Raw genomic sequence first — 57,671 nt, forward strand, 5'->3', positions numbered from 1 at the left:
ACCAATTGCTTAGATGAGTAAACTCATCCAATCAATTGGCACCTCTCAAAGCGAAGAAATACCAACTGCTGGTCCTAACAATTGGGTACACCATAGTGTTTATCTAACTCATTAGACGACTCAATCATTTGTAATCCAAAACATGGACTTTCAAAACAACTTCTTTTTATTCCTAAACCACTCGGAATATGCTCATCATTAATCTTTATTAAATTAATAGGATTTGAGTTAAAACCCCATATAGGCAAAAAGGATGCAATTAAATATTCCTTATACAATCTATAAGCCCGGGCTGCCAATCGATTATACTTGCAAAAGTATAAATTCATATCGGAGGAATTTACCACAATAGGACGATTCATTGTATCAATGATATTATCTGGATCGAGTGTTTCTATTGAATGTAAAAGCACTTTTCGAGTTGTATTATTATTGTTTAAGTGTAAACTTAAATGTACTGAAAATCAATCATCATTCAATAAATTATTAAAATCATTTTACTCTTATTCCAAATTTAAGTATGATCCAATAATTTTAGTTTTTCATTATTCGAGCATTCTCCACATACATATGAACAAATCTCAACGTACATGCCATGAGACAAAATCAATGGAGTAATTCATAGCTTATTTCCAAAATTTTAAAAAAGCTTGTAAATACATTGTTTACAAGCGTTTTCTATGCCTACTATGGTATATTTTCTAACCAAATAACGTTGATTGTCAGTAATTAAGTGCCTCAGACCTATGATTAATAAAAATTATTATTGTAAGACTTTGCTGAATAGAAAGACCTATTAGCCAACAATGATAAATGAATGCTCTCTGGCTCCATTAGTTTGTTTAAGTTTTCAATGCATTTAATGCCAAAACTTTATGGAGTCTCCTCGCTAAGTTTGACAGGATTTGTCAAATAGTATGCCATAACGGCAGTTGGTGGCAGTTTATATTACAACAGATTAAATATCTGTCATTTATACAGCTCAATCTGTAGAGTTTAAAGAAATTTTAATAAGGCATAAAGGTTGTCGTTAGGCTTCCTAACTAAATTCCTCTTATGAGTAAGTATAAAAATGAGCACTTGGATTGCGTGCTAAAGTCCCATAAAATCGAGAACAATGAAACGCTGATGATTGCCTATCGTGCTAAAAGGGACGAAGTAAGAGAGCAATTAAAGGCCAAATATGCAGGAAGGATTTATAGGGTGTTACATTCCGGCTCCTATAAGAAGTTTACGGGTATCAACATCAAATTTGATATGGACCTGGTAATTCCTTTTAGGAGAAACGAAGCAGGTACCCTGGAGGAACTATATAACGAGTTATTCACTTATTTCAACGAAGAGTACGGGAAAATAGACAGTTCACTGCGGTCTGTAAAAAGGCAGAAAGTAGCTATTGGGCTTGAATTTTATGTTGACGGAGAGATACTAGATCTGGATATTGTGCCCGGCCGCGAGATTGGTGACTACGAAAAGGATGGAGATCTTAACCTTTATTTAAACAATATTAACGGTGAGAAGGGGGCAACACTGAAGACCAATATCCAGAAGCAAATTGATAATATCAGTGGCAATAGCGAAGCGAGAGATGTCATTAAACTTTTAAAGGTTTACAAAAGACAGAACAATGAGGCGATTAAGTCCTTTGTGATCGAGCTGATGGTTGTGAGGGCGCTTATCGGGTACAAAGGAGACGGCAATATCTGGTCGAAACTGAAGCATACAATGACTTATTTCAAAGATTATATGACTACCGCCAGATTGGTCGACCCCGGAAATCAGAATAATATAGTAAGCGATTCGCTTAGCGCTATCCAAAAAGAAGCAATTGCAAGTAGGTTTTCCAATGTTCTCCAGCAGATCGAGTCAGACGAAGCGCTTCTCAAAGTGTATTTCGCGGTAAATACAAAGTATCCATGCGAACCTAAAAGGAGTGCTTATGTAGTAAACGATAATACCAGAGCTGATACCTTAAATAACGAAGACTTTGGATAAGGATGCGCGCGACTTTATAAATGAGTATATAGCCTCACTTCCCTGGCTGACGATTATCGAGAGTGTAAACGACACGCTTGTCGAGGATAACTATGTAGGAAAAATAGTTATTCAAAGTTTTAAGGGAGATGTCGAGATAATGATCACCATTCCTCAGGATTTCCCGCTAAAGGGTATCCAGTTCATGTGTATTGGAATAACTGGCTATCCACACCTGATGCCGAATGGGCTGCTATGCCTGAACGTAGCCCCAGCAGGTAACCTTGCCGGCGAGTTGCAAGAACACTTTAGTAAACTACGAACTTGGATGATGGACTACTATGAAAGTGGAAAGCAGGATGCTCATTTCGAGTATTACATATTTGATGCTGATCCAAAGATAACGTTTGTGTTTGAAGAGGATGGGCAAAAGACAAGGCCTGCTCACTGCTGCGGTCGCTTTAGTTATACAAGCCTTCGCCAACAAGAAATCAGTGATGAAAGGGTTTGGTTAGTCACTGGTATTGGCGATACCCCGTCACGTTTTTCTGCCACCTTTATGTCGTTTCATCAACCTACTTACGAGGGGCTGTATTTCCTTCTATCTAGGCCACCAATGATTAATGTAAACCAAGGGCTTACTGAATATGAGGATTTGCTTTTATTATTGACTGAAGAGCAAAAGGGATACTTTTTTTCGACTGCGGCATCAATTTCAATTAGGTCAGGTTATCAGACAGGCTGCATTGTAATAGTTGGCTACGAAATTCCGTCCCTGCAATCAGGTCTGCAAGAGTTACGATGGGAACCCTTTTTTATTTCATTACAGGAGTATCCTTTGAAAAGGGATCCGATCACAGACGAAATAATAGTACGACCCAGTTCTGTAAGCAGGATCCATTGGTGCAAAGGTATCAATGCTTCTTATGAAAGGATGTTTGGTCGTGGAAGGCTATGCTCTGAACTAACTAGCTCAAAAATTCTCGTTATGGGTGTAGGTGCCGTCGGCAGCCAACTGGCCCATTCATTAGTACGAGGTGGTTGTCGTTATATTGACATTAGCGACAGTGATAAGATAGAACCAGGTAACATCTGCCGTTCAGCATATACGTTTGTTAAAACGGACATCCCCAAAGTCCAGGAGTTATTTAATCAATTAGTCGGCATATCACCACACCTAGAGATGCAGTTTAATATCGCAATAGAACCGATATTAGATTCAAACAAAGGTTATGAGAAGCTGAAAATGTATTTTTCAAAGTACGACTTCATATTTGACTGCACGACAAACAAGCATCTGTCTATCATGCTGGATGGCATGCAGCTGCCAGGTCGAATTATCAACCTATCGATTTCTAACATGGCCCGGCATATGGTGGTAATTACAGGAGTATCTCAGATCCATGTTTTAAAGAATAGAATTTACAATAAGATCAGCCCGGACAAAAGAGAGCCATTTTATCCGGAAACCGGATGCTGGAGTCCTACGTTTGAAGCCTCCAATAGCGACATCGCTGCTCCACTCCACTATGTAATTAACGAACTGAACTATCGTTTAGAGAAGCAATTGATCATAGCCAGCTTTATGATTGTACGTGAGGAGATGAATCATTCACTTGCATATGAACTCACCTATGACCTATAGAAAATACGAAACAACAGATGGGTTGCGAATACAACTATCTGAAGAAGTTTTCAAGAAGATTCAAGAACACTGCGTCAGACATTATCCAAAGGAGTTTGGAGGCATATTTTATGGTAGCATTAACTCGAATACAGACACTGCGATGGTCGAGGACATCATTGTGTCAAAATGGTTTGTGAATACGACCGTGCTGTTCCGCCGAATTGCCTGGTATTTCAATTGGCGCTTGAAACAGATCCACCGGCGATCCAATGGGCAATTGTACTACATTGGCGAGTGGCATACGCATCCGAATGCAGCGCCCTTTCCGAGTACAACTGATCTCAAGGCCATGTGTCGTATCGCAAACAATCCAAACATCAGAATCAAGACACCGATATTATTGATCATCGGCTATGACGGCCGGCAGATCAATGAGTGCTTTTATATTTATTTAAACCAAAATCTTACTTCATATGCTCGTTTGTAGAATACTATTAATTGTATTTTTTTTCGTTGCTACTGGACATTTCGCTCAAGCGCTGGATTCGGCCATCCGTAATCGGTTAAGTAACATCGGAGACTCCATTGCACAAATACAAAGGCAATTGAATGATGTTGATCAGCATATCGACAGAAAAATATCAGACGAATTACATGATGCAAAAGATGAAATCGACGATACAATCAAGACTCATAATATGATTGTGACTACTATCGGCGTAATTCTGGGGCTGGGTTTGTTAGGTGGACTTACCGCCGGGCGGGTTTGGGTTATTAAAATAATCAGGCAAGCAGTTGAAAATATTGTAGCTGGTCAAACCGCCACTATACAACAGTTGATCCATTCACAGAGTATTGAGAATCAAATGAAGGGGACTAAGAAGCTTGTCGTCATTTGCGGAGATCTACATGAAGGCGATGACACGGAAAAACTACTAAGAAAAATGGGCTTTAGACACATCACAGTCCTGCAGCAAGCAGCAGGCCTCGCTATTCCTCCAAATGACCTCATAATCATCACCAATCATCGCACGTCATTGACAGAGCCAGAGATCATTGCGATCGTCGACAATGGTGGTCCAGATGAGATCTTCATTTATTATGGAGGACGATTAAACGGTACAACACCGGCGCATATTAACAAACTAAATTTTGCCAATAACCAGTATACACTTTATCACCATATTATTAATACGATGTCCTTCAAGCAGGTATTCAATGTATAATCCTCGATCATAAGATAACAGTAAATGGAAAGAGATATCTTAAAAGCCAGAAAATGCCTGGATGAGTTCTTGGATAAGTGGCCACCAGAGAGAGTCACGAATATGAGCCTGGATGAATATGTCTCTGTTGAGGACCATGATACTTTTTGCTATTGGGTGGAGAGACGAACAAGGCCATTGGGAAGTATACACGGTAATACTTCTGAGAAATTCGGCGTTTTTCGTCGCGCGGATCCAGAGGAAAGAAAAGGTAAATTCCTGCACGATGACGTGTATTCCTGGAGGAAAGTAAAAGGAGCCAATCTGACGAGTGCTGACCAGGCCTTTAGAAAGATACATCAGGAGCTGCTGCTTGTTATAGAAGCTGCCACAAATGGTGAGTTTGAAAAGATCGACTATCATGGCATGCTGATAGCATACGCGATACCAGAGGAATCATGTCCGCAAAGTTGCTTCTCCCAGGAGGAGATAGAATGTTTGGAATCGCAAATTGAACAGCTGGAAGGTAAAACCGAAAAATTAAAGAACCCATATACATCCTCCGATTTGAAAAGATATATATGGGCTATAGCAAGATTAGGTGGCTGGAAAGGCTATCTCTCAGAACGAAAACCAGGTATCACTACCTTTTGGATGGGGCTGCAAAAATTTACAGCAGTCATGCAAGGCTGGATTCTTTTTAGAAATGTGTCCACACGGTAGCTCCTAGAGCGGGTTTATTATTTTTATGTGCCCAGTAACGGAACGTTTTCGAACCAAATGGTATTGATAGTTAGTGAATTAGCGTTATTTAAATAGCATTAACTTGTAATTTCTACTATTTATTAAATCAAATCAAAGAAGCCATCTTATTTATTATGGGACAGCTTCAATGGAGATTATCAGTTGCTATTATTATCAACTTTATGCTCCATGATACGCTCAAAAATTTGTAATACATCCTTTGGTAATCCTGGATTATTGTATAGCGCATCTCCTCTATTACTGTCTTTATTATCTATAATAAACCTTAAACATTCCTGTACGATATACCATGCCATGTTCTGATTACTAAAATCTGCGACCGGTTTGGCAGAATAGGGCAATGCACTATAATCTCCAAGATTGTTATGATTGGTTGTCCATCGGCAGAAATCCAAAATAATAGGAACAATCATAAAGTCCGGATTTTCACTTTTACGTTTGAATGCTTTCTTTATCTCATATTCATGAATGTATTTAGTTTTCATGAAATTAGGGCTTACCATGAAACATACAATATCCGCATCATCAAAATGACTTTGAATTTCGAAATTCCATTCGCCTCCGGCACTCAGTTCGGTGCAGTACCAGGTCGTCACTTTCCCATCCAGCTTTAAGGCAGATAAATGTTCCTGGAATTTATTGACCATTCTTAAATCCTCTTTGGAATAAGAGATGAATATTTTTTTCATTTGGCCTTTTGATTTTTTAGGTAAAAATTTATTGAAGTCAAAGACAGATGTGGTTTTAGTAAGGATTATGTTTTCTGGTATTTCGCTAGTTCTGTGTACAGACGATAGTTTTATTTGCAGGATGTCGTTATCTACATTTTCTATCAGTTTACTCCAACTTGTATAAAAAACACCGTCAAGGCTTATATAAACGGAGAAATAGTCACTGGACCAGTCAATACCCTCATCATCAAAATCCGGCTTTTCTGTGTGTTCTTCGTGTATTGTTTTATGCTTGTCAAGGCGCAGGTGTAGTATGAAATCAATTACTTCTTTTTGTAATTGGAAGTTTTTACTTTTAACATCTGAGTACAATTCAATACGTTCCATTTGCCTGTTGAAATTGATCATTAAGATCATTTCATCTTTTTCAAGCACGATTCCATCTTTCCAGAATAAATACTGTTTGACATATTTGCCCTGAACATATTTACCGTAATGGCTGAAGATTTTGAGCATGGCAACATTCATCAAGAAATTATCTGATTCAATGAATATATCCGGGAATAGGAATTGGTGCTGCTTAAAGAAGTTAACTAAGGTATGGGGTGGTTTTAGGTATTGTGGTACAAAGTAAATATTGGAACAATCAGGAATTTGAAATACCAGGTCGAAATTAATTAACAGATCGATTACTTCGTTGGTTGTAATACCTAAATCATTGTCTTTCACCTTTTGTTCAATCTCCTCTTTGGTGAGTTCCATACTTTTCTGCTCACCAAGGATATTTTTGTAAAGCAAATCTAAAAGTACTTGTGGTTTTACAAATACTCTGTCAGGGATAATTTTGTCGAAATAAAGTAACAATCCCATATTCCTGAATACGAGCATTGCAGTTTTTACTACCTCCTCTTCTTCTTGAGAATCGGCGATGTAACTTATGGGAACAGATGAGGTAGTAGCTTTTTTTATTTTATCATGGTAGTTTAAATAAGAAGAAGGATGTGTTCGTACTAATTTTTTGCCACTTTCTTCCAGAAGATCTAAAAAACCTCTTAATCTTTTTAGATGAAGCACACTAAAGCTGGTAAACTCAAAATTGAGGTTAGGGTATTTCTCTGTATATGCAAGTTGATTAAGTGCTGTTATACGATAATCATTCAAATCAATTTTGTTTTCGGCAACAATGACTTCAATTTTATTTCTCGCATCATTTGGAATGAGACGCTCAACACATCTGATCCAGTAAGATAAATCAAAGCAGATGTCAGGATTGTCTTTATCTCTTTGTACATCTTCCCTACTATAAAGTACGATGTGTAGGCCTCCTGGGCTAAAAAAAAGTTGGTGGGTGGCATGGAAGTATTCCTGGCCGCCAAAATCCCAAAAGTGCATAGTGATGTTGCTTTCACCAATACACAACTCTTTATATTGTATCCCGAAGGTGGTTTCGTTGTTTCTAGGTGGCGCTTTTGTTTCAAGGTATTCCAGCAGGTTTGATTTTCCTACATTAGGGTTCCCTAGCAGCAGAACTTTTACTTCATTAAAGCTAACCAGTTTACCCGCCTTAAGACGATCTCTTATAGCTCTCCATCCAGCTGCGACGACTTCTTCAGGCAGGTCATTAAATACTTTATTACCAGATAAATAGACGTGCACCAGGCTTTCGATGTTCAGAATGTTATTCAGTGCTTCTTCTTCATCCAGATTATTCTCTTCAACATGAAGGGTATGTAACGTTTTTAAATTCTGTAATCCATCCAATGAAATCAAAGAATTGTTAGTTAGTAATAATCTTTTTAGTTGACTAAGATTCATCCTGCGACGAATCTTGCGAATCATATTATTACTTAAATCAAGGATAGTTAATTTTGGTAAACCATTGGTGTCCCATGCCGATTTGGAATCGTCTTGAAATATATTTTCAATTAAATTTCCCTTTAGATCTAGAACTCCCAGATTAATTAAACCCGGAAAGTCATCTATTTTATCAATAATATTATTACTTAAGTCAAGATACTTTAAGTTTTTATTATCCGCAAAATAAGCGGTATTCTCTATTCTATTATCATTTAGAAAAAGTGTAACTAGTGCATGTAATTTGCCTAACCATTTTGTGTCTGAAATGTTGTTGTTGCCAAGATTAACCCAATTTAAATTTGGTGTATTTTCAAGCTGAAATACACTTTCAATATTATTTTCTTCGGCACTCAGATATTCTAATGACTTTAAATTTTCAATTCCATCCAGAGAAGATAGGTTATTGGCTTCAAAATTATTTTTTTTAAGAGCTGAATTATGTTTTATAAAATAAAGGCTTTCAATTTTGTTATATGAAAAGTCAATATGCGATAAATAGGGTAATTTCTGTAATAGGGAAAGGTCTGTAATATCCCACGGTTGGTCTGATGTACCACAGCAAATGATAGATTCTAATTTTATAAAGTGTAAAACACAGTTTGGAAGTTTAGACATTTTATTGGGTCTGCCCACATTTCTACTTTTCTCTTTTTCCAGGTTTGAATTGGGCTTCCGCCATATCGATGATAAGATAAACTTCTTAACATGACTACATGACTGTAGTTTTTTATCCAGTGCTCCATCTTCAATAAAATCGTTATCGACCAGACCACAATTCCCTAAATCTAAAATTGCTTCCTGTTCGATTTGGCATTGCTCAATAATTCTTAATGCTCTCTCTATATTAGCCGGTTTGTCGGAATACCTAACCCGGTCTTGGGGAAACTCAGCTTTAAGAGCATTATACATTTTCTCGTTCAGTCTTGCATTAGGAGAACCATGATTTGACATGTCAAACCCCTTAGAATGAAGAAAGTCTATTAATGTTTTTTTACCAATATTAAAATCTTTTGCAGCAGCAAGAAGTCTTGGGCCTGTAAATTTATTATCAGACAAGGTACTGGGTTTATATATTCTTAAATTAGTCTTTTATAATCGATACTGGAATTATAGGAATAACATTATTTTTATTCCCTTCTTCCAAACCTAAAATATAAACTATAAACGTCACTTGCAAGTATACATTTTAGTTTCTTTTGAATTGTTAATTCGGTATTAAGGGGATTTTCAAATGAGCATATATGGTATTCACTGTTATTAGTCATGGGGGAAAGCTACTTATATACTTTAAACTACATACGACTTTTCTACCTTGCATTACTTTCAATTTTAAGATTAAAGGACAACATATGTCATTTAAGTAAGCCCTTGGGCTGTTTGTAACGATTATTGCTACTTCTCTATACTCCTGTAAGTCCGATAAAAGAAAATTATGATAGCAATCCCGGATGTCATCATTTCTCCCGTACTAAATACTTCTTCAGACTCTGTCAGCTTCGAAGGATATGTCGCTTCCAACGGCGGTGGCACCATTCTCTCTCACGGGTTTGCTGGAGTCAGGACTTCCTGCCAACAGTAGCCGATTCCATCACCAACTTGGTCCCGGCTTATATGAAATAGCTACGATTTAAGCTTATAGGAGAACTGAACCCAAAGCTACGCGGCCATTATGCTTATTTCGGTATAACCTTCAACTATAGAAAGCTACGCACATACTATAAACGGACAAAACATTTGCTCCATAAATGGCTCAACTATCGTGAAGGCAAACATGTCTGGACATGGAATAAAATAGCAAAGCTGACTACAGAATGGATACTCTTGTAAGACCAAAAATCTATCACAGTCATCAATTAGCAAAGCCATAAATAGAGGAAACGTGTGCAGGAAATCTGCTCGCACGGGACTGTGGGGGAGCGGGAAGGTAACGAACCGCTCTACCCGGAACCAGTTAGTATTGATATTTAGTGAGTTGTGTGAATAGGACCATTAAAGTCGTAAAAGTTTTTTTTTCTTACATTAATCTTTACTTCGAATACTTCAGTACCTCGATACATAAAAATTAAACAATTTCTTCACCTAGGTGTTTATTATGACTGATACAGGGTTCTCTCCCCCTGAAATAAATATCATTAGGGTTAATATTATAATACAATGGCGCACAAAGTTATACTAGATTTACCCGGAATAGAAGTGGGCAATTCAAATGCAACTTTTGTAATACAAAAGGATGGCAAGCAAATTGGGAAGATTTCAATATCCAAAGGTGGGGTCGAATATTTTCAAGGTAAAAAGCAGAGTCCAATTAAAATGAGTTGGACTAAATTCGATGAAATGATCCTTAACTATAGTAAGGATAAATTATGATAACTAAAGAGCAACTGCTAAGCTCTTCCTTATTCTTATTTGCAACTGTATCCTGTATTTATAATCCGCGACCTGCAACTTTACTTACTAAGCATGATGATGTGAAGAAGTAACGAGTTAAAAAAAATGAAAAATATCAAAGTAACAAAATGCCTAATTAAAAAATAATTAATGATATCAATCATGAAATATCAAGTTCTGCTTATACTTTTAGTTCTTTCATTTTCTAAATCGTTATCTCAATCCTTATCTCAAGAAAGAGTTGAATGGATAAAATCATCTACTGTTAGAATAATCATTGCCGATGGTTTATCAAGTGGCTCTGGATTTTTTATAGATGAAAAAGGCAGTATCGCCACATGTTGGCATGTTATATTTCCATCTCTTGAAAAAAATGGTAAAATATATATCGAGTTAAGAAATAAAGATACGGTAGAGATGCAAATAGAAAAATTTTTCTTTAATAACTCTATTGGAAATAGAAATGCTGTTGGATATGATTTTTGTATTCTTTGCCCTAAAAGGAAACTTGATAAACCAACTCCATATATGCGATTAGGCGATTTTAATAGCGTGAATGAGGGACAAGAAATTTTTTCATGTGGCTATCCTCTGGGCTCCCAAATACAGTTCATTTCTAAAGGAATAATATCTACAAAATATCTAAATAACAATAATTCTATCATAACTAACAAAGTGACCATGGCCTTTCCTAGAAATGAAGCATTATTAGATTTAACATTAAATAGAGGTAATTCAGGCGGGGCTATTGTTGCTTTAGGAAATTCATCTAATGAAGACATCGTTATTGGAATTGCAGACTTTGTGGTAAATCCATTAGGAAGTTTAGCTGATCAAATAATTAATTCTTCAAATCAAAGTTCAGGGCTTATTTACACTAATGCAATACTGAATTCAAGTATGAACGTAATACAAGGAAATGATATGTTTAGAAATACGTCGATTTTGGCAAATGCGATGAGTAGTATGTCTATAGGTGTAAGCGGATGCATTCCTATTAATTATCTTAAGTCTGCCTTAAAGGATATGAAATATTGAAATTACTTTTATTGTTATATAGTTTTTCATTACCAGAGTTCCTGTGCCTGAAGATTTTCCAATTGAGATAGTTGCTGATGAAGATTTGATAGGCAGGGTGATAATAATGTAGGATTATCTAAAGACCGATAAGGAACGGAAAGTGTTCGGCGATGCCGATGTTTTAAATTTATTCTTCGTAAAGATATAACTCCCGATGAGGCTAATGATAGAATTTATGGATGGGGTAATTTTGATCAGTTGGTTGGTCTGAATTATCCATTGTTATATTTTCAAAAGTAAGCATGGGACGTTGAACAATCATGTAGAGTTTGCCAGAGTTTGTATACTCCTTTATTACGTTGTCACGTTTTACAATCGAAAAGTCGTAATTGCTTATAGGTGTATATGCTAGTTCTAAGAAATTAAATAGATTAGCAGTGGACAAAGAGCCTCAAGTTCAACGACTTGAGGCTCTTTTACTTTTAGTGCCCAGTAGCGGAGCATTTTCGAACCAAATATGTTTAATATTTAGTAATCTATGTCGATAGTAATAATGAGAAGTTACTTTTAATTAACGAACAATGATTTAAATTCTGATGTTTATTACTAAGGATCAACCAACCTATGTAAAGGGGCGTAAATTCTAAATTTAACTTATATTGGCAAAAAATATGGTTATGACAGATGCCATGTTAGGCGTAGTTGGCACCCTTGGAGGTACAGTCATTGGAGCTATTTTGGGATTTGGAGGAACTTGGTTTAAAGATTGGTTGGACGAAAGGAAAGGAATTAATATTGATGTCGTGAGTTCTTCAGTTGAGTTACAAAAAATTGACAGTGAACAAGGAGCTGTGAAATTTTATGTTAAAATAATCATACAAAATAAAAGCACTATTGCTCAACCTATTTGGGGATTATCTTTAAAATTCGGTTCCATACTACATCCAATGTTAAACCAACCCGGAAGCAATGTTTCAATATTTTATAGTCCTACTATCACACGTCCGGTGGAATCCGAATCAATAGACATCGAACCTAAAAAAATTCAACATATTGTATTTGAATGGAAAGAACGTTTAAACTTGGATTATCTTGAAGCTTATACAAATAACGATTGTATCGCACTTTATAATACATTTAATGGTCCAAATTCATTTAAACTAAATACTCCTTTTGTTGTTAAAGAGGTTAAATCTCTTCGAGAAATTACCGAATAAATCGCCATCCTGTCTTCTCTAATGCAGCGTTGCTAAATTTATTAATGGAGTATACTCCATTAATGATGCTCAGCGTTAAATATATTTTTGTAAATCGCTCATAGCTGATGACTTATGCTATGCTCTGGTTTTCTGATTGATACAGGCTTTCACTAATTCAAATAATCTCACTTTTTCTGTTTCTTTATAGGCAGGGTGCTTGCTAAATAGTGAGGTTGCTTCAAACCTATCGTCCGCCATTTTTTCGTATTTCGCCTCATTTACATTAATCAAAGCACGGATGTTATTTTTAGCTTCATCTTTAGGAAGGTTTACATACTTTTGGGTAATTGGATCGTATGCCCTTGTCACGCCCAGGTTCCACACGCCGAATCCTTTACTATTTTTAATGTCCTCATGCAAATTGTTTTCGCGATTTTTTAGCCCTTCATAAACGGTGTCCACCTCTGCTTTTAGATAGATTACATGGGGTTTAATTGTGTGTAAGTAGTCTTCCCAGGATACTCTAGTATGAACATTGGGACCAATTGCAGCAATGTAAACGCCTGTATTCTGTTTTAGATGTATAATGAAATCATTCTCGCCATCTCTAATGCAATTCATTATTGAACTGCGATTGACCGGATCTTTGGCGTCATAGTTCTTCAAAAAAAGGCTATAGATATGTTCATCATAATTCTTTGATATCCATGTGTCAGAATCTATATCTTGGAATTGATCTGGAAGTATACCTTTCAATTCTTTCAATAGTGTAGATTTTCCGGTAGTTGAGAAACCTACAAATAGTACATTCATAATTCTAATTATTAGGTAAAAAATGAGGTTTAAGATAAATCTGATAGTATATTGAAAATTAATCTTTTAGTTACATCCGGCAAAATATATCCCTATCATCGCTCTAAGATGCTATTCTTTATATGAGGATTTGCTGGTATGTTTTTTTTGAAATGTCTGTTGTATATCGGCGTAACCAGATAAAGATTGCCCAAGGTGCCGTTATTAAATTTGATAGGACCCTTTTTAGGATTCAACAATTTACACAATAGGTTTATTGACTATCATTGAATTAAAACCACCAAAGTGACGAAGAGCCACTTTGTCCAGAATATACATAAATTGAAACAATAATTCGTTGAACGTCATCTATTGAAAATTAACATTCCCACAAATCTAGAAATAAGGTAGTAAATCTGTTGAGGATAATCAAGATTTTCAATTGGGGGGTACGGTGCCTACATCCGGCGTAGAATCATTATTTAGACAAATAGGTTAGGCCACCATCAACAACGAGTTCAGCACCAAGTAAAAATTAAGAATCATCAGAGGCCAGGAAAACCGTTGTTTCACCTATGTCAAATCCTTGCACGATCCTGCCTATCGCATTACATCCGCAAAGTGTTTTGTTATGAAACATGACTGCTGCAAAGGTACAATTTGGGTCTAGGGGACTTAAACTCAATTGCAAACAAGACGTTGGATATAATATATATGATGTTTCCTGCCGTTCATAGTAGAGGCGCCTTCTCGGACTAGTTACTGCTTATTATCATATTGAACCAAATGGTATTAATGGTTGTTAAGTTGGTTTAGTTGCAGTAGATAACCAGATTGGATAGAAAATGCTTCTTACATAATTGAAATTTTATAAAAATTAAAAATAATCTCATATATAATGTTATCAGCAAACAGTCTATCCCAAGCAGTAATAACTTTATTTTCATTAATATAAAATTGAAATATTATATTAATGTAGACCTTCATAAAGTATTAATGAAACGGAGACAACTATCTCTAAAAGTTTTAACGGCATTGATACTGAATATCCAGTGGAAAATGGTCCTGTTGTGAACTCTTTTCCGGTATTAACAAATGATATAATCAAAGACTCCTTGATAATCACTAATCATTTTACTTCTAATGGATTCAAGTTGGTAGATGCCATTATCCAAATGGGAAATGGAATAAAACTTACCTGATATTACCTACACCTAATCTAAATAGATACTCCAATGAGCATTCTAAGAAAGAAATCTAGTTTTGATGATACCGATGATCTTGCAGAATATGTATACAAAGAAATAAATTCGTCCAACATACCAATTGAGGTGATAATGTTATTATTTGATACAGTTTTTCATGCGAGTATGGAAACTGAGGAAGGGAAACATATACACGTTACGATTACCTATTACGATCCAAGTAGTTTAAGCGATTCATCTAAGTCTCAGAAAGTGCAGGTGCATGAGAATTGGTCTTTTGTACCCTTTGAGAAACCAATTGTATTAGATAAGCGTAACTTGGTTAAATTATCAAATGGGGCGGACCCTTGGAGTAGCTCTCTGGCAGTATCTCATGATTCTGCGAGTAAGCTTTGGATAAAAGGAATGATAGACCAAGCTATTCATTTGGAGAGCTTTATTAATTTTGAAGGTGAAACGAAACAGGAGCACCCTGGTATTTTCCAAGTATCTATTATGGGCATTGGAAATATTGGCGTCCGCTCTGCTTCAGGGCAAATAGCAACCCTTAAGAGAGGTTCCCTATTGACAAAGTTTAAGAATGTCATTACCAATGGATCTGTAGCTGAAGTTGTCAAAGAAATAAGTAGTAATACTGATGATGAGTTGTATGATGATTTGATAAAAGACGAGGCCGACTTATCTGAATATGATGAATATCGCGTTTCAAGTACAATTCTGTATAGAAATTCCTTGAAACGTTTGCTCAACAGGATAAGAAGTTACAATCATGGAGGAGCATTGTTGATTACAGATGTAAAGAAAAATGACTCTCTTCGAATCAAGTATCCACTTAAGTATCCTCGATTAAAGGATGCTATCAAAAAATACTGCCTAAACGCGAGTAAGGAGGCCATGTACCAGCAGGATAACGAAGAGGAAAGAACCTCTTTAACGGAGGAACTTTGGAAGATTTTAGATAGTAAGAAGTCTATTTCGAAGGAGATAAAAGGTGCCATCAGATTTATCGGCTCGTTGGCAGGCGTAGATGGCCTTATTTTAATGGACAAAACAGGTACAGTCAATGGATTTGGAGTTGTAATTGAAAAAGTTCAACCTCCAGAAAAAATATACCTATCCAATACTTTAACTCCGACAGCTGAGAGCTTGAAAGAAATAGACGCTAAAGAACTAGGTACACGTCACCAAAGTATGTTCTCGTATTGTAATAGCCATGCAGGAAGCCTTGGATTCGTAATTTCACAGGATGGAGATATTCGCGCTGTTTTAAAGGTAGGCAATAAATTAATTGTTTGGGAAAATATAGCAGTATTGAAAACTGAGAGCTTTCGACCCTCCCCTCCTAAGCGGAAGAAGGTTTAATAGAAATAAGAGCTTTAGAATTACTTTATGCACAATAGTAATTATAAAAATATACCACAATTTAATTTTCCTTTTAAGCTCCATAGATGTGGCATTTTAGCTATGCTTATTTTCTTCCTATTTACTAGTTGTTCTTATAAAAGATTAAATCAATTAGTTTACTCACCTTTAATAATTGACTCCTCAAAATTTATAACCACAGAAAAACTAAAAGAACTCGAAAGCTCTTTCACAACTCCTGGTATTAAATATATTATTCAAGTAGTAGATTCTCTTGACAAGCTTAATATTGGGTCTTTGGCAGATAAAATGGCTGATTCTATAATAAGCAGTAATAGTGATAAAGAAGAATTTAAAAAAAGGGCAGTTTATCTTCTAGTTTCCAAAAGAGAATCTTTAGTACAAGTCCGAGTTTCAAAAGAGCTATTTATTCAAGCATATTTTGGAGGAATTATTTCTGGACAAACATATTCCAAGATACAAAATTCAGCAAAAACTATTGGACTGAACCAAGCTCTAATTAACATGGTAACTCACTTATCAAAGGAAATACCTAAAATATACAATAAATCATTTTTTCAGAGCATGATTTATAATAGTATAACACAGGAAATTATCCTTGAAATAGAGGAACTTGGCACTCCTTCAGAAAGTTTCTATAGTAATGACGTTTTAAAACCTTTACTAAAGATTAGTTTATTCACATCAAAATATTTTAAAGGCTGGTGGGTTTCATTTTTGTTATCCGTTTTATTAGTTTATTTAGTTAGAAGCCTATTAAAATATCTATTTAAAAGTATATTTTCCGGTATAACTAAACGACCAAATGTAGTAGCTCTATTAAATGTTATCGTCAATTTTATAATTGATATTGCAATTATTATTCCTCCTATACAAGTTGCGATATCCCTCTCTGGAGCTAGAGTAGAAGATCAAATTTCTTTAAATGCTTCAGGAATAAATCTATCGAAGTATTTCATATGGCCAGATTATTTTAGCGAGGGTACTAGTTTTTGGTTTGTTTTACTAATCGCTATAGTTAGATTTTTTAAGGGGGTTGTAGAAAATAGAGAACTTATGAAATATGCAAATCTAGATAAACATAAGCAAGTGCAGTTACATGCATTTAATATTGATAATAATCCTTTAAATGCTCATACTTTAGAAATTCTAGCACATGGAAGATACGGAGATGCAAATGTCGATAGATTTTCTGAAGCTCCATATTCATACACTTTGGAAAGAGTTTTAGTAAGAAATTTATTCACAGGAATCAGATGGGGCCTTTTATGTTGGCTTTTCTTTATTAAAGGGTTTGCATTACTTATTCTATTGTTTATAATATTTGACATAGCATTTGAACTGATTAAAGATAAATTTTTACAAAAACGACATTCTCATGAGCATTTATGATTATTGCCAAATAACAGAAATTCAAATAGAATATTTAGGCAAAACGCATGTTTTCAAAGATTCCAACGAGCCTCATAATGATTGGCAAAGTGCTACAAAAGTCTGTACTGATGTAATGAATGAATTAAGAAAAATAAAGGAGCCTAAAAGTTTTTTATTTATTCCAAAATATAAAGTGCGAATTGATAGGAATCATGGAGGATTCAAAAACTCTGTTGAATGCAAGGGGACCAACTATGAAATGGTTGTTTTTATTGAATTTTGGAAGTTAGATTGTGATAAGAAAAATATTTACATAGATTATAGAACAAAGAAAATTCCGTCATACGAAGACTTCCAAATATGGGAAAAAGTAATTGACGGAATGATTAAGACAAATTCAAAACTTTAATTAAACAAGCCGCACTGCCACAACAAAAGGTTTGCCGCAAGGCTGGCGGATGGAACAAAAATCGGCTTCTGTACTGCTATCAACTAATATCGGGCTTGACCGAATTTTATTTTATCAGAATGGGAAAACTTGGATAGGCACAAGAATACATAATGTAATTACAGCTGATTAATGCACCAATTGCAACTTTCTACAAACCAAAAACTTGTTACATTTCATAGAATAATAAATGCCATGAACTCGACAACCCGAATTTTGATAATTTTGATTTGCTGCCTACTTTCTTTTTTACCTGTATTGTACGCCATAGATACTCTTATTTTAAACAAGCCAGTTCCTGCAAGTAAGTTCGGTAATTTTCAGGAAGGTGGATTTTATATAAGGAACAAAGCTTTTATCGTTCCATATATGAGTAGTGAACCTAGCTTATTTTATTTTATTCAACTAAAATCGCTTTCTAACCCAATATATTTTATAAAGTGCAGCTTTAATATAATAAACAATAAGCCTGATGTTGTATATTCAAACATAGTCAGAAAATCTGTAGTAATTGATAGTTCCAATGTTAAATACCTTCATTTGAAGAGAAATTTTGGTCTGCTGGATGTATTCCATAGTAATATTGGTGTTATTTCACTTGATTCGGGATCGAATTCAGAATTAAAACTATCTTTTTGTAATGTAAAATATGCTGTAATAATAAAAAATTCAACGAATGTAGATTTACATTTCTATGATGTTAATTTTGTCGATTCATCTGTTTTCAGAGTTATAAGTTCAAGCATTAAAAATGTCTCATTTCATTCTGCAGATCGGACGAAAACTCAGTATTATTATTTTGCAAATGATACTATTGATAATGTAACCTTCCTAACTAATGAAGATTCGCTAAACTCACCATACACTTTTGGTGGGTCTTTTAAGCATATATATAATTTCCGAGCATGCCATATTAATTCGGATTTTACCTTTTTTCAAAGAGATCCAGATGCTAAGATTGTATTCGATAGGTGCACGTTCGGTCCTGACGCATATCTGTCGGATATGGTTGTTGATCGTATAGATTTTATCAATTGTAGAGATCTAAGAGAAAAAGTGAGCATAGGCTTTAGAGAACACAATATCCAGAGTCAACTCAGACTAGTGAACTCAGATATTGAAAATATTGAAATTGTATGGAACAACGGGTTAAGGCTTGTTTTCGATTCGTCTGATAATCGAGACGTCATTGGTAATACCTTCGAAAGTCTACTTGCAAAGTATAAATTCGGCGGAAAGAAAGATAGTTACCAACGAGTAGATTTACAAGCTAGAACTATTGAGCAATCGAAGATTGTTCACTTAATAGATAAATATTGGTGGTATTATAGTTATAAGAAATATCTTGTCTTCTTATGGGTAATAGGATTATTGATATTATTCACCTTTATTAACTACTGTAAATGGAATGGTGTACAGCTGACATATCCGATATTGTTTATTGAAAATTGCTATTATAATGATCTAAATATGCGATTAAAGAAAGTCAAGATTGTTTTTATTTATACGGCTTTTATATTCTTTGCATTGAAGATAGATCTTGATAAACTGAAAGTTCACAATCATTTGGGTTACATTGTCTGGTTCTTTTTTCAATATTTGACTGGTCTTTCTTGCTTGCTATTTATCTTCAACGCTATATTACATATTTAGCACTTATCTCCCTGATCTTGATAAAATACCCGTCAAAATAAAAGCCTCCAACTTTCGTCGGAGGAGAATAACCTTTATTTACAAGATTTATACAAATGAAGTTTTATCAGAATACGGCAGATGACTAATTGTCCCAGATTGATCTTTAGGCTTATGCTGTAATCGGTAATCTAAAGTGCAGAGTTTTTGGCAATCAGGAGTGCAGAACATTTGGCAACAATGACTACACAATAAATGGCAACAAGAGTGCAGAGCATGTACCAAAAGTAAGAGAGTTGAGTTAGTCTTCAAAAATTGTTTTCCTATTTTCCAGACGGTAGCTCTTCCCACTAAGGCTTATGACCTCGCACTGGAACAGTAATCTATCCAGTAAAGCTGTTGCTAGTACCTCGTCGCCCAGCATCTGTGCCCATTCTGCCGGTTTTTTGTTGGTCGTAATAATGAATGAAGTCTTTTCATAAATCTGATTAATAAAATTAAACAGGCTCACCGCTTCCTTTTTCTCTACCGGGAATAGCATGATATCATCAATAACAACAAGATGAGCTTGTAGCAACCGCTTGTATTCCGCTTTAGCGGTGTTGGTAATTTCTTTCATTTTCAGTGTATTGATCAGGCTATCAATCGTCCTGAAGTAGGCCTTATAGCCTTTTTTCACAGCTTCTACGCATAATCCTGCTGAGATGAATGTTTTTCCTGTACCGGATGGACCCATGAGAATAATATTATAAATTTGATCCATCCAATGAAGTATTAACCCAAAAACAAACTGATATGATAAAGCATGATGAATTGATTATAATGCGGGCAATTGCTATTTGTTTCAAACCATTCTTAAAACCAGAAGAAGCATTGATTTACTGCAATTTAGGAAGAACTCAATTTGCTAAGAAGTGCGAGGAATCTGGAGTTTATAAGAATGACAACGGGTATTTCAGACGCGAAGAAATTGATAAAATGTTGTCCGGTGAAACGTTATCACCTTCTTTGTCTGTTCCGAAGCACAAGTTGAAAGTCGCATAGCAACAAAAGGCCATTCTCAGTACAGAATGGCCTTTGTTGTTTTAACAGTACTTACACAAACGAAGTTATATCAGAATAGGGCAGATGACTAATTGCCTCAGATTGATCTTTAGGTTTATGCCTCTTGTATGTTTGCTGCACCTGCCTTGTAGTGGTATGGCCCATAAGATAAGCAATGGTGACATCATCCACATTCTTATCTTTTAGCAGAATAGAAAAACTTAAACGGGCACAAGACCAGGTAATGTTCTTATCGATTTTTGCCCTGTTCACCCATTCATCCAGGACTTTATTTGCTCCATTAGCTGTTGGCAAAGCAAACACTTTGTTATTGGCTATATATTTGCCCAATGATAACCTTTTCATTTCTTCGAGAATGGCTAATGAAATAGGGTGCAAAGTTAACGTAACAGGTTTTCCGGTTTTCTTTTGGATAATCCGGGTGATCAGTATTGCTCCTTGAATGTCTTTCCATTCCAGCCTTTTGACATCCACCCATCTTAGACCAGTATAGCAGCTAAACAGAAACGCCAGCTTTACCTGTTGATTAAAACAGGGAGTATTCAGCAGGGAAATATATTCTTCTGCTTCCAGGTGTTCCTTTAAGGCAATACTGGCATTTTTAAGAGCAGGAATATCTTCGGTAGGATTTATCCTGTAATAACCATCTTTAGTAGCGGCTTTTACTACCCATTTGAACCGGGCGTAATAGTTGGCAGGTGTTTCACCTGTCAGCGTATCCAGCAAATATTGTCTAAAGCGTTTGCAAAAGTTCTCTGTGATATCAACGGGTGCAATTGAATCCCTTTTTATGAAGGTCTTAAATTTTGACAGACAGTATACTAAATGCCGGTTTCCTTCCCGTTTATTCAGTGCAATGAAATCCTGGAAATATTCTACGAAATTAGTCTTGAACTTATGAGCCGGAATAATAGGAGTACCTATAGCTTGTTGTTCTATTGTAAGTTGGCTTTTCTTTGTTTCCAGTATTTTCAGTGCTTCTTTATTAAAATTTTTCTGTTCCTGGTTTTTAGGCCGGGTATAAATAAAGATGCCAGTAGAAGGACGTTGACCAGCTCCACGTCCGAGATCGTAAAAGAAATAGGTTTTATCTCCTGCTTTATTTGTCTTTTCTCCAATGTTCATAGCATTTCATTTTTAGTGGTGATAGCAGAAAAAAACCTTGATAAGACTATACAACAACACTATTTAGGCATTCTGAATTTTTTCGATAACAGAAGTACAAATGCCGCTGCGGAATCATTCAATGCCAAGATTAAAGCCTTCAGAAATGCTTTGCGGGGAGTGAGAGATGTGGAATTTTTTCTTTACAGACTAGCTAAAATCTATGCCTAGATTCCTAATCCCCCAAGAAAAAGCGTGATTTTATGACATTCGGGGAATAAAAAAGCTCTGTAAATCAATGACTTACAGAGCTATGAAGTGCCCAGAACTGGATTCGAACCAGCACATCCTTGCGAACGCTGCGACCTGAACACAGTGCGTCTACCAATTTCGCCATCTGGGCATCTCGTTAGGGTTGCAAATGTAAACACTTTTTTAAAACGAACAAATTTTTATTGAACCAATAGCGCAACCGGGAATTGTTTCAATACATCTGCTACTATCAAAGCTCCTCCAGTAAAGATTTCGCCAGTGAAAATGTTCCTCCAGCGGGAGGGGGCACCAGTGGGTAATAATATGGTACCACAAAAATCAGATCCAGGGAGTGGAGTTATTATCACTGCCCATTGTTTCCGGTAAGTCCGTGCGTATGCTAATATCTGGTCGGTACTACTTTGCAGGGGGAGGTAATCACCTTCTATGAACAGGTCTGCATGTTCTTTGCGGCAGTGTAATGCTTTCCAGGTAGTAAATAGCTTCTGCAACCCTTGCGAACGTCCGGCTGTCAGATATGGAAAGAGGGAACCTTCCTGTTCCTTTTGACGTATAGCAGCCAGTGCTGATTTGCGGATTGTATAATCTACCGGCCGGCGGTTATCAGGGTCTACATAGCTATAGTCCCATAGTTCGCATCCCTGGTAGATATCCGGGATACCTGGGGCAGTGATCTTTATAAGTACCTGTACCAGTGAATTGGTAAAAGCATGTTCATCTACTAAAGCGAGGAAGGGTTGTAAGCCGTCAAGGAAAGCCTTATCAGAAAGAATGCGATGTATAAATTTGGTACCCGCATCCTCATACGATGAAGAAGGATTGGACCAGCTTGTTGAAATCTTCGCTTCACGTGCCGCCTTGATAAAATACTGTTGCAACCGCTCAATATAAGTGGACGTAACAACACCGGAAGATGGAAAGCCTGCTATGATGGACTGGTATATGAAGTATTCATCGTTGAGTTCGAGAGGAGAGCCATTCATCTCTCTCCACTCATTCACCTTTTTCTTCCATTCGCGGGGCAGCAGTGTTAACATATTAATCCTGATACGGGCATCTTCCCCTCTTTTGGTATCATGAGTAGCCGTAGTATTCAATGATTGAGGAGTATACTGCTGACGGGTCTGCAGCCGCTTATGAAAGGTGTCTAATGAGAAATCAGTAGTATCAGGACTATCACCTACCTCATTGAATGACAATAAAGGATTGTATACATAGAAGGCGGTATCTTCCACACCTTTAGCCGTCAGGGGGCCAGTGAATTGCATTAACCGCTGGATGAATAACATGCGGGAGCGGGCTTTCCCTTTTTCAGGAATCTCTTCCCAGCATGATTCCAGTAATGCCATCTCTGTTTCCACATTACGATTCTTTGCCCGTGCAAGTTCAAAAGTTTGCCGCACAATATCCAGCGTATAGTCTTCCAGGGGACTGGCGGCAGCAGGGTAGAGGCGATATACAGGCAGGCAGATCATGAATAAACCCAGGGCTTCCTTTAGCTTGTCGTGATTAATGTGTGCATCCGCCAGTTTTAATGTATAACAGTAACGCACAAGGTTTTCCCATTCACCGGCCATGTACTTTTCCAGGATGAGCCGTTTCTTCTCATATACAGTTTGTTTGTAGTCGTGCATGGAAGGCAACAGTTCCTTGTAAAAGCGGCGTAGTTGTGCTGCACCTTTGTTGTTGCTCAGGAGGTGATTGGTGTATGATAAGAATTCATAACCGCTGGTACCTTGCAGAGACCAGTCCGAAGGAAAAGATTCATGGCTTTCCAGGATCTTTTCCGCTATGATATAGCAACTGCTGCCAAACATCTGGCGTAGTTGATGGATATAAGCTGCGGGATCTTTGAGCCCGTCTATATGATCTATGCGTAAGCCTTGAATGAGTTCCTGCCTGTAAAGACTGTGCAGGAAGGTATGATATTCGTCAAATACCGGCTGCGCTTCCATCCGCAGAGTGATTAATTCATTTATGATGAAAAAGCGACGATAATTAATCTGACTGTCCGCTTCATTCCATTTTGTTAACTGGTAATACTGTTGTTGTATTATCTGTAGCAGTAGTGTAGGATTATTATTCACCCGTTCTATTATACCATATAAAAGATCTGATAGAGGAGTGAGTAATTTTTGTTTATTCTTAGTCCATTCAACAGTAGAAGTCCCTATTGTGGCCTGCTGATAAAGAGATGTGATCAGTTTGTTGAAGGGGAGTGCATCACTGCTGATAACGGTTGTGAGCAATACATCGTATGCAGCAACAGATAATGGAAATACCTGTTCGAAATAATTGATGGTAAAACCATTCGTTGTTACAGCCAATTTTATCTCCCCATCTTTCACACATTCTTTCAGCGTTTTACCCAGAAAGGGAGCCATAACTTTCCCTGCCAGTGAAAGATCCGGATGATGCCAGTCGATGTCGAAGTATTCGTAATAAGGGGAGAGGGGACCTCTTTCCATTACATCGTACAACCGTGTATTTGTAGTATGATATGCCATGTGATTGGGTACGATGTCCTGTAGCCATGTCATCTGTTTTTGCTGCAGTTGCTGATGAATGGTTCGTAACTCTTCTATTGTACCAATGGCAGGATTGATTTGATGAGGATCTGTTATATTATACCCATTCTCATTGCCGGGAGCAGTTTTAAATACAGGAGATGCATAGATCGTTGAAATACCAAGATCATGCAGGTAATCCAGGATAGTCAGCAATTGCTGAAAGGTAAATCCTGCATGAAATTGTAAACGGTATGTCGCTGATGGAGGCCTGTAAGATTTCATAAATGACTGCCGATAGTGGTTGTAATGATATGGTTCTTTGAAGATGGACTTCTATTGAGTCCGGTCCATGCCGGACAGATGGTTCCCCAAACACTAAATTCACCACTTATGGCAACCCCAGCAAAAGGATATTCATCTCTCATTATGTAGTAGTGAAAATAATATGCCACAATGCATATAGCCGGGGTGTATTGATAATGTGGAATTTATGCGGCGCTAATTCTACATAATGACGGGAATGAGATCATGAATATGCGATTATTACTGTAAAACAAACTGTGCAGGGTTTTTGCAGAAAGGATTAGGTTCTTAACCCGGAAAAGTTATTACTATGTCAAAAGCTGGAAAAAATTGGTGGAAGGAAGGTGTGATATAGTATTACTGCAACATACAATCATGTACTAAATAACATATATTCTTTTGGGTTACCCGGCAGGATCACCATTTCTTTATATTGCAACCCAATTTTTTTGAGCAACGAAATAGAGGATGCATTATCTTCTGTTGTAATCGCTACAATAACCGGAATTTTTAAAACTTCACGGGCATATTTCATAATTGCATCCGCGCATTCAAATGCATATCCCTTCCTGGCGTAATCGGGATGTAATGCAAAGCCTATATCCACATTGTCCAGTCCCTCTCGCTTAATGAGCCCGCTCATCCCTATAGGTATATTGCCCTCTTTAAGTTTAATGAGATATAATCCGAATCCCCGCTGCTTATAACTTGCTATAGGGCCATTTAACAGGTAGTTACGGGCTTCATCAATATTTTTTATACCCCTGTCTCCAATATACTGAATCCATGTAGGTGTATTCAAAAGTGTTAGCACAAAAGGCGCATCCTGAATGGTTAGCTCGGAAATGATCAGGCGTTCGGTTTTACAAATCGGCATAGATTTTATTTCAACAGATGATTTCTAAAACCTAAATTTAGCAAAAAACGCCGATGGTTAAATACGCAACTACAATATTAAAGTTTGATAAAATGGGCGAAAAGACTGGCTGGACCTATATCGTTATACCGGCAGATGTGGCAGAGGAATTAAAACCGGGACATAAGCAGTCTTTTCGTGTAAAAGGGAAACTTGATAATTTAAAAATTGAGGGTGTTGCGTTATTGCCTATGGGCGATGGTAGTTTTATTATGGCGCTGAATGCAGATATCCGGAAAGGTATTGCTAAAAGGGTAGGGGCTAAACTGGATGTACAGCTGACTGTAGACAATAATCCGGATCCGGTATCATCTCCTGAATTTATGGAGTGCCTCCGGGATGAACCGGAAGCACTGGCTTATTTTAATACACTGCCCAAAGGGCATCGTAATTATTTTATGAAATGGATAGAGAGTGCAAAAACAGAACCTACTAAGGCTAAACGTATTGCACAGGCTGTGACTGCGATGGCCAGGAAATGGGATTACCCTACAATGATCCGGTCAAACAGAGGCACCTGATGCGACTGACTTATTCAGTTTCTGTAATTCCAGTACAGTTCCGTTTCCACTCTCCCGGTACATAGGCACAAACTTTTTGTTGAACCTGATTTCCTGGTAAGTGTAAGAAGTACGCTGCTGTACAATGCTCGAATAAATATCACTGAAGCCCCGGATCAATACATAAATCTCTACATCTGCCGTTTGCATATCTTCAGCACTGAGTCCTGACAAAGGACTTTCTTCATTTAAAGGATGCACTACTGTCCAGTTCATTGGCAGACTTTCAATTTTACTGCGTTCCAGTTTGAGATCGAAATATTTATAGGCTGAATGACCATTCTCCTGAGTCAGCATAGCAATATTTACCTGGACGTTCACATCCGTTAACGCATGATGATTTTTATAACAGGCAAAGCGGAACATCAAAGCAGTTCCTTGCTTGAAGGGTGCTATTACGGCATGATCACTAAAAGCCAGATAGGCTTTGGGACGCGCAAACCGTCCGTAAATAAGACCAGTAGCCAGTGCAAAGGATAAAAATCCGCTCATAGCCTCTATAGATGCCACGAAATTAGCACCGTCTCCAATTGGGTTTACCCGCCCGTAACCGACAGTCGTAAACGTTTCCGTGCTAAAAAAATACACTTCTTTGAAAGTTCCCCAGGTAGAACGTGTGGCAATTCCCTGCAGCTCATTGGTGCCAATCATCAGGTAAATGCTGGTGTACAACAGGTTTAAAATTATAAATATCAGAACCAGCATACAGGTAAATTGCCATACAGGCAGATTGAGCATGGTTTGGTAAATGCTGTACCTGTCCAGCAATGACCGGCCTTCTTTGCGGAGGTTAAAAGTGCCGTCTTTGTTCACGAACCGGCCCCCATAACTGCTGATGGTGGTACTGAACCCGGTATCTTCATTCGTCTTTAGAAATGGATTGATGCGTTTAAGCAAAGGCATACAATAAGTGGTTTTACAGGGCAAATCTACTTTTCGTTTTTCAATTGTGTACCTTTACTGCTGTCTAAATAACGTAGTACATGTATAAAGTAGGTGAATACAACCTGTTAAGAGTAAAAAAGGATAGTGATTTCGGGTTATTCCTGGATGGGGGGGAACAGGAGATTTTAATGCCAAATCGTTTTGTTCCTGCCGGGGCAAAACGTGGCGATGAATTAAAAGTATTCATCTATCATGATGGTGAAAACCGCCTGACGGCTACCACACAGGAGCCTTATGGGGTGGTGGGAGATATTGTGAACCTGAAGTGTAACGGAGCTACGGAACAAGGCGCTTTTCTGGACTGGGGCCTGATGAAAGATTTGTTTGTACCTGCTTCCAAGCAACTGACTACCATGCATCCGGGACAGAGTTACCTGGTAAAGATCTACATTGATGAACAAACAGGCAGGGTGGCCGCTACTGAAAAGCTGGACGTTTACCTCAGCAATGAGAACCTGACACTGAAAGAGTTAGATGTGGTAGACCTGATCATTTACCGCCGCACTGATATCGGATTTGTGGTAATCATCAACCAGCAGCATACGGGCATCCTTCATTTCAACGAAGCATTTGGTCCCGTAGATATTGGAGATAAGTTAAAGGGATTTATAAAGTCTGTTAAAGGTGATAAGATAGATGTGGTAACAGGGCAGCCAGGTTACAACCGTGTTGAAAATGAGGGAGAAAAGATCCTGCGACTGCTGAAAGAAAACGATGGTTACCTGCCTTATCATGATAAATCCGATCCCCAGGAGATCTATGATTTCTTTAGTATGAGCAAAAAGACCTTTAAGATGACTACCGGCAGCTTATACAAGCAAAGAAAGATCACTTTCACCCAGACAGGGATCAAACTGGAAGAAAACGAATAAATTAATTCTATTACAGTGGGGACGGGATCGGGCAGCATGCTGGACACTCTACATAATGAAAAGGAACTATGGCACCGCTGCGCGGCTGGTGATGAAATGGCGTTTACAACGCTTTTTTATCACTATAACCGTTTAATTTATCCCTTTGTATTGCAAAAGGTCAGATCTGAAACCATTGCAGAAGAAATCATTCAGGATACCTTTTTAAAACTATGGACGGGGCGGGAGCATATTGCTTTACTTGAGTCGCCCGACGGCTATCTTTTCCGGATAGCCGCCAACCGTACCCTGGATTATTTAAGAAAACAGGCCAGGGAGCAGCATTTCCTCGATAGGTATATCGATAAAACCCCCGAACAGGCGGAAGATCCTGAAAAGAGTATCTATTATAATGAAACCCGCAAAGCAGTTGAAGAGGCCATTCAACAGCTTCCTTCACAAAGACAAACCATTTATTTACTTCGTCAGGAAGGGCTCAGTTACTCGGAAATAGCAGAAAAATTAGGCATATCCCCCAATACAGTACGCAACCAGCTGGTAAGCGCAATGCAGTTTATTCGTACATTTATTCAGGAAAAAGGCATTTCTATTCTCGTTTTATTCAGCCTTTGGAAGAATTATTGAATTTTTTTCAGATCTCCATAGTCCATTTCTTTCTTTCATTCGTTTATCAATAAACAAGGGGCAATCATTCGATATCAAAATACCCACCACCAATGAGTATTGAACGGATCAAAGAGTTATTTGAATTATTTGAAGCTGACCGGGCAACTCCGGCTCAGGAAAGGGAATTGTTTCAACTCCTGGAAAATTTCCGGGAAGAAGCACTGGTAGATTACCTGGTGGAGGACCTTCGTAATACAACTCCTGTGGCCCCTTTGGAAGCGCACAGATGGCAACATGTATTGCAAAAGGTTCTTAAAAGCGGTAAAAGGCCGGTATATACCATGAAGAAATGGCTGGTAGCTGCCGCTGTTGCCATATTGGTGGCAGGCACTGTCTACTTTTTCTTACCCCGTAAGGAACATGTTATTACTGTGAGCAATAAACCGGCAGATATAGCACCAGGAGGGAATAAGGCAATATTAACCCTGGCAGATGGCAGTGTGGTTACACTTGACAGTGCACAGCATACTTTGCCCACCCAGGGTGCTGCGCTGGTCAGGAATGGAGCCAACGGGGAGCTTTTATATCAGGCACAAGGAGGCGTTGCCGAAAATGTATTTAATACACTTTCCACTCCAAGAGGCGGGCAGTATCAGCTTACCTTGTCCGATGGCAGCAAAGTGTGGCTAAATGCTTCTTCTTCTATCCGCTTCCCAGCTGCCTTTACCGGTAATAAGCGGGAAGTGACAATTACAGGAGAGGTATATTTTGAAGTAGCTCTTAAAGCAGACGCTCCGTTCAGGGTAATAATAGCAGGAGGGAATGCTGTCGAAGTACTTGGTACGAGCTTTAATATTAATGCTTACGGAGAAGAGGTGAAATTGAAAACTACCCTGTTAACGGGGGCTGTAAAAGTGATTCATGAAAATAATAGCCAGTTGTTAAAGCCAGGGCAACAGGCACAGCTAAATAAACAGGAGCAACTGCAGGTGATCAATGGAGCGGATCTTGACGCTGTTATGGCATGGAAAAACGGGCTGTTTAACTTTTCTAATGCAGATCTGCAGGAAGTTATGCGTCAACTGGAAAGATGGTATGATATCACTGTTGTGTATGAAGGGAATATCCCTCAAAGGCAGTTTAATGGAGAAATGGAACGTAATCTGCAATTATCGCAGGTGTTGAATATATTAAAAAAATCAAATGTCAATTTCAGAGTAGAGGGACGGAAGCTGGTCGTGATGCCATAAAATGAGATTCGTAAACATCAAAAACCAACCATTTTTCATGTAGAGTACAACCAGAATCAGGTCCGTATAGAACCGGTAATGCTGTGAACATTACCGGCTAAAAATGGACAATCATGTTTTAAGTCAGTTGCTTATTTCTTAATCGCCCAAACCAAAATTATGATTTTAACTGCTTTGTGCCAAAGTGGTATTGGCACTCTATTATCCCTAAGGACCGGATCGACAGCCGGAGGAAATTTTTTTACTTTCCTTAAAGTATGGAGAATTATGAAATTGTCTGTGATTTTACTACTGGTGGGCGTTTTGCAGCTAAGTGCAAAGAGTTATTCTCAAACAGTGACTATTACCGGGAAAAACATGCCATTAAAAGAAGTGTTTGCTGTTATAAAAAAGCAAACCGGGTATGTTTTTTTCTATGATAAGCATTTGCTGGAGGGAACACAGCCGGTGAATATTGATCTGAAAAATGCCAGTGTGGAAGAAGTGTTGAATGCAAGTTTGAAGGATCAGCCACTTACATTTTCTGTAGAGAACAAAACAGTGGTGCTGAGCCAGAGCCGTGTTCCTGTAAATAATGCGATGCAGCCAGATCCGATTGTTATCAATGGTAAGGTGTGGGATGATAAAGGAACACCGATGCCAGGGGTTTCTGTCCGTATAAAAGGGACCAGTAAAGGAACTACAACTAATAACAAAGGAGAGTTCAGTATTACAGTGCCGGATGGTAAAGCAGTAGTACAGTTTACCTTTATCGGTTATCAGACTGTAGAATCCGTAGCATCTACAATACCTCAAAACCCTACTCTTGCTATGCAACCTGCCAGTGGTAAACTGGATGAAACGGTAGTAATAGGATATGGTACAACCAGTAAAAGATTCAATACAGGATCTATCTCCAAAGTAAATGCGCAGGTGTTTGAACAGCAGCCTGTATCCAATCCCTTGCTGGCATTACAGGGAAGGGTGGCAGGTTTACAGATCAGTCCTACCAGTGGACGTCCCGGTGCAAATGTGAATGTTACTATCAGAGGACGAAATTCGATCGGTGCAGGAACAGATCCGTTATATATTGTTGACGGTGTTCCATTTTTATCCACTCCCCTTAACCAGTTTGAAAATATTGGTAATCCACCTGTAGGTAATCAGAGTCCGCTAAACAGTATTAATCCTGATGATATTGAAAGCATTAGTGTATTGAAAGATGCTGATGCCAGTGCTATTTACGGTTCAAGAGGTGCTAACGGTGTAATTCTTATTACTACAAAGAAAGCACGTAGTAAAGATGGTAAGGTAAGATTGAATGCTAATGTATATTCAGGTGTAGGAGAAGTGGCTAAAAAGCTGAAATTGCTTAACACCCAGCAGTACCTTGAAGTTCGCAAACAGGCATTGGCAAATGATGGTTTGACCCCTACTACAGGTAATGCTCCGGATCTTACATTGTGGAGCCAGACGCAACAAACAGACTGGCAGAAATTACTGATCGGGAATACTGCACACTTTACTAATGCAGACCTTGGAATCAGTGGTGGAAATGCAAACAACCTGTTTTCGTTGAGTGGAAGCTACCGTAAGGAAACAACAGTTTACATCGGAGATGCAAAGGATACCAGGATTGCTTTGCATGCGGCTTATGACTTTACTTCTTCAGATAAAAAATTCGGTTTTTCACTTACCAACGATTTTACCAATGATAATAATAAATCGTACGGTGGTGATTTTACAACAGCTATTTTCACAGCCCCTAACCTGAGTCCCTACGATTCTACCGGTGCATTAAACTGGAAAGGGTTATCAAACAATAATCCCAATCCTTTATATCAGTTATACAGGTTTTATATCAATAAAACAGATAACCTTATCAGCAATGCGATCATTCGTTATACGGTGATCCCTGATCTGAACCTTAAATTGAACCTGGGATATAATATGAATACCCTTGATCAGTTTTATCCAGCCTATAAAAATGCATATGCTCCGGGTTCTACTACTTTGCCAAATGCAACATTCGGTAATACTAAAAGAAAGAGTTTTATCATAGAACCACAGGCGGATTATTCTGTAAAACTGGGCGACGGACAATTACAATTACTGGCAGGTGCCACCTATCAGAAAAGGACAATAGAATCTGACTATATCTATGCTTATAATTATAGCACAGAAGCATTGCTTGGTTCTCTTACAGGGGCTTCCAATATAAGTGTATATGCAGATGGTACAACAGATTACAGGTATGTATCCGTTTTCGGTAGAGCAAACTATAACTATAAGGGTAAGTATATCCTGAATGGTAGTGTGAGAAGAGACGGTTCTTCCCGGTTTGGACCAGGCAATCGTTATGGTAACTTTGGTGCTGTAGGTGCCAGCTGGTTAATCACGCAGGAATCCTTTATGCAGCATATCCGGGCCATTAGTTTTGCCAAACTGAGAGCCAGTTATGGTACTACCGGTAATGACCAGATAACTGATTACGCTTATTATGAAAAATGGAGAGTACTGGCCTATCCTTATCAGTCAATAACCTCACTTATTCCAAATAATTTGGGTAATCCGGATTATGGATGGGAAAGAGTAAACAAGTTGGATCTGGCATTGGAAATAGGTTTCCTGAAAGACAGGATCTTTTTGAATGCAGACTTTTATAGAAACAGAACAAGTAATCAGCTGGTAGGATATCCTTTACCTTCAATGACCGGGTTTACCAGTGTTCAATATAATCTGCCTGCTGTAGTGCAGAACCAGGGCTGGGAATTTGAACTGAATACTACCAATTTCAAAAGCAGGAAGTTCAGCTGGAACAGTTCATTCAATATAACTATTCCGCAAAATAAACTGATCAGTTATCCGGGACTTGCAGGTTCCGGTTATGCAACCACCTATGTGATCGGTAAATCACTGAACATCTCAAAGGGATTTGAATATACCGGAGTAGATGCAACTACCGGTACCGCAACATTTAAAGACCAGGATAAAAATACTTTGCTGGAATATGCACTTGACAGGATTGTATTGGGTAAAACAGAACCTTCCTATTATGGTGGATTCAGTAATGACTTCAAATATGGTAACTGGCAGTTGAGTGTGCTGTTACAATATTCCAAACAGGAAGGATATAATTACATGAGTTCAATATTTAAGCCTGTAGGTGGCTTAACCAACTTTGATACAGATGTATTAAATTACTGGAAGCAGCCAGGTGATAATGTAAGTATGGCGAAACCATCCACAATAGCCAGTACTGCCTGGTATAACTATATAGCCAGTACGGCTAACTGGGGAGATGCTTCTTTTGTACGTCTTAAAAATGTATACCTGGCTTATAACCTGCCTGCCAATGTTGTATCCCGGATTAAACTGCAAAATCTGAAAGTATACCTGCAGGGTCAGAACTTACTGACCATCAGTAACTACAGAGGGCTTGATCCTGAAACCCGTGGCATATTCCTGCCACCATTAAGAATGTTTACTGCTGGTATACAATTGTCACTTTAAAAATGAACACAATGATTAAGAGATATAGTATTATTTATCTGACCATCCTATCTTTCTTTTTTCTGAATACCGGTTGTAATAAGCTGTTGGATGCAAGCCTGCCTAATGATGCCATTGCAGGTGATGAGGTATTTACAAATGATAATACAGCCTTGTCTGCTGTTTCAGGGATCTATTCAAACATGATCATAGGCAGTGATCCTTTTTATCTTGCAAATGGTGTTGGACTGTCTGCAATGGGTGGTTTGTGTGCTGATGAAATGTATGATTTTGCTCAGACATATGCTGACTACACTACTAACCGGATTGTATTCACCAGTAACAATGCTGTATATTATATGTGGAAGTCTGCATATACCTACATCTATTCCGCCAATGCAGCTATAATTGGTATGGAAGCGCCTTCTTCAAAAGTAACTGCAGCTACCAAACAACAATTGCTTGGAGAGGTTTATTTTATACGTGCTTTCTGTTACTTCTACCTGGTGAATTTGTATGGTGATGTACCCTTACTGACCTCTACAGATTATACAACAAATGCTACACAACCAAGAACTGCTGCAGCTACTGTATACAACCAGATAATAGCAGATCTGCAAAAGGCAGAATCCCTTTTAACGGCTGCTTATCCAAGTGGAGAAAAAGTGCGCCCTAATAAAAATGTAGCATCTGCATTGCTGGCAAGAGTATATCTGTACAATAAACAATGGGCTGCTGCTGAAGCAAAAGCTACTGAGGTGATGCAGGGAGCATATAATCTTGAACCGGCTGTGAATAATGTTTTCCTGAAAGGTAGTGCAGAAACTATCTGGCAACTGAAGCCTGCAAACACCACAGGAGTTAATACATGGGAAGGAAGATTGTTTACGCCAACAACTGCACCTACCTTTGTTTTGAGAGATAGCCTGCTGAATAATTTTGAAGCAGGAGATAAAAGAAAAGCTGCCTGGATAGGTGCTTTTACTTATCAGAGTGCAGTATATAATTATCCTGCCAAATACAAATCCTATCAGGCCAATGTAGCATCTACTGAATATTCAATCGTATTCCGTTTGGCAGAACAATATCTTCTGCGTGCTGAAGCCCGTGCAGAACAGAGTAATCTAACCGGTGCCATACAGGATGTAGATAGTATCCGTAACCGGGCTGGTTTACCATTGTTGTCTGTTACCAATCCAGGTATTAATCAGACAGACCTGCTTGCTGCAATAGCTCGTGAAAACAGGCTGGAGTTTTTTGCGGAATATGGACATCGCTGGTTTGATCTTAAAAGAACAGATAAAGCAGATGAAGTATTAAGTGCACTGAAACCTGCTACCTGGAAATCATATGCTCAGTTATGGCCTGTACCACAACAGGAAATTAATGCTAATACAAATCTTAAACAGAACATTGGTTACCAACCATAATAAAATGAAAAACATGAAACTATTTACAGCCATTTTGCTCTTACCCGCTTTATGCAGTGCTTCTACCGGCCCTGGTAAAGGATATACAATCAAAGGAACTATCAACGGAATTACAACCGGAACGGCTTATCTGATCCATGAATGGAAGGATAAAACAATCACGGATTCTGTAAAAGTGAAAGATGGTTCTTTCATCTTCACTGGTATAACACCGGAGCCTTTAATTTATACATTGAAGATATCCGGCGTTAAACAACAGAAGAACTTTTTCGTAGAGAATAAAGTGATGACCGTTCAGGCAGATAAAGATTCCATATATAAAGCAGTGGTAAAGGGATCATGGGAGAATGATATCTTCAATGAGTTCTACAATGTAAAATGGAAGATTGTTACACAGAAGGCAGGAGATATCTATACACGTTTGGATGTTGCTAACCAGAAGGGAAAAGTAAAACTGGATGAAGTTACCAGTAAAGCTTTTGATCAGGAATTTTTAAAACTGGATACGCTGAACGATAGTGTGATAAGTGAATTTGTAAAACAAAATACAGGTTCTGTAGCAGCAGCTTCCATTATCCAGGACAGGTTTATCAATTACCCATATCATGAAAGAGCAAAAGAATTGCTTGCTATTATGAGTGATAAGGTAAAACAGTCCGTTTATGGAAAACAGATCCAGGCCAGCCTGGACCTGGATGCTAAAACTGCTATCGGTGTAGTAGCTCCGGATTTCAGTATGGCAGATACTACCGGTAAAGCGGTTAAACTCTCAGACCTGCGTGGTAAATATGTACTGGTAGATTTCTGGGCTAGCTGGTGTGGACCTTGCCGCAAAGAAAACCCGAATGTGGTAAAGGTGTATAAAGCATATCACGATAAAGGATTCGAAATCCTGGGAGTATCACTGGATAGTAAAAAGGAACCCTGGGAAAAAGCAATTAATGCAGATGGTCTTACGTGGATGCATGTATCAGATCTGAAAGGATGGAAGAATACAGCTGCTGAAATGTATGGTGTTAAAAGTGTTCCCTCCAGTTTCCTGCTGGATAAAGATGGGAAAGTGGTGGCAAAGAACCTGAGGGGAGAGGCACTGGACCAGAAACTGGCAGAGATTTTTAATAAATAAGGTAATTGTGATGAATTATCTGGCGGCCTGGAAACAGGCCGCTTTTTTTATGCCTGTAAATGATACTATTTTGATTAACAGGCACTTCCCCCATCATAAATTCTGAATCTGCACTGGATAAGGGTAATTTATATACAGTTTATAATAAAATAATATGCGTTATGGAGAAAATAAGCTTAGTACTATAAGCAACCTCGAACGACTCCTAGTACCGGCAGTAATGCCGGCGAACTATTATTGTCTACCTTTTTTTATTAGAAAACCTTAACAAACACCCTCTATGATGACCAATTTCACAAACCGGTTGCGCGGCATTCCACGCTACGCGCGACAAACATTTCTCAACAGTTTACTATTGCTGCTAGCCCTGTGTCTCGGGATAGCACCCGCCTTTTCGCAGCTGACCAGGCTTAGGGCGGATGGTAAAAAAATCGTAAATGCCAGTGGCCAGGAAGTGATCCTGAAAGGGGTTGGCCTGGGTGGCTGGTTATTACAGGAAGGCTATATGATCAAGGAAGGCTATTCTGGTGGTGGAACACAATGGTCCATCAAAAAACGCCTCTACGATCAGGGCCAGACCGATGCTCAGGTAGAAGCATTCTACCAGAGCTGGCGCGATAACTTTATCACAAAAACTGATATTGATTATATCGCCTCCCTGGGATTCAATTGCGTTCGCCTTCCTATGCATTACGACCTGTTCCTGACCAGTTCACAACGCGCCGTACGCAACGGCGTGGCTCGTAATGCCGGCAATTATGAAAGTTATGTAAGCTCCCTTACCAGCTGGTATAACGGGAACACATTGTTCACCGATCCTAACCTGGAAGGATTCAGACTGGCAGACAGTGTACTGAAATGGGCCGCTGCCAACAACATGTACGTGATACTGGATCTGCATGCCGCTCCGGGTGGCCAGGGTTCCGATCAGAACATTGCAGACATCTTCGATGGCAAGCAACAGGGACTGTGGACAAGAAGCATTTATCGCGACATCACCAACCGCCTCTGGCAAAAGTTATCTGCTCATTATACCAATAATGATGCAGTTGCTTTTTATGACCTGATCAATGAACCTAATGGTGTACCTGCTAATCAGACTATCCATGATATGTTTGAAAGGCTGATCAATTCTATTCGTGCTTTAGGTGATACCCACCTGCTGATGATAGAAGGAAACGCTTACGGTAACAATTACAATTACATGGAGCCGTTCACGTTCACTAACAGAACCAACTTAGTGTACAACGCTCACCGTTATGGTAACTCTACTTCCACTACAGCTACAAATGGCGATATTAACCAGATCAGTGATCTGGGAAATATTGTGAACTTCCGCAACACCAACAATGCGCCTGTATGGGTAGGTGAAACAGGAGAGAACAATAATAGCTGGCTAAGTGCAAACATTGCTGCAATGAACAGCCTGGGTATTGGCTGGTGTCATTGGACTTACAAACGTACAACTTCCGGTGAAAGTCCTGCATTACTGCGTATTAATCCTCCCACACTGATGGATGGCGCAGGAAATATGGCTGCTGTATTAAATAATATCAAGTTTGCCAATAACGTAAAAAATACAAGTACAATAGCAGCTGTTGCTCCCGGTACTCCGTTGCCTCCTGGTAATGCACCTATAGGTAAAACGATCTGGCTGAAAGGATTCAACAACCAGTATGTTTCTTCCGAAGATGGTGCTACCACCGGTATGAATTGTAACAGACCTACTGTACAGGGCTGGGAACAGTTCCTGGTAGTAGATGCCGGTAACGGTAAAATAGCTTTACAGAACAATGGTAAATATGTATCATCTGAAAATGGTGAACAGCCTATTACCTGTAACAGAACATCTATACAAGGTTGGGAAGCTTTTGACTGGGTACCTGTTGGTAATGGTCAGGTATTCCTGAGAGGTAGCAATGGTCTGTATGTATCTTCTGAAAATGGTACGGCTCCAATGACCTGCACCCGTGCTACTCCAAGTGGATGGGAAGCATTCTCTTTTGGTGAAGGAACACCTGCTGCCGCTGCTAAAGTAGCTGCTGCTGCCATTGCTGCCGCTGATTTCAAAGTGGTGGGTTACATGCCTTCATGGGCTGGTAGTGTAGATGCTGTTCAATATAGCAAACTCACACATATCAACTATGCATTTATTTTACCTACAAATACTGGTGACTTAACAGCTGTTGAAGATGCTGCCAAATTACGTAACCTGATCACCAAAGCGCATGCTAACGGTGTGAAGGTAGAAATTTCTATCGGTGGATGGAATAATGGTAATGATGGTGCTTTTGAAGCATTTGCAGCTAACAGTTCTTACCGTACGAATTTTACAAATAAGGTAGTAAGCCTGATCGATCAATACGGTCTGGATGGTGCTGATATCGATTGGGAATATCCTAATACCGGTGCTTCTGCAAACAACTATGTTGCACTGATGACACAGTTAGCTACTGCTTTACATGCAAAAGGCAAACTGTTAACAGCTGCCGTAGTAGGTACTGATGGTGCAAGCATCCTGAATCCTGTATTTGCACAGGTTGACTTCCTCAACCTGATGGCATACGATTACAACGACTTCCAGCATTCTACTTATGCTTACGCACAACAGTCTCTCAATTATTGGGTAGGCCGTGGATTACCTAAAGAGAAAGCAATTTTAGGTGTTCCTTTCTATGCTCGTCCAAGCTGGGATAACTACAATGTACTGCTGAATAAAGGTGCCAGTCCTAATGCTGATGTATGGAATAACAATGGTTACAATGGTATCCCTACTATCAAAAGCAAGACAAACCTCGCATTCGATAACGGCGGTGGTATCATGATCTGGGAATTATCTGGCGATGAAGGTACCGGTGCTAACTCACTGGTAAGTGCTATTCATGATGTAGTTGTTTCAAGAGGTGGTACTACTAATCCTCCTGATACTACAACAAAGGCTCCTATCGGTCAAACAATCTCTCTGAAAGGATTCAATGGTATGTTTGTTTCTTCTGAAGATGGAGACACTGCCGGTATGAATTGCAACAGGGCAACTGTACAGGGCTGGGAACAGTTCCTGGTAGTAGATGCCGGTAACGGTAAGATCGCTTTACAGAACAATGGTAAATATGTATCTTCTGAAAACGGTACTAAATCCATTACATGTAACAGAACAACTATCCAGGATTGGGAAAAGTTCGACTGGATCCCTGTTAGTACTAATGCCGGCCAGGTATTTCTGAAAGGAAATAATGGTCTGTATATCTCCTCTGAGAATGGTACAAAAGCAATGACCTGCACAAGAACAACACCTGCCGGATGGGAAGCATTCAATTTCGCAACTGTTGCAGCGGCTAAAGTTGCAGCTCCGGCTGTAGCTGCCAAAGCTGGTGTTAGCCTCGAAACGAATACAGGTGTACTTGTTTATCCTAACCCGGTAATCAAGGGTAGTACTATCACTGTAAACGTACAGAAATATGATGCTACTGCACCTGTACAGGTAGCTTTGGTTGATGTAAACAAAAAAGTAGTAACCTATAAGAAGGCGAATGCGCCAGTTGTTACAGTTGCTACTGGTAATACAGCCAGCGGTTTCTATATCATGGTTATTACCAATGGAAAGAACAGCTATACTAAGAAAGTAATAATACAATAAGAGTATAGAGAGACTGACCGGGGAGCTCCGTCAGGAGTAAACTGTTTATGGCTTTCCGGTCAGCCTCTTTCCTTAGATTAACCATTTAAAAATAATCCAGGAAAACCTGTTTTTATGACACAAAAACTCTTCAGAAACATTGCCTTTCTGTTGTTGTTGATTGTTGTATCCCTGCAATCATCCGCACAGTTTAAGGTAATTGGTTACCTCCCTACCTGGGGCGGTACTATAAGTAATGTTCAATTCGATAAACTAACACATATAAACTACGCATTCCTCATCCCTAAAAATGACGGTGGTTATAATGAACCAGATGATCCGGGAAGGTTGAAAGCGCTTGTTACAGCAGCACATGCTAAAGGTGTTAAAGTGATTATCTCTGTTGGTGGTGGCGGTGGTGATGTAGGGTTCAGAACAACAGCGGTGAATGCTACTTATCGTGCAAACTTCGTTACTAACATGGTGAACTTCTGTAACCAGTACAACCTGGACGGCGTTGACCTTGACTGGGAATATCCTAATGCAGGTGCACAGGCACAGGGTTTTGTGACCCTGATGCAACAGTTGGCTAACGCATTTCATCCGCAGGGTAAATTGGTAACTGCAGCAGTGATCGGAGATTATGGTGATGATAGCTTCCTGAGTACACTGTTCCCTATCGCAGACTTTCTCAACATCATGGCATATGATGACAACGATTTCCAGCACTCTACTTATTCACTGGCTGTACAGTGTATGAACTACTGGCTGGGTCGCGGATTGCCTAAAGAGAAAGCCGTTCTCGGTGTTCCTTTTTACGCACATCCTGATTATGTTGCCTACAAGGATCTGCTGAAAATGGGTGCTGATCCTTATGCAGACGTATTTAATAATAAGTACGGTTATAATGGTATTACTACTATCAAAGCTAAAACCAACCTGGCTTATGATCGTGGTGCAGGTATTATGATGTGGGAACTGTCCAACGATGAAGGAACCGGTGCAAACTCACTGGTAAGCGCTATCCACGAGGTAGTAGTAGCCAGAGGAGGTGATACAACAACGAATCCTCCAACTTCACCGGCTCCAATTGGTAAGACTATCTGGCTGAAAGGTTTCAACAACATGTATGTTTCTTCTGAAGACGGTGATACCGCTGGTATGAACTGTAACAGAGCTGCTGTACAGGGTTGGGAACAGTTCCTGGTAGTAGATGCCGGTAATGGAAAGATTGCTTTACAGAATAATGGTAAATATGTTTCTTCAGAGAACGGAACAAAATCCATTACCTGTAACAGGACTTCTATCCAGGGCTGGGAGGCCTTCGACTGGATACCTGTTAATGGTACACAGGTATTCCTGAGAGGCAATAATGGCCTGTATATTTCTTCTGAAAATGGAACAAAGGCAATGACCTGTACCAGAACTACTGCAAGTGGCTGGGAAGCATTCAACTTTGGTACTGTTGGTGCTGCAAGAATTGCAGCATCTGCTGTACAGGATAAAGCAGTTAGTGTTGAAGCAGGTCATGAATTGTTATTGTATCCAAATCCTGTTACAAAGGGTACTCCTTTAACAGTAAGTATTCAGCATTATAATGCGGGTACATCTGTTCAGGTATCTATACTGGATATTAACAAGAAGGTAGTAGCATACCAGAAAGCAAGTGCAAAAACAGTTACTGTAGCTACAGATAAACTGTCTGCAGGCTTCTATATACTTGTTGTTAAAAACGGTAGCAGCAGTTATACGAAGAAAGTGATCATACAATAAACACTAAGTACTAATCCCGGAAACGATAAACAGGTATACAATTCCTGGCGGCGTTTCCGGGTTAGTTCTTACCCTCAGAATAGTCATTTATTCACTCTAATCTATATGCAATGAAAAAGAAAAATCTACTTCTTTTGCTGCTTGCCGGTACCTTTTCAACAACGGCCTTAAAAGCCCAGACCCCGCCAGCTACCTGGCAGGAACATTGGTTTGAACACAACCAGTTACTATCCCGTGTTTTTTATGACAATGACCTTGCGTTGTACTATGACAATGATGTAAGTCGCTCTGTAACGTGGACCCAACAATACCTGGGAGACGTATGGCGGTATACAAAACGTACATACGGCTCTTTTGGTGATGACCCACATTTGTTTGCGGTTTTGCATACCAATAAGTACAGCGGAGGCCATCCATCAGGTTACTTCGATCCAAGTCATGACAACAGGAATGTAATTGATGCCGGTGCCGGACCATGGACCAGTGCTACACATGGTGATCGTGGCCTTTTGACACACGAAGTAGCACACGTTGTAGAAGGTAATTCAAAGAACTCACATAGCTCACCAGCCTTTGGTATATGGGGAGATAGCAAATGGGCAGAAATATTTAATTATGATGTTTACAAGGCATTAGGCAGGACCGATGATGCTGCCCAGGCTTATGATGACTATAATAACAGTGACGGCGATGATTTCCCTAGAGCAGGGACCAAATGGTTTAAAAACTGGTTCTACCCCATCTACAGCAGGCATGGGGGTAGTCAGGTATTGAACCGTTATTTTATTCAGCTGGCATTGTACTTCCCTAAAAATGGTAATGATTACTCCCGTCGTATGAACATGGGTGAATTCGTTCATTTCTGGAGCGGTGCTGCCGGTGTAAACCTGAAATCACTCGCTACTACCGCCTTCGGCTGGACTTCGGAATATGAAGCACAATTCGTAGCGGCGCAGGCAGCGTTTCCTTTTACTTACAATGTGCCATTGCCTGTTGTAGTAAGGGCATTTGAGGATTCCAACTATGGCGGATATGGTGTGTCATTGCCTGTAGGTAGTTATACATTGGCTAAACTGCGTGCATATGGTGCAAAGAATGATGATATCACTTCCATGAAAGTGGCTGGCGGCTACAAAGCTGTATTATACGCAGATGATAATTTCACAGGTGCAAGTACAACCATTACCGGCGATGTGTCTTTGCTGAATGCAGGTACCTGGAATGATAAAGTATCCTCCCTCGTCATCAGTGCATTGCCTACCACCGGAACGAGTACAGTGATCCAGGCTGAAAGCTATAGCGCTATGTCTGGTGTCAGTACAGAAGGTACTACTGATGTAAATGGCGGTTCTAATGTAGGTTCTATTGACAATGCCGACTGGATGTCTTATTACGACATTAACTTCCCTACTACAGGTACCTATAGAGTTGAATACCGTGTAGCAAGTTCAAATGGCGGAGGCAAATTGTCACTCGACCTGAATGCAGGTGCTACCGTACTGGGTTCCCTGGATGTACCATTTACAGGTGGCTGGCAGAGCTGGACAACCATTTCTCATGTTGTAACCGTTACTGCCGGTACTTATAATGTAGGTGTGTATGCACAGTCAGGTGGCTTTAATCTGAATTGGATTAGAATAACTAAACTGGCCGCAACTGCTGCTACAGTTGCAACAACAGCTGCTACTACTACTGAAGTGAAAAATAATGAAGAACTGGTATTATATCCGAACCCGGTGAGTAAGGATGGTATCATTACAGTGAATGTACCTAAGTATGATGCGACAGCAGCGGTACAGATACAGCTGGTAGATCTTAACAAACATGTAGTAAGTTACAAAAAGGCAAATGCTAAAACTGTAACACTCTCTACTGGCAAAGCTTCCAGCGGAGTTTATATTCTGATTGTTACAAACGGAACTAATAAATACACCAAAAAAGTATTAATACAGTAATAGGATATATGAATAGTTAGGAATAGTTTAATCAGAGGGGGCCTTTCAAGGCCCCTTACTTGTTTTACTCATGTACCTGCGGCGTATAGAGCTGTCATCATTGTTATTGATCAATAAATACACTGCGTCTGCCTGTTTAGTTTATTAATTGGGCTTTGGAATAAGATTGCAGATTAGATCTTTATTATACTTCACCTAAACATCACAGCAGACAAGGTGTATTTATTGATCAATAACAATCCACTGATCAATAACAACCTACACCGGTGTGTGTAGAGCTGTTATCATTGTTATTGATCAATAACAACCTACACCGGCGTGTGTTGAGCCGTCATCATTGTTATTGATCAATAAATACACTGCATCTGCCTGTTTAGTTTCTTAATTGAGCTTTGGAATAAGATTGTAGATTAGATCTTTATTATACTTCACCTAAACATCACGGCAGATAAGGTGTATTTATTGATCAATAACAATCCACTGATCAGTAACAATCTGCATCGGTATAATTACTATCTATGTGAGCATAAAGGAGGACAAAAAATAAGTGTAAATAAAAATGGGCCAGCAGATTTTGTCTGCTGGCCCATTATAATAATTCCAATCTTATTTGTCAAATTTCAGATGCTTAAGTTCTGCGCCATCTCTTATTTCTTCCGATGCTACTGATACAATCGTATCACCAGGATTTAAATTGCCATAGACTTCTATTTTACCATCTGCTTCACGTCCTGTTTGTACCAACACTCTCTCACTCTTGCCATTTACTACTCTTATTACAAACACATTCACTGTTGAATTAACAACCGCACTTTTAGGTACAATGAATGCACTGTCTGCCGTATTCATCGGGATCTTTACTTCTGCAATCATACCCGGCATTAATTTCTTGTCGTTGTTGATTACATCCATTTCTATCCGTTGTGAACGCAGGCGGGTATCCATTACACCGGAAAGGCGGTTTACCTTTGCCGTGAATGTTTTACCAGTATAAGCTTTCACTGAAAAATTCACCTCACTGTTATTTCCCAGGTAGCTGGTATATGCTTCAGGTACTGAAATAACAAGGCGTAATTTCTTCTGTTCCTGCAGCGTGAATAAAGGGAATTCAGATCCTTTACCTGTTGGGCCTACATAGGCGCCGGCACTTACATTTCTGGCGCTTACGATACCGCTGAAAGGTGCCCTGATTTCAAGATAATTCCTGTTGTCAGTGATTTCTTTATAGGCTGCTTTTGCAGATTCTAATTGTGCCTGATCGGATTTCTGACGTGCCTGTGCAATATCCAGGTCGTTCTTTGAAACAGTACCCGGTGTTTTGCTGGTTTCATACAAACGATCGTAATTGGCTTTACTGGCCAGGTACACTGCTTCCTGCGATTTTAGCCGGGACTCAGCGCCTGATAACTGGGAAGTGATTTCCGGCGCTTCCATAGTGGCTAGCAACTGACCAGTTGTCACTTCAGAACCAACATCCACATGCAGCTTTTTTACAAAGCTGCTCACTTTGGCATATATGTCCACCTGTTGAAAGGCTACGAGTTCTCCCGGTATTTGCAGGGTAGAAGAAAGCTTACCCTTTGAGATGGTAATGGCAGGCACTGAAATAACTTCCTGCGCGGATGTATTTTCACCTTTATCTGCCTTTCCTTCTGAATGTCCGCAGCCGCTTAAAAGCAGTACTGCCTGTAGGCTGCACACTATTGTGATGGCCAGTGCTTTTTTGTTGTTCATACTATTCATACAAAGATGGTACATAGTTTTTACTTTCTTTATCTTCCGGATCAAGAGATACGGATTGGGTAGTTGTTTTGCCTTGTGCCCACGCAAATACCAGTGGTAAAATGAAGAGGGTGCTGAAGGTAGATGCGATAAGACCACCTATTACAGCACGTCCCAGCGGTGAGGTCTGGTCGCCGGATTCACCAAGGCCACTGGCCATTGGGATCATACCTGCTACCATTGCAAGACTGGTCATTAAGATGGGACGCAGACGTAATGCTACTGATTCTTTTGCAGATAATAAAGCATCGCCGTTATGCAGGCGTAAATGTTCTGCATTGGTAATCAGTAATACCGCGTTGGAAATTGATACGCCCACAGACATAATGATACCCATGTAGGATTGCAGGTTCAGGGTAGAGCCGGTGATCGTGAGCAATAAAAGGGAGCCTAACAATACTGCCGGTACAGAAGTCAATACTACCATAGATACTTTGAAGGACTGGAAGTTAGCTGCCAGCATCAGGAAGATAACGATAATTGCTACCAGTAACCCATCCTGCAAGCTATTCAGTGTATCTGTCAGCGTTTGGCTTAATCCAATCATTTCCACATTCAAACCACGTGGTAATTCGCCAATGGAGGCAATTGCCTTATTCACATCTTTGGTGGCAGTACCTAAGTCTATATTGTTGGTGTTTGCCGTAACGGAGAGTACAGGTAAGGCACCTAAGTTATCTGCTTCACCGTAGGTTGTATCACGTGTGATAGTGGCTATATCTCCCAGAACAGGACGGGCGGAATTTCTCAGTAAAGGAATTTCCTGCATGGACTCAATGCTAGTCATTTTGTTCTCAGGAATTTCCACCTGCACACTATAACTCAGGTTAGACTTTTCATCTATCCAGATATTTTTATCCGTATAACGGGAAGATGAGGTGGATGCCGTCAGTGAACGGGATACATCATTCAGATCAACACCCAGTTGCGCAGCACGCACACGGTCTATCGTTACCTTTAATGCAGGGTATTTGGTAGACTGTCCCAGTTGCACATCACGGAGGTAAGAAATCTTTTTCAGCTTATCGATCACTTTCTGTGCATATTCCTCATTCAGTTTTTTATTCCTTCCGGATATTCTTACTTCCACAGGCGTAGGGGAGCCCTGGCTCAGGATCTTATCTGTCAGCTCAATCGGTTCGAAAGAAGGTTGTACATCCGGAGCCACTTCTTTCAGTTTGGCCCTGATCCTGTCTTTCAACTGATCCATATTCACTTTGTAATCTTCTTTCAATGCCACCTGCATTACCGCTTCCTGCGGTCCTGCCATGAACAGATAGATAGGACTGATAGAGAACTGTCCGGGATGTTGTCCCACATAAGAAGAGCTGATCTGCACATTTTCAGGTCCTACCAGATCTTTGATAATTTTTGCTGTCTGAATGGTTTTAGCTTCCGTTACTTCCACCCGCGTACCTTCCGGAGCACGTAGTCTAAGCTGGAACTGACTGCTGTTGCCACGTGGTAAAACGTCGCGGCCAATGTTAGAGAGCAGCAGTGCTACCAGTCCTAAGGTAATTACGATGTATGCAGAAACGATGATTTTACGGGCAGGCATCACACGATTAATGAAACGCATAAAGCGGTTCCGGAATTTATCAAACAGAGTGATCTTTCCATCGTCATTAAAATCTATTCTTTCTACCAGTTCTTTTTTCTCATCCCAGGTATCGCTCTGCTGTTGTTTATTGTGTACATGCGGTTTGGTATGTTTGTGTTCTTTCATGATCCAGTTGGCCATGATAGGAACAAAGGTTTGTGCCAGGAAGTAAGAGATGACCATAGCGAAACCTATAGCCAGTGCCAGTGGCAGGAACAATGAACCCGGAATACCACCCATTGTAAAAGCAGGTGCAAACACTGCCAGGATACAGAACAGGATGAGTAGTTTAGGGAAAGCTATTTCCTTACAGGCATCCCAGATGGCCAGCCCTTTGGGCTTACCCATATCCAGGTGCTGGTGAATATTTTCAATCGTCACCGTACTCTCATCCACCAGAATCCCGATGGCCAGTGCCAGCCCGCTCAACGTCATAATGTTGATTGTTTGTCCGGCTACCTTCAGGCATAATACCGCCGCAATAATGGAGGTGGGGATTGTTAATATTACAATCAGTGCCCCTCTTGGGTCGCCAAGGAATAATAACACCATGAGTCCCGTGAGGATTGCCCCGATGGTGCCCTCACTGATCAGGCTTTTTACGGAGTTGATCACGTATACGGACTGGTCAAACTCGTAAGTCAGTTTCACATCTTCAGGAAGTAGTGCCTGGAATTTAGGCATCGCAGCCTTCAGTTTCTGTACTACTTCCCAGGTAGAGGCATCGCCAGATTTGGCAATACTCAGGTAAACAGATCTTTTCCCGTTCACCAGTGCATAACCGGCGGTAATATCCGCACCATCTTCTACCGTTGCAACATCGCGCAGGTAAAGGTTCTGAACACCACCTTTAAACAGTGGAATATCTTCAAAGTCTTTTACAGTTCTGATAGTGGTATTGGCCGGAGTGATATAGTTGATATCGCCCACACGTACGTTACCGGAAGGAGAAGTCTGGTTATTCACGCGGATGGCTTCTACCAGCTGATCTACTGTCATATTATGAGAGCGCAGCAGTTCAGGATCTGCTTTCACTACTACGGTACGGAGGTTACCACCAAATGGAGGTGCTGATACCAGACCGGGAATGGTGGTGAAGGAAGAACGTACATAAGTGTTTGCAAGGTCCAGCAGCTCGTTATTACTACGTTTCTCACTGCTTAATACCAACTCACCTACAGGAAGGGTAGAAGCATCGAAACGGATAATAAACGGTGGCTGTGAACCAGGCGGAAATATGGCCTGTATACGGTTACAGAAGGCACTTAATTCAGCCTGTGCCTGCGCCATGTTGGTACCGGGATAGAAGTTTACCTTTATGAGGGTAAGCCCCTGGATGTTTTTTGTTTCAATACTTTTTATCCCGTTTACATACAGGAGGATATTGATATACTGCTTACCGAAATAAGCTTCCATCTGGGTAGGTGTGTAACCACCAAAGGGATGCGCAATGTACATCACCGGCAGGTCCAGTGTGGGAAAGATATCTATCTTGATTGTACGCACGGCGCTGATGCCAAAAAAGAACATGGCAGCCACGAGTACAAGTATTGTTATTGGTTTGCGTAATGCTAATCTTATCAGGTTCATGCAACTACCGCTTTAGTTAAAATTCATTGATGAAAAGTGAAAAGTTTCCACTGGCAGCAGCCTTAAGCAATAAAGCCTGCCATACGTTGGCGTAAGCAATATCCCGGTCTGTTTCTGCGCGGTTAAGCGTGTAGGAAACCTGTGTTACATCTACAATATTAGTAAGTCCGTTCTTATATAATACTGTACGCTGGAGGTATGCATCAGATGCGGAATTTACCTGTATGGGTGCTTCCCTGTAATTATCCAGTGCATTTTTGATTCGTGTACCAGCCAGCACCAGTTGTGCATTGAGCTGCTGTTGTACAAGATCATATTCATCCTGCAATCCTTTGGAAATATACCTTTGTGATTTCACCTGGTGACTAACTCTTAAAGGAGTTGTAATGTTCCAGGTAACACCTACACCTACCAGGTAATTACTACGGTTGGGCTTTATACCATCCCAGTAGTTTTTGGTATATGCTGTCTGGTCTGTAGCATAGGAAGAAGAAAAACCGGAGCCTCTCGTTTGCATCACACCGAATAGCGAAAAGGAAGGAAAATTCAGTGTATGATAATACTTCGCCTGTTCATCGCTCAGGTTGATCCGGCTTTTATAATATTTCAGCAGTGGATGATCCTGCAGGCTTGCGCTATCCAGCAATGCAGAAGGTATGCGTGTAACGAACAGAGTGTCCAGTATGAAGTCCTGCGGGGGAATGCCCATCAGTTGTGCCAGCTGGTTTGCCTGTGTTTGTTCGAAGTCTTTCGCTTTTGTATAGGCAATCCTGGCGCTTGATACTTCTGCATTAGCAAGAGAAGAATCAACACCGGGAATGAGCCCGTTTTTCACTCTGGTTACTACCACAAAGCGGAAGGTATCTGCACGTACCAGGTTCTTTTGCCAGGAATTAGTTAAGCGTTGTGCCGCCAGCAGATTAAGATATGCCGCAGCCACTTTTACTTCCTGCTGAAACTGTTCCTGTCGGGAATCTGATTCATCTCTTGCCACTACGGCCTGTGCTGTTTTGATTTTTTCTTTCGAGCGGCCAAATGCAAAGAAATCCCAGTTTACATTTGCCAGATAAAGACCACCAAAGGCGGCATTTGAATTCTGAGAGGAGAGGGTAGGTCCCGAAGAGGCTACTCCTAATCCATTTAAGCCATAAGAAGGACCGAATTGCCCGTTAACAGTACCATAGTCCTGCTGGGCAGAAAGGTTCACGTTTGGCAGATAATCACGTTTTGCCTGCGTTGCAGATTCCTTAGAAGCATTTGCATAATTAGCTTTCGCTTTAATAGAACCATAATTGGTGAGAGCTGTCTGCACGGCATCTTTTAAAGTGAGTACCTGTGCATGCAATACCTCCATACGTCCGTAGAGTACCAGGAGAACAAATAGAGAGAAAACTTTTTTTCTTTGCATGATTTTATGAACATTAATCTACCGATCTAAAGCAGTGTTTCCGGATGTAAAATGCTTACATCATTCTAAAGCAACTCTGAAGTATTTTGTGTTTTATATAGTATGTCAGCCATCAGCATAATCATACTTTATAAAGAGGCACAGATTTGTTTCACGATTGCCAGTCTTATACTGGTAGAACTATTATTATGACTTCCTTATTTTAAAACATCTGAATAACACAGGCAGGATTAACTTACTGAATGTAATTGAGCAGTACTTTCATACAGCTGCATAGTTTGTACTTGAAGAAATTCTCAGGGAAGGATCTACTTTTAAAAAAAGGCAAAAAGAAACCACCTGAAAAAACGTGGTTCTTTTTGCCTGTATCCATAATTCCTTTCTTTGAGTCCTTCAATCGAGGTGTAAAGGTGGAAATAAAATCTTTCGATTGTATTGTTCCATTCAAACAAATAATTGTAAAAATCAAAGAATCAGAAAATGGAGGACTTATTTCATACCTGGTAACTATAATGTAGACATATCAATAACAAAGCGATAACGCACGTCTGCCTTCAGCATACGGGCATATGCTTCCTGGATATAGTCCATCTTAATCACTTCAATATCTGACACAATATTGTGTTCCGCACAATAGTCCAGCATCTCCTGTGTTTCAGGAATACCGCCTATCATAGAACCTGCCAGACTTTTTCTGCCGGCAATCAGGCTGAATGCAGCTACAGCAGCAGGAGTTGGAGGTGCACCCACACAGATCATTACACCGTTTGTCCTTAAAAGCGACAGGTATTGGTTGTAATCATGTTCTGCAGATACGGTATCAATAATAAAATCGAAAGAACCTCTTGCAGCTTTCAGGCTTTCAGGATCTTTGGTCAGTAAAAACTTGTGTGCTCCCAGTCTCTCTGCATCTGCTTTTTTAGATGGAGAAGTACTCAGCATAGTTACTTCTGCCCCAAAGGAAACCGCGAACTTCACAGCCATATGGCCCAGTCCGCCTAAGCCGAGTACAGCTACCTTATGACCTTTGCCCACTTTCCAGTGACGTAAAGGGGAATAAGTAGTGATACCAGCACATAACAGAGGGGCAACAGCCGCCAGATCCAGCTTTTCGGATACTTTCAGTGCAAAATCTTCATGAACTACTATCAGGTTCGAATAACCGCCGAAAGTAGGCGTTTTCTTATCCTGTTCGTAGCCATTATAAGTAGGGGAAACGCCATTCAGACAATATTGTTCCAGTCCTTCTTCACAATTTTCACAGTGGCGGCAGGAATCTACCAGGCAGCCTACACCGGCCAGATCGCCTACTTTGAATTTCTTTACGTGACTGCCTACTTTTGTGATGCGGCCTACAATCTCATGGCCTGGTACCATGGGGAAGATCCCATGCCCCCATTCATCTTCTACCTGGTGAAGATCTGAGTGGCAAACCCCGCAGAATAAAATATCAAACTGTACATCATGTGGTCCTGGTTCCCTGCGTTCAAAATTGAAGGGGGCCAGTGGTGCCTTTGCAACAGGTGCTGCGTATCCTTTAGTTGCGATCATAAAAAACTATTAAATGAGTGATGGAATTGATTAGCTCTCGAATGATATCGCAAAATTAAGGCGCATGGGGGGATTTCAAACTTCTGCAGGTGCTATTTAATAAGATAGGGCCAGCCTTTGCAGGCCAGCCCCGGAAAATGGAGATCTGTGTTAATGAGACCCCATTGGCGGATTCCTGTTTCACCAGGGAGCCGCACTTTTTTTATGACTCACCTACCTCAGCAGGTTTACCGAACCATTCTTTATTATTTCCATGCCATTATACAGAGTGATCTTTATTGCATACATATATACCCCTGATGGTTGCGCTTTGCCACTATTGGTACCATTCCATCCGGTACCTACCGTAGTGGTTTCACTAATAAGTTCTCCCCATTGGTTAAAGATCTTCATATTTATTGCTTTGATATTTCCTTCCGGTTTAAAGATGTCGTTTTTACCATCCCCATTAGGAGAGAAGGCATTAGGAACAAATACATCGCCCGGTTTTAGTTTTGCGGTAGCCTCACCTGCAGCACTGTTCTGGCAGGGGAGTGCTCCAAGGGCAATTACCCGGATGCTTACAGATTCCTGCTGTAGTCCCGTAACCGGATATGCCGTATCAGCAATTGCAACATAAGGCCCTCCATCTACAGATACCAGATAACCGGTAGCGCCGGGAACAGGTTTCCATGAGAAGATAGCACTGTTAGATGTAATTGCAGAAGCTGTAACAACAGGTGTAGCAGTCACGCCCAACGATGTAACGGTAACCGGTGTACGATCACTGCTGCAAAGGCCATTTACCGCTTCCACATACCATGTGGTGGTTTCTTTTACAGGAGGCGTGGTAAAGGAGGTGCCTGTGCCTGCTAAATCGCCGCCCGATGGGTAAGGGTACCAGTTATAAATAAACGCATCTATGGTGTCCTGTATTGTTAATGTAGTGGTACTATCCGGACAGATAGACAACGGAGCAACTACCGGCGGAGCAGGTTTTGGGATCACCATTATTTTGATGGTATCTGTAGCCGTGCAACCAAAAGCGTCTTCTCCTGTAACGATGTAAGTTGTGGTATCGGCTGGAGAAACGCTGGTAGTTGAATCGGACATATTTCCCGGCTGCCATGTATAATGCACAATTTTTCCTCCCGATGGTATTGCCGATAAAGTAGTTGTACTGCCTGTACAGATTGTACCCGGTCTGGCCAGTGCTTTAATTTTTACGGTCGATTGTTGTGTTACATCTGCCTGAACCACGAAAGGACAGAGGTTGCCACCAGTAATTGTACAAGTATAAGTGCCGGCAGATAAGTTCGTTGCAGTAGCAGTTGTTTGCACAGGTATGGTATTCCATTCATAACTGAGAGGAGGATTACCTCCACTCACAGTGAGAGACGCACTGCCATTCGACTTTCCACAGTAGGCTGGTGTTGTAACAGGAGTAACGGATAATGGATTATTCATTACACCGGCTACTGCAAGTATTACACCTCTTGAATTTGGTCCGCCTCCTGCATGATGTGTTACTGTAATAGATGCTACTAGTTTTTCCTGATCAGTACAGGAAAGGGAAATATCAAAGGGATAGAACCTTGGATTGTTGGTATTTCTCCCATCGACTGCATAAGGAGGGGCTAATAATCTTTTAATACGCCCAAAGCCGGAAATAACCGCATTGAGCCCGTCAAACCAGTCGGCTACTGTTTGCAGGGAGCCGGTGGTGGAAGTACCATCAGTGAAGTTCAGCACCACATTCAGGTCACTATAGTATTCAGTGGAGAAAGCCAGCAGGCTGAGTTGACTGAATGCTGCAGGAGTAACAAGCGTTAATGTACCAGAGCCAACTGTATTTGGTTGCGCTCCACCAGAAGAAAGGAAAAGGGAATTATTCAGGGTATAATCCTGTAACTGGAAATTATAACGCCCATTGGAAATTATTCCATTTGACGGAATACCACCCAAAATTGAATTGGCGGTAGCAAAGTCTGTGCTGTAAAGAATGTTAAAAACAAGATCCAGTTCTGAGCTGGTAACAGCTGTAGCGTTGGTGCCTGCTTCGGCTACAACATCCTGGTTAAAACCTGTTACGGCAACAGGTGCATAGTTCTGCGCATAAAGTTTGTAAGTGCTTAGAACATGTAGGAGAACAACAATAATAATAGTGCGTTTCATGTGGGATTGATTAATGGATGAAAAAATAAAGAGCTGACCCAAAGGATTTTCCTTTGAGCCAGCTTCTTTTATCATCTCAACAAATTCACTGAACCTTTCTTTATCACCTCTGTGCCATTATTCAGTATGATTTTTATGGCATACATATATACACCCATCGGTTGTACTTTGCTGCCACTGGTGCCGTTCCAGCCGGTACCTACGGTAGTGGTTTCACTAATCAGTTCTCCCCACTGGTTAAAGATCTTCATATTTATAGCTTTAATATTTCCTTCTGGTTTAAAGATGTCGTTTTTACCATCACCGTTAGGAGTGAAGGCATTAGGAACGAAAACATCGCCCGGTTTAAGTTTTGCATTTGCACTACCTATGCCGCTGTTCTCACATGTAATTGCCCCAAGGGCTATTACATGAATATTCACAGATTCCTGCATCAATCCTGTTATCTTATAACTGGCAGTGTCCTGCTCTTTATAAGGACCATCATCTATGGCTACCAGGTAGCCTGTAGCACCCGGAACAGGTTTCCATTTGAAAGTAGCGCTGGTAGTAGTTGTTTCGGTAACAACAACAACAGGCGATGCAAGATGCCCGTTAGATGATACGGTTACGGGTGCACGATCGCCGCTGCAGGCACCATTTACTGCTTCCACATACCATGTAGTGGTTTCTGTTACCGGAGGTGTGGTAAAAGAGGCTCCTGTGCCTGCTAAGTCGCCACCGGAAGGGTAAGGGTACCAGTTGTAGGTAAAGGTGTTTGTAGAGTCCTGTACTATTAAAGTAGCGGAACTATCCGGGCAGATGGACTGCGGAGTAACCACTGGTGGCGCAGGTTTTGGGATCACCATTATTTTGATGGTGTCTGTAGCTGCGCAACCAAAAGCGTCTTCTGCTGTAACGATATATGTGGTGGTATCTGCCGGGGAAACGCGGGTAGTTGAATCTGGTACATTACCTGGTTGCCATGTATAATGTACAATTTTACCTCCGGCAGGAACTGCAGATAGTGTAGTGGCACTACCAGCGCAGATAGTGTTAGGTCTGGCTATTGCTTTAACTTTTACAGTGGATTGCTGTGTTACATCCAGCTGTATGAGAGTGGCGCAGATATTACCATCTGTAACAGTACAGGTGTAAGTGCCTGCAGGCAACCCTGTAGCAAGTGGTGTTAATTGTACTGGAACAGTATTCCATTCATAGGAGAGCAGTCCGTTACCACCACTAATACTAAGCTGTGCGCTGCCGTTTGCTTTGCCACATGCAGCAGGTGTAATACTTGAGGTGACGTTCATTGGTATATTGGATACTCCGGAAAGGGAAAGGATCACTGCCCTGGAAGCATTTCCACCACCTGTTATATAGTCGAATGTAATAAATGCCAGTTGTTTGGATTGATCTTCGCAGGGAATACTTATATCAACAGCATAAAATCTTGGATTATTTCCGGCAATGTCCTCTACAGTATACGGTGGTGCTGCTATTCGTTGTACACGGCCTACTGCTGATATAATTGCATTGGGACCGTTAAACCAGTCGGATATCACTACTCCGTTGATGGGTAATGTGGTACCATCTGTAAAGTTGAGCGTAATATTCAGTGTGCTGGTTTGTTCAGTAGAAAAGGCCAGCAGGCTTATTTTGGTGAAAGCAGCCGGTGTAACCAGGTCCAGGTTGCCTGAAGCGACTGTATTTGTTGCAGCTGCATTTTTAGAAAGATAGAGTGCGTTATTCAACGTGTAATCACCCAACTGATAAGTGCGTGTACCATTTACAATCGTGCCATTATCAGCTAATCCTAAGGCTAAGCTATTGGTTGTTGCAAAAGCCAGTGAGTAAAGGATCTTCTCCTGAAGATCCAGACCCGTGCTTGTGACTGCTGTTGCATCGGTTCCTGTTTCTGCAATGACATCGTTGTTGTATCCTGCCACGGTAACCGGCAAATAGGTTTGTGCGTATAAACTGTATGTGCAAATAACCAGCATAAGGGTGACAAGAAAAATTCGTTTCATTCACTTGTATTTTTTGGTTGACATTAAATTTTTATCGAAGTAAAAGCACCCAACCGGTATAAGTTTTTTCGCCGGGTGCTGTTTTTATTACATAATAATATGTACCTGGACTAACCAATTTTCCCTGCCGGGTACCATCCCATCCCAGTATATATCCCTCACTCCTGTAAACGGTTTGTCCCCAGCGGTTATATACTTCTACCAGGCATCCGGGACGGGCTTTTAATCCGTCCAGATTCCAGCGGTCATTGATACCATCTCCATTAGGACTGAATACATTGGGAATATCCAGTACAAGATCAGGGATTACTTTATACCAGCCATGCCCGATAGTATCTACACAACCAAGACTGTTGGTTGCAAATAATGTAACCCAATAATTGCCCGGCAGTTCCCATTTATATTCCGGGTTAGCATCTGTAGAAGTATTACCATCGCCAAAATCCCATTTATACGTTACAGCATTTTGAGAGGTATTCGTAAAATTGAAAGTGGCGTTTTTGTATTCGATAGGAATGTTTGTACCCGGTTGTGATGTGAAGCTGGCAACTGGTTGCGCTACAACTGTGAGCAGTGCTGTTTTCACAAGAGTATCATAACATTGCTGCTGAGCTCCTGCTATGAGTGTAACCGTATACGTTCCAGGAGTTGTATAGGTATGGTTTGGTTGAACAGCTGTACTTGTACTGCCATCTCCCCAGATCCATTTATATGAATTAGCATTTTGCGACTGATTATTAAACTCGAAATAAGAAGGTGCGCAACCGTTAAAAAAATCTGGCGTGAAGTCTGCCACCGGCATAGGAATTACTGTTACAGGAACTGCGGTTGCAGTGGCTGTACATGCACCATCAGTTACAGTAAGATCTATATTACCACTGCGCTGGTACTTTACATTATAAGGACCAAAGCCACTGCCACTCTGAACAACACCACCGCCCCAGTTCCATTTTGCAATAGCCGCGTTACTGGCATTACCGGTAAAGGTGACAGTTGTAATCTCTCCCGCGCAGAGAGGTGTTTTGCTAACCTGTAAACTTACTGAAGGAGGCGCCGTTACTATCATCTGTTGTGTATAGGGAGCAGATACGCAGCCATTCTCTGTTACCTGTAACTGTAAGGTATAAGTGCCGGCATTGGTAAAAAGAATTTGATAGTGCCCGGCATTATCAGTACCTAAATAGGTTGCACCTGCAAAGTTATTCCAGTTAAAAGTAGCAGTGGGACCGGCAGTTCCCGTGAAGGTGAGTGTATCAGAAATTCCCAGGCAGATTGAGCCGGATTCAATGGTGAAATTGGCAGTAGGAGTAGGTTTCACGGTGATGTCTACCGTATCGGCAACTGTACATCCGAATGCATCCTTTGCAGTAACAATATAACTGGTATTGGAGGTGGGAGATACAGATGTATTATCCCCGCTGATGTTTCCAGGGTTCCAGGCATAACCGGTTACAGTACCCCCGCTAGCCGTTGCCGTTAGTGCTGTTGCCTGGCCCGCACATATTAGTGCCGGGCTGGCAGCTGCTGTAATACTGGCCAGGGATTTCTGGATGATTGTTCCCTGGTAATTAATGATACAGCTATTCGCATCCTTTATAGCGCATATATAAGTACCAGCGGGCAGGTTGGTAGCGGTAGCCGTGGTTTTGGTCGGATTAGTATTCCAGCTGTAAGTAAATGGAGAAGAACCACCAGTCACCGTTAATGCGATACTGCCATTTGCACCACCGCAAATGGCATTGGTAACAACATCTGTAATGGTAACAGGTGAATATACTTCACCTGAAAGAGCCATTAGCAATGCTCTGCTGCTGATGTTTGCACCGGGAATATAGTTGAAGGTAACTGATTGTAATAATTTGCCCTTATCCGCACACGGTATTACAAAATCAAAAGAGTACATCCTGGGGTTGGTAGTTAATCCATCTACAGTGTAAGGTGCACCTGTTACGCGGGTAATACGGCCCATACCATTTATAAGAAAAGGAGTACCATTGAACCAGTCTTTTATTGTGATGTTACCGCCAGCAGAAGTGGTACCATCTGTGAAGTGCAAAGTAACGGACACCACACTGTTATTTTCTGTGCCAAATGCCAGCAGACTTAATCTGTTGTAAGCAGCCGGTGTGGTAAGGGTAAATGTGCCTGTGGCGGTAGAATTGGCTACATTTCCGGCAGCAGACATATAAATGGCATTATTCGCTGTATAGGGAGCCATTTGGTAAGTACGTGTTCCACTCACAATATTGCCCGTGTTGGTAA

At 40.2% G+C, this 57,671-nt stretch carries 37 protein-coding genes, 1 tRNA gene and 1 pseudogene (1 of these 39 running past the window's edge); 24 read left to right on the forward strand and 15 right to left on the reverse strand.

Features of this window, described 5'->3' with window-relative positions; all coding sequences use genetic code 11:
* Window positions 1-1,056 precede the first annotated feature (1,056 nt).
* The 5 genes from BM176_RS22215 to BM176_RS22235 are packed head-to-tail and all read left to right on the forward strand — an operon-like array spanning window position 1,057 to window position 5,529.
* On the forward strand, window positions 1,057-1,995 hold the full coding sequence (locus BM176_RS22215) for a nucleotidyltransferase family protein (RefSeq protein WP_090106541.1): 939 nt from the start codon (window positions 1,057-1,059) through the stop codon (window positions 1,993-1,995).
* Window positions 1,988-3,619, forward strand: coding sequence for a ThiF family adenylyltransferase (locus tag BM176_RS22220; protein ID WP_090106542.1), 1,632 nt, complete (start codon window positions 1,988-1,990; stop codon window positions 3,617-3,619). The genes BM176_RS22215 and BM176_RS22220 overlap by 8 nt, the downstream gene beginning before the upstream one ends.
* A complete protein-coding gene (locus tag BM176_RS33150) occupies window positions 3,609-4,088 on the forward strand; it encodes a Mov34/MPN/PAD-1 family protein (protein WP_177230488.1) in 480 nt (159 codons plus the stop codon). The genes BM176_RS22220 and BM176_RS33150 overlap by 11 nt, the downstream gene beginning before the upstream one ends.
* Window positions 4,075-4,827 carry an NARF domain-containing protein gene (locus BM176_RS22230; protein WP_090106544.1) on the forward strand — a complete coding sequence of 251 codons (753 nt, stop codon included), beginning with the start codon at window positions 4,075-4,077 and terminating at the stop codon, window positions 4,825-4,827. Before BM176_RS33150 ends, BM176_RS22230 begins: the two co-directional genes overlap by 14 nt.
* A 24-nt stretch (window positions 4,828-4,851) precedes the next feature.
* The gene (locus BM176_RS22235) at window positions 4,852-5,529 is read left to right on the forward strand and encodes a hypothetical protein (RefSeq protein WP_090106545.1); all 678 of its coding nucleotides are present in this window, start codon (window positions 4,852-4,854) and stop codon (window positions 5,527-5,529) included.
* 179 nt (window positions 5,530-5,708) lie between these two features.
* Here the strand turns inward: BM176_RS22235 and BM176_RS22240 are convergent, their stop codons facing one another.
* Window positions 5,709-9,155: a TIR domain-containing protein gene (locus tag BM176_RS22240; protein ID WP_090106546.1), complete on the reverse strand. Its 3,447-nt coding sequence runs from the start codon at window positions 9,153-9,155 to the stop codon at window positions 5,709-5,711.
* 376 nt (window positions 9,156-9,531) lie between these two features.
* Between BM176_RS22240 and BM176_RS32555 the strand changes: the two genes are divergently transcribed.
* The 3 genes from BM176_RS32555 (at window position 9,532) to BM176_RS22255 (ending at window position 12,724) form a co-directional block, all read left to right on the forward strand.
* Window positions 9,532-9,678: a hypothetical protein gene (locus BM176_RS32555; protein WP_177230489.1), complete on the forward strand. Its 147-nt coding sequence runs from the start codon at window positions 9,532-9,534 to the stop codon at window positions 9,676-9,678.
* Between the two features lie 971 nt (window positions 9,679-10,649).
* Window positions 10,650-11,525, forward strand: coding sequence for a S1 family peptidase (locus BM176_RS22250; RefSeq protein WP_177230490.1), 876 nt, complete (start codon window positions 10,650-10,652; stop codon window positions 11,523-11,525).
* 659 nt (window positions 11,526-12,184) lie between these two features.
* Entirely contained in the window at window positions 12,185-12,724 is a 540-nt protein-coding gene (locus tag BM176_RS22255) for a hypothetical protein (RefSeq protein WP_143097879.1), read from the forward strand.
* 117 nt (window positions 12,725-12,841) lie between these two features.
* Here BM176_RS22255 and BM176_RS22260 read toward each other — a convergent pair whose 3' ends face one another.
* Window positions 12,842-13,519 carry a nucleoside/nucleotide kinase family protein gene (locus tag BM176_RS22260; RefSeq protein ID WP_090106550.1) on the reverse strand — a complete coding sequence of 226 codons (678 nt, stop codon included), beginning with the start codon at window positions 13,517-13,519 and terminating at the stop codon, window positions 12,842-12,844.
* A 1,214-nt stretch (window positions 13,520-14,733) separates the two neighbouring features.
* Between BM176_RS22260 and BM176_RS22265 the strand changes: the two genes are divergently transcribed.
* From BM176_RS22265 to BM176_RS22280, 4 genes are all read left to right on the forward strand, one after another.
* Window positions 14,734-16,065 carry a putative sensor domain DACNV-containing protein gene (locus BM176_RS22265; protein WP_090106551.1) on the forward strand — a complete coding sequence of 444 codons (1,332 nt, stop codon included), beginning with the start codon at window positions 14,734-14,736 and terminating at the stop codon, window positions 16,063-16,065.
* Window positions 16,066-16,092: 27 nt separating this feature from the next.
* On the forward strand, window positions 16,093-17,478 hold the full coding sequence (locus BM176_RS22270; protein ID WP_090106552.1) for a hypothetical protein: 1,386 nt from the start codon (window positions 16,093-16,095) through the stop codon (window positions 17,476-17,478).
* Window positions 17,465-17,869, forward strand: a complete 405-nt coding sequence (locus BM176_RS22275) for a hypothetical protein (RefSeq protein ID WP_090106553.1) — start codon at window positions 17,465-17,467, stop codon at window positions 17,867-17,869. Before BM176_RS22270 ends, BM176_RS22275 begins: the two co-directional genes overlap by 14 nt.
* 234 nt (window positions 17,870-18,103) lie before the next feature.
* The gene (locus tag BM176_RS22280) at window positions 18,104-19,561 is read left to right on the forward strand and encodes a hypothetical protein (RefSeq protein WP_143097880.1); all 1,458 of its coding nucleotides are present in this window, start codon (window positions 18,104-18,106) and stop codon (window positions 19,559-19,561) included.
* Between the two features lie 280 nt (window positions 19,562-19,841).
* On the opposite strand, the gene BM176_RS22285 is transcribed toward BM176_RS22280, so the two are convergent.
* A complete protein-coding gene (locus tag BM176_RS22285) occupies window positions 19,842-20,303 on the reverse strand; it encodes an ATP-binding protein (RefSeq protein WP_090106555.1) in 462 nt (153 codons plus the stop codon).
* Window positions 20,304-20,335: 32 nt separating this feature from the next.
* Here BM176_RS22285 and BM176_RS22290 point away from each other — a divergent pair, with 32 nt between their 5' ends.
* Window positions 20,336-20,584 carry a hypothetical protein gene (locus BM176_RS22290; protein ID WP_090106556.1) on the forward strand — a complete coding sequence of 83 codons (249 nt, stop codon included), beginning with the start codon at window positions 20,336-20,338 and terminating at the stop codon, window positions 20,582-20,584.
* Between the two features lie 51 nt (window positions 20,585-20,635).
* Here BM176_RS22290 and BM176_RS22295 read toward each other — a convergent pair whose 3' ends face one another.
* The gene (locus BM176_RS22295) at window positions 20,636-21,730 is read right to left on the reverse strand and encodes a site-specific integrase (RefSeq protein ID WP_090106557.1); all 1,095 of its coding nucleotides are present in this window, start codon (window positions 21,728-21,730) and stop codon (window positions 20,636-20,638) included.
* 42 nt (window positions 21,731-21,772) lie between these two features.
* Here BM176_RS22295 and BM176_RS22300 point away from each other — a divergent pair.
* Window positions 21,773-21,940 (forward strand): annotated as a pseudogene (locus tag BM176_RS22300) (transposase); the annotation flags it as partial.
* Between the two features lie 88 nt (window positions 21,941-22,028).
* Here BM176_RS22300 and BM176_RS22305 read toward each other — a convergent pair.
* The 3 genes from BM176_RS22305 to BM176_RS22315 form a co-directional block, all read right to left on the reverse strand.
* Window positions 22,029-22,112: transfer RNA gene (locus tag BM176_RS22305), tRNA-Leu, on the reverse strand.
* A 49-nt stretch (window positions 22,113-22,161) separates the two neighbouring features.
* Window positions 22,162-24,774 carry a malto-oligosyltrehalose synthase gene (gene treY, locus BM176_RS22310; protein WP_090106558.1) on the reverse strand — a complete coding sequence of 871 codons (2,613 nt, stop codon included), beginning with the start codon at window positions 24,772-24,774 and terminating at the stop codon, window positions 22,162-22,164.
* 394 nt (window positions 24,775-25,168) lie between these two features.
* Window positions 25,169-25,672, reverse strand: a complete 504-nt coding sequence (locus BM176_RS22315) for a GNAT family N-acetyltransferase (protein ID WP_090106559.1) — start codon at window positions 25,670-25,672, stop codon at window positions 25,169-25,171.
* 53 nt (window positions 25,673-25,725) lie between these two features.
* On the opposite strand from BM176_RS22315, the gene BM176_RS22320 reads away from it, so the two are divergent.
* Window positions 25,726-26,232, forward strand: coding sequence for a YdeI/OmpD-associated family protein (locus BM176_RS22320; protein ID WP_090106560.1), 507 nt, complete (start codon window positions 25,726-25,728; stop codon window positions 26,230-26,232).
* On the opposite strand, the gene BM176_RS22325 is transcribed toward BM176_RS22320, so the two are convergent.
* Complete coding sequence (locus BM176_RS22325) at window positions 26,215-27,174, reverse strand: ion channel (RefSeq protein ID WP_090106561.1); 960 nt, start codon at window positions 27,172-27,174, stop codon at window positions 26,215-26,217. The genes BM176_RS22320 and BM176_RS22325 overlap by 18 nt on opposite strands.
* An 80-nt stretch (window positions 27,175-27,254) precedes the next feature.
* Here BM176_RS22325 and BM176_RS22330 point away from each other — a divergent pair, with 80 nt between their 5' ends.
* From BM176_RS22330 to BM176_RS32985, 9 genes are all read left to right on the forward strand, one after another.
* Window positions 27,255-28,088: a CvfB family protein gene (locus BM176_RS22330; RefSeq protein ID WP_090106562.1), complete on the forward strand. Its 834-nt coding sequence runs from the start codon at window positions 27,255-27,257 to the stop codon at window positions 28,086-28,088.
* 15 nt (window positions 28,089-28,103) lie between these two features.
* The gene (locus BM176_RS22335) at window positions 28,104-28,712 is read left to right on the forward strand and encodes an RNA polymerase sigma factor (protein ID WP_143097881.1); all 609 of its coding nucleotides are present in this window, start codon (window positions 28,104-28,106) and stop codon (window positions 28,710-28,712) included.
* A gap of 92 nt (window positions 28,713-28,804) precedes the next feature.
* Window positions 28,805-29,944: a FecR family protein gene (locus tag BM176_RS22340; protein ID WP_090106564.1), complete on the forward strand. Its 1,140-nt coding sequence runs from the start codon at window positions 28,805-28,807 to the stop codon at window positions 29,942-29,944.
* A gap of 267 nt (window positions 29,945-30,211) precedes the next feature.
* Window positions 30,212-33,436: a SusC/RagA family TonB-linked outer membrane protein gene (locus BM176_RS22345; protein WP_177230491.1), complete on the forward strand. Its 3,225-nt coding sequence runs from the start codon at window positions 30,212-30,214 to the stop codon at window positions 33,434-33,436.
* An 11-nt stretch (window positions 33,437-33,447) separates the two neighbouring features.
* Window positions 33,448-34,845 carry a RagB/SusD family nutrient uptake outer membrane protein gene (locus BM176_RS22350; protein ID WP_177230492.1) on the forward strand — a complete coding sequence of 466 codons (1,398 nt, stop codon included), beginning with the start codon at window positions 33,448-33,450 and terminating at the stop codon, window positions 34,843-34,845.
* A gap of 13 nt (window positions 34,846-34,858) precedes the next feature.
* Window positions 34,859-35,971, forward strand: coding sequence for a TlpA disulfide reductase family protein (locus BM176_RS22355; protein WP_177230493.1), 1,113 nt, complete (start codon window positions 34,859-34,861; stop codon window positions 35,969-35,971).
* Window positions 35,972-36,251: 280 nt separating this feature from the next.
* Window positions 36,252-39,608 (forward strand): glycosyl hydrolase family 18 protein, encoded by a 3,357-nt coding sequence (locus tag BM176_RS32230; RefSeq protein ID WP_143097882.1) that lies wholly within the window; start codon window positions 36,252-36,254, stop codon window positions 39,606-39,608.
* 114 nt (window positions 39,609-39,722) lie between these two features.
* Complete coding sequence (locus BM176_RS22375) at window positions 39,723-41,360, forward strand: glycosyl hydrolase family 18 protein (protein WP_090106568.1); 1,638 nt, start codon at window positions 39,723-39,725, stop codon at window positions 41,358-41,360.
* A 110-nt stretch (window positions 41,361-41,470) separates the two neighbouring features.
* Window positions 41,471-43,315: a carbohydrate-binding protein gene (locus BM176_RS32985; protein ID WP_090106569.1), complete on the forward strand. Its 1,845-nt coding sequence runs from the start codon at window positions 41,471-41,473 to the stop codon at window positions 43,313-43,315.
* A 606-nt stretch (window positions 43,316-43,921) separates the two neighbouring features.
* Here BM176_RS32985 and BM176_RS22385 read toward each other — a convergent pair.
* From BM176_RS22385 to BM176_RS22420, 7 genes are all read right to left on the reverse strand, one after another.
* The gene (locus BM176_RS22385; protein WP_255373573.1) at window positions 43,922-45,049 is read right to left on the reverse strand and encodes an efflux RND transporter periplasmic adaptor subunit; all 1,128 of its coding nucleotides are present in this window, start codon (window positions 45,047-45,049) and stop codon (window positions 43,922-43,924) included.
* A 1-nt stretch (window position 45,050) separates the two neighbouring features.
* Window positions 45,051-48,287 carry an efflux RND transporter permease subunit gene (locus BM176_RS22390; RefSeq protein ID WP_090106571.1) on the reverse strand — a complete coding sequence of 1,079 codons (3,237 nt, stop codon included), beginning with the start codon at window positions 48,285-48,287 and terminating at the stop codon, window positions 45,051-45,053.
* A 16-nt stretch (window positions 48,288-48,303) separates the two neighbouring features.
* Window positions 48,304-49,695 carry a TolC family protein gene (locus BM176_RS22395; protein ID WP_090106572.1) on the reverse strand — a complete coding sequence of 464 codons (1,392 nt, stop codon included), beginning with the start codon at window positions 49,693-49,695 and terminating at the stop codon, window positions 48,304-48,306.
* Window positions 49,696-50,202: 507 nt separating this feature from the next.
* A complete protein-coding gene (locus tag BM176_RS22405; RefSeq protein WP_090106574.1) occupies window positions 50,203-51,246 on the reverse strand; it encodes an NAD(P)-dependent alcohol dehydrogenase in 1,044 nt (347 codons plus the stop codon).
* Between the two features lie 213 nt (window positions 51,247-51,459).
* Window positions 51,460-53,400 (reverse strand): Ig-like domain-containing protein, encoded by a 1,941-nt coding sequence (locus BM176_RS22410; RefSeq protein WP_177230494.1) that lies wholly within the window; start codon window positions 53,398-53,400, stop codon window positions 51,460-51,462.
* A 71-nt stretch (window positions 53,401-53,471) separates the two neighbouring features.
* Window positions 53,472-55,409: a gliding motility-associated C-terminal domain-containing protein gene (locus BM176_RS22415; RefSeq protein WP_090106576.1), complete on the reverse strand. Its 1,938-nt coding sequence runs from the start codon at window positions 55,407-55,409 to the stop codon at window positions 53,472-53,474.
* Window positions 55,410-55,440: 31 nt separating this feature from the next.
* Window positions 55,441-57,671, reverse strand: partial view of a PKD domain-containing protein gene (locus BM176_RS22420; RefSeq protein ID WP_090106577.1) — the 3' portion only. 223 nt of this gene lie beyond the right edge of the window; only the last 2,231 of its 2,454 coding nucleotides appear in the window; the start codon falls outside the window, past its right edge; its stop codon occupies window positions 55,441-55,443.

Source organism: Chitinophaga sp. CF118 (genome assembly GCF_900112615.1).
Classification (GTDB): Bacteria; Bacteroidota; Bacteroidia; order Chitinophagales; family Chitinophagaceae; genus Chitinophaga.

Coding starts and splice junctions, on each gene's coding strand:
- BM176_RS22215 (WP_090106541.1), top strand. CDS start 1,057: ATGAGTAAGTATAAAAATGAGCACTTGGATTGCGTGCTAAAGTCCCAT.
- BM176_RS33150 (WP_177230488.1), top strand. CDS start 3,609: ATGACCTATAGAAAATACGAAACAACAGATGGGTTGCGAATACAACTA.
- BM176_RS22230 (WP_090106544.1), top strand. CDS start 4,075: ATGCTCGTTTGTAGAATACTATTAATTGTATTTTTTTTCGTTGCTACT.
- BM176_RS22235 (WP_090106545.1), top strand. CDS start 4,852: ATGGAAAGAGATATCTTAAAAGCCAGAAAATGCCTGGATGAGTTCTTG.
- BM176_RS32555 (WP_177230489.1), top strand. CDS start 9,532: ATGATAGCAATCCCGGATGTCATCATTTCTCCCGTACTAAATACTTCT.
- BM176_RS22250 (WP_177230490.1), top strand. CDS start 10,650: ATGAAATATCAAGTTCTGCTTATACTTTTAGTTCTTTCATTTTCTAAA.
- BM176_RS22255 (WP_143097879.1), top strand. CDS start 12,185: ATGACAGATGCCATGTTAGGCGTAGTTGGCACCCTTGGAGGTACAGTC.
- BM176_RS22260 (WP_090106550.1), bottom strand. CDS start 13,519: ATGAATGTACTATTTGTAGGTTTCTCAACTACCGGAAAATCTACACTA.
- BM176_RS22265 (WP_090106551.1), top strand. CDS start 14,734: ATGAGCATTCTAAGAAAGAAATCTAGTTTTGATGATACCGATGATCTT.
- BM176_RS22270 (WP_090106552.1), top strand. CDS start 16,093: ATGCACAATAGTAATTATAAAAATATACCACAATTTAATTTTCCTTTT.
- BM176_RS22275 (WP_090106553.1), top strand. CDS start 17,465: ATGAGCATTTATGATTATTGCCAAATAACAGAAATTCAAATAGAATAT.
- BM176_RS22280 (WP_143097880.1), top strand. CDS start 18,104: ATGAACTCGACAACCCGAATTTTGATAATTTTGATTTGCTGCCTACTT.
- BM176_RS22285 (WP_090106555.1), bottom strand. CDS start 20,303: ATGGATCAAATTTATAATATTATTCTCATGGGTCCATCCGGTACAGGA.
- BM176_RS22290 (WP_090106556.1), top strand. CDS start 20,336: ATGATAAAGCATGATGAATTGATTATAATGCGGGCAATTGCTATTTGT.
- BM176_RS22295 (WP_090106557.1), bottom strand. CDS start 21,730: ATGAACATTGGAGAAAAGACAAATAAAGCAGGAGATAAAACCTATTTC.
- treY (WP_090106558.1), bottom strand. CDS start 24,774: ATGAAATCTTACAGGCCTCCATCAGCGACATACCGTTTACAATTTCAT.
- BM176_RS22315 (WP_090106559.1), bottom strand. CDS start 25,672: ATGCCGATTTGTAAAACCGAACGCCTGATCATTTCCGAGCTAACCATT.
- BM176_RS22320 (WP_090106560.1), top strand. CDS start 25,726: ATGGTTAAATACGCAACTACAATATTAAAGTTTGATAAAATGGGCGAA.
- BM176_RS22325 (WP_090106561.1), bottom strand. CDS start 27,174: ATGCCTTTGCTTAAACGCATCAATCCATTTCTAAAGACGAATGAAGAT.
- BM176_RS22330 (WP_090106562.1), top strand. CDS start 27,255: ATGTATAAAGTAGGTGAATACAACCTGTTAAGAGTAAAAAAGGATAGT.
- BM176_RS22340 (WP_090106564.1), top strand. CDS start 28,805: ATGAGTATTGAACGGATCAAAGAGTTATTTGAATTATTTGAAGCTGAC.
- BM176_RS22345 (WP_177230491.1), top strand. CDS start 30,212: ATGAAATTGTCTGTGATTTTACTACTGGTGGGCGTTTTGCAGCTAAGT.
- BM176_RS22350 (WP_177230492.1), top strand. CDS start 33,448: ATGATTAAGAGATATAGTATTATTTATCTGACCATCCTATCTTTCTTT.
- BM176_RS22355 (WP_177230493.1), top strand. CDS start 34,859: ATGAAACTATTTACAGCCATTTTGCTCTTACCCGCTTTATGCAGTGCT.
- BM176_RS32230 (WP_143097882.1), top strand. CDS start 36,252: ATGATGACCAATTTCACAAACCGGTTGCGCGGCATTCCACGCTACGCG.
- BM176_RS22375 (WP_090106568.1), top strand. CDS start 39,723: ATGACACAAAAACTCTTCAGAAACATTGCCTTTCTGTTGTTGTTGATT.
- BM176_RS32985 (WP_090106569.1), top strand. CDS start 41,471: ATGAAAAAGAAAAATCTACTTCTTTTGCTGCTTGCCGGTACCTTTTCA.
- BM176_RS22385 (WP_255373573.1), bottom strand. CDS start 45,049: ATGAACAACAAAAAAGCACTGGCCATCACAATAGTGTGCAGCCTACAG.
- BM176_RS22390 (WP_090106571.1), bottom strand. CDS start 48,287: ATGAACCTGATAAGATTAGCATTACGCAAACCAATAACAATACTTGTA.
- BM176_RS22395 (WP_090106572.1), bottom strand. CDS start 49,695: ATGCAAAGAAAAAAAGTTTTCTCTCTATTTGTTCTCCTGGTACTCTAC.
- BM176_RS22405 (WP_090106574.1), bottom strand. CDS start 51,246: ATGATCGCAACTAAAGGATACGCAGCACCTGTTGCAAAGGCACCACTG.
- BM176_RS22410 (WP_177230494.1), bottom strand. CDS start 53,400: ATGAAACGCACTATTATTATTGTTGTTCTCCTACATGTTCTAAGCACT.
- BM176_RS22415 (WP_090106576.1), bottom strand. CDS start 55,409: ATGAAACGAATTTTTCTTGTCACCCTTATGCTGGTTATTTGCACATAC.